Below are 57671 nucleotides of genomic sequence, written 5' to 3'. Positions count from 1 at the left end.
CGACATCGCCGTCCGGGGAGTGCAGCGCCGCTTCTGTGGGCGTGACGTTCAGGGCGCCCTCGGTGCCCAGGATCGTCAGTTTCTCGACCTTCTCCAGGTTGTGCCGCGAAATCCGCAGCGAGCCCGCGAAGTCCAGCCCCGGGTAACTGAACTGCACGCTGGCCAGGTCCTCCAGGCGCCGTTCGCGCATCTCCTCGTAGCGGTGCAGGAAGGTGGAGCGCACCTCGGCCGGGGCCGGGAACAGGCCGCTGAGCACGTCGAGGAGGTGGTAGCCCATGTCGAGCAGGACGCCGCCCAGGGCGAGATCGCTGGTGGCGCGCCAGCCGCTGGTCGGGGTGGGCAGGTTCAGGTGGTAGTCGTACGAGAACCAGTACGGCCTGCCGATCTCCGCCAGTTGCTCACGGGCGAACGCGAAGACCGGGTTGAAGCCACGCTGGACGAGGGTGAAGGCGCTGCGGTCCGCGTCGTCCACCAGCTTGACCAGTTCCCGGGCCTGCGCCTCGGTGACGGCGAAAGGTTTCTCCTTCAGGACGTGCTTGCCGGCGCGCAGCAGATCGCAGCAGATCGCGAAGTGCGCGTGGTGCGGAACGGTCACCACGGCGGTGTCGAAGTCGGCGGACCGCAGGGCCTCGTCGAGGCTGCCGTAGAGCGGGAAGTCCCACTGTCGGGCCAGCGCCGCGGCGTCCCCCGAGGGGTCGACGCCGCCGGCGATGTCGGTGTGCCGCCGGACGATCGGTAGGTACTCCTGCCCCTGGTGCCCGGCGAATCCGATCACCAACGAACGACATCGGGGGCGACTGCTCGGTTCAACCACGTGTGTCACGCGCTCTTCCCTTTCTGACCCGATTGCGGACGTACGTGCGTCACTGGACCGGCGACCGTCACAGCGTGTCGCTGATGTCCTTCCGGTGGGATGCCGGTGTCCGGGCGAGCCAGGTGTGTGCCGCGGTCACCGCATCCCGGACGAAGGTGCTGCCGCTGCGCCGGACGCTGTCGTCGAGGAGGGCGAGGTCGTGCGGTCCCACCCAGGCGCAGCGCGGGTGCTTGTCCCGTTCCAGGCGCGGGGCGGTGAGGTCGCCGACGGCCTCGACCAGGTAGTCGGTCTCGGTGCGGGTGCCGTCGTCGGCATCCCACTGCCCCTCGGCCACCCGGTGCAGGACCCGGCCGAGGCGCCATCCGGTCTCCTCCGTCAGCTCGCGGGCGAGCGCCTCCAGGGGGCTCTCGTCCGGCTCGACGTGGCCGCCCACCAGGTCCCAGCAGCCGGGAAAGAGCCGGCGGTCCGCGGAGCGCTGCTGGAGGAAGACACGGTCCCGGCTGTCGACGATCAGAGCGCCGACCACCAGCTTTCCGGCGGCTCGCGGGTGACCGGCGGGGGCCGGTGCCGGCCGGCCGTCCACCGCCCGCTCAGTCACGGCCGTGCGCCGCACGGTCGGTGCGCGCCACCGCCGTACCGGCGAAGTGGTCCAGCGTCCGGACGAAGGCGTCGCCGTGCTTGCGTGCCGCGGTGGCGTTGAAGCTGCCCGCGTTGTCGCACACCTGGTGGTAGCAGGGGTCGAACGGCTTGCCGGCCGTGCCGCCCCACAGGCGGGCCTGCTCGGCGGTCTTCAGCTCGAAGGAACCGCCGTTGAGGCCGCCGGCCGGAATGCCGGCCTTCATGAAGGGGGCGTAGTCGGACCGGCCGTCCAGCTTCCAGGTCTGCGCCACCTCGCCGGCCTCGGCGAAGGCGCGGGTGAAGCGGTCCGCGATATCGGCCGAGCCGTTCGGCGGCGTGATGCCTCCCTCGGGGTCGGCGTTCTTCCCGTCCATGGTGAACAGCCCGGAGTTGGGGCCGCCGATCATCTCCAGGTTGAGGTAGGCGGCGACGCGCTTGCGCTGCGCCGGGGTGAGCCGGTCAACGAAGTACTGCGAGCCGAGCATGTCGAACTCCTCGGCTCCCCAGAAGGCGAAGACCAACTGGTTTCTCGGAGCGGGTCGTTGGGCGCCACGCAGTGCGCTCTCCAGGAGGACGGCGACGGCGGCGCCGTTGTCGTTGATCCCGGCGGTCTCGGGCACCGAGTCGAGGTGGGCGCCGGATATCACCTGGTGTGCCGGATCGCCGGACCTGGTACGGGCGATGAGGTTCTCGGTGGTGCGCTTCTCGGTGCGCGAGCGGAGGGTGAGGGTGCCGGGCGCGTTCTGCCGGGCGGCGCGGGTCAGGGCCTCACCGGTCTCCGGTGACACCCCTGAGACGGGGATGCGGGCCCCGGCGGCGTCCTTGAGCCAGCCGTACAGTTCGCCCGGCCGGTCGTTGATCACCACGACCGCGGCGGCTCCGGCCGCGGCGGCGGCCTTGCCCTTGTCGTCCATCGTGCAGCCGCCGTTGCTGACCAGCGCGATCCGTCCGGTGACCGTGGCGCCGTCGTACGAGGCGGGCGCGCAGCCCTGCCGCCGCTCCTCGGGGCCCGTCAGCTCCGCGAACCGCGCGGTCAGGCCCTTCGCGGGGGTCGAGGGGGAGTACTTGGCCAGGGTGACGGGCACCGGCTTCCCGCCGGGCAGTACGAGCCGTTCCGTGAGGACCTGGGTGAAGAGGAAGCCGAAGGGCTGCCGCTCGACCTCGTAACCCGCCTTCTTCAGCCGCTGTTCGACATAGTCGAGGGACTCCGCGTAACCGCTGGTCCCGGAGGCTCGGTTGCCGTCGTTACGGTCGGCTATGCGCTGGAGCGCGTCGACATGGGCACGTACCCCGCTGTCCGTGAGAGACGCCGGCGCCGTGTCCGCCCGAGCCGGCACCTGCGTCAGCAGGAGCGCGGACAGGACGGTGACCGACACGGCAGCAGTCGTCGGCGTACGGAAACCCACTTCTTTTCCCCCTGTTGTGTGCCGTCCCGGGTGTGTTCCACCGGGGCGATGGGTGCGAAGCGCTTCCCGTGGCGGATGCGTGGCACGGGAGAAGCACTGGCCGGTTCGGTGCGGCAGCGGGCACGCGATCCCCTGCACACCGATGCGAAGGAAGCGCGGAGTGTCAGGAGTGACGCCCCGGCTTGAACGTGTCTCAGGTAATAACAAGTCATTGCGACTTTGCAAGCCCTTGGCGATCAAAGGGCGGGTTGCGAGGGTCGGGAGCCAACGATTCAGGCCACCGGTCGCCGGCCTCCCATAACGCCGCTGACCTGCAACTCTAGGGGTGACGGAGGCACTGACCGGCGGACCCCCGCGGTTGCTGGCATGGCTGGATGACAGCGGTCCGTTTATCTCAGCACCTTGCCGGAACTTTGCCCTGCCTCCGGATAAACCGACTCCCGCGAAAGGTAATTGCCCGTTGAACTGTATCCGCTTCGGCGATGCTTACCAGCCAAATACGCCGCGCCCTGGAACCCCGCATTCCAGGGGTGGGTAGCCCTGCGTATCCACGACACCTAGGCGTTTCACAGCGCGTATCCGGCTCGAACTCACGGCAGAAATCCCGCCCGGCGGAAAGCCCAGGCAGGCACCCCGGAAACGTGCCGCCCCTGCACGAAGCGGGTGTGCGGCTCCTCGACTGCCGACGACCGCCCGACCGGCCGACCACGGGCCCGACCTGCTGATGATCGTCTTCAAAGCTCAGAACCAGAGCAGGATCGAGGCGATGGTGACGGCAGCGTTGCAGGACTCGCGGGCCTGGTCGCAGCGAGTGGCCGACCTGCGCCACTGGTCGGGATACCCCCGCCCCGTAGGCGCGTTGGACGATTTTCCATGTCGATGCCTTGTCGGGCGGCGTGCTTGACGAGGTACTGGCGGTAGCTGCCGTCGACCCGGACCTTGCGCAGGCGGGGGTGGACAGCCGCGATGCGGTCGACCAGCCGGGTGCCGGCGACAAAGCCCTGGACGCTGGCGGCATCCACCTGCTCTCGCACATCGCCAAGGCCAGAAGGGCTTCACGGGCCAGAAGAGCTTCAAGGTCATCCCCAGGCGACGGGGTGTCGAGCGGATCTTCGGCTGGCTGATGACCCACCGCCGCCTCGCCCGCGACTACGAAACCCACCCATACCGCTCCGAAGCGATGAGCCGCCTCGCGATGACCGGCCTGATGCGCCGCAGGCGCACACGAGTCGACTCCGAACCGGCGCGACACTTGAGCACATGACAACGCAGCACCGCGAGTTCGCCAACGACTCCCGGAGCACGATGAACAGCAATCCACCAGGTGAGGTACTTCTTCAGGTGGACAGGTTCTGGGCAGGACACCCGCCCCCGTACTCGTTCGCGTAGATCGGATTACCCTCCCTGTCGCTGAGGTGGAAGCAGTGGCCGTTGGCCCACACCGTGATCGAATCGGGCCGATGCCCGACCTCGAACGGCTCGTCGCCAGACAACGTCCCACCCCAAGTACCGTCTCCCGCGGGCGAGTGGGTGACCACGATGCAGGTCTCCTTCGGCCGGATCCGGTGGATGTCCGCCCAGGGCTCCACGGTCAGCTCCAGCAGCTCCTCGCCATCGTTGCTGACCACCAGCCGCGCCGTTCTCCCCGCGAACACTCCAGGCCCCCACTCGGTCTTACGCCGTCACGCGCGCCACTGCGCAAGATGCGGGGGCACACAGCACGATCCCCACACGGTTGATAGATCCCGACTTGCCGAACAACCTGCCGGGGCCAAACGCTCCCCAAGGCCGACGCCGGGGGTCTTGAGTGTTGGGCGGCCGGGCAGCTCGCGGAGGGGGGATCAGTCGGTGCCGGTGCGACGGTCGTCGGCGGGTGCGGTGCGCTGGTGTTCGTCCTGGACGAGCAGGGAGAGCAGGGCGGCCACGGTCAGGCCGAGGTCCGCTTCGGCCGGGTGCCGCAACGTTTTTCCGGGCTCGATCCGGTAGATGTTGGAGCGCCCCTCGCGGGTGCGGGAGAGGTACCCGTCGCCTTCCAGGTCGACGATGATCTTCTGCACGGCACGTTCGGTCAGCCGGCAGTGGGCGGCGATGTCGCGGATGCGGGCGTGATCGTTGTCGGCGATGACCGCCAGCACCCGGGCGTGGTTGGTCAAGAACGTCCATCCGGTGTGGGGCTCGGGCACCTCATACATGCCCCGACTATAGCGACCTGCATTTCACGCACCACAAAGCACGTACCATTCTTCACGTATTGATTGACGTGTGTGTCTCGGGTGGACGAACCTGGACACCACGGCAGGCGAGTGAGCGAAGGAGAGGACGGCCATGCCCGAGCCCGCACCCGGCGCACCCCCCTTCCCTGGCCCCGCCCCCAGCGGCGCGCCCCCGCCGGGCCCGGCGATCTCCGGGCCGCATCTGCTGGCGATCGAGGTCACCGCCGACGGTGACCGGACCAACCTGGCGATAAAGGGTGACCTCGACTGGGCCGCCGGCCGGCACATCGAACCGGGCCTGCATGCCGCCCTGGCCGACTGCGTCCGCGGCCTCGACCTGCACCTGGGCGCCGTGCACTTCTGCGACTGCGCCGGCCTGGGCCTGCTGCTCGACCTGCGCAGACGCGCCCTCGCCCAGGGCAAGAGCCTGACCATCACCACCCGTAGCCGCGCCGTCGAGCGGATCCTGGACCTGAGCGGCACCCGGGACCTGTTCGAGGCCCCGTCCCCGAACGGCCAGCACACCATGCACTCCCCCATGCCCTCCCCCGCCCCCGGCGAATGTCACAGCCTCCAGGACGGTACCGACCAGGAACTGCGCACCGAGGTGGCCCAGCTGCGCCGGGCCATGCAGACCCGACCGGTCATCGACCTGGCCCGCGGCATCCTGATGGCCACCTTCGATCTGACCCCCGAAGCGTCCTGGGCCGTCCTGGTCACCACCTCACAGAAGACCAACACCAAACTGCACCGCCTCGCCCAGGACCTGCTCGACAGCCACCAGGGCACCGCCCTGGCCGGCACCACACGCAAGCACCTGACGGACGCGATCGCCGCGGTGAAGGCGAACACGCCCGGGCCACCGGACCCACCTGCCCACAACGACACCACCCCCGGACAACGCACCGCCCCACCACTCCAATAGCCGCCTGCGACGTCTCGCCTTCGCCATCTCCGGGCGCCCGCTGCCCGAAGGTGGCACGCGAAGAGTTCGTCGGCGGCACGCAGGAAAGAGTCCGTCGGCCTGGCCGGAAGAGATCGTGTCCGGCTTGCCGCGCCGAGCCGTGCTCCGGTGGAAGCGGACCGGCTCATCGCCGCCGCCGTTCCCCCCGACGGCAGCGACCGCTCACCGCGGCCTACCGGCCGACTGCGGTGAACATCCCCCGGCCTACGGCAAACCGATCAAGGTCATGGCCGAGTCACCCTCCTCCAAGCCGTGAACCCATCGCCCTACGCCAGTTGTCCAACAACGGGCCGGGATGCCGAGCGCGCCGTATCGCACCAAACGATCGTCATGCCAGGACAGACGACACGTCTTTGCGGGTGCCTCACTGCCTGGACAGTTCTTCGCACCCCCGCAGCTTTCTCGCGGGCCGCTTGCAGCATGGACATGCGTTCCCAGCAGTCGGCTCCCCGCGCGCACGCCCGTATGCAGCGCCGGCCTCACCAGCCCATTCCGCGGAAATGCCGCAGCTCAGTACCGTGTTCGGTGTGCTGTGCCGGGGCGCACGGCCGACGGACGGGCGCGGGGGTGTGCACGGCGGATCGAGAAGCGTTGTGCAAATATCAGTTCTGTAATGGACCGTCGCATCTTCAACCACCGGCTGACCGCCGGGCACCTCGTCCTACTGGTCCCGCCACTGGTGGGACCGTCCGCAGGAGGTTCATGCCCCGTTCCGCCCGTCTCGTGGCCGTCGCACACGGCTCGGTCGGTGCCCGGTCAACCTCAAGGGCCGGACCCTGGCCAGCCGTAGCACTCACAAGACGTACCACTTCAAGAACCTGCGGCTGGGCGGCTACCAGAGCGTGCGCGTCCACATCGGCCACTGGGGCGCACCTTCCTGTCTGGCCTGCTGGAATGTACGGCGGCCGGGTGCCGGCTTTCGACCTGCCGGCCGGCACCGGCACCCTGCTCCTGCCCGGCCTGTGCCCTGCACGAAGCACCGAGGCGGTGCCCGTCACGCCAGGCCCTCGCCTCTCACCAGCCCCGTAGAGAAAGTTTGTGCTCGGCCGTAAGAAGTCGGCCGGGCCGGACATAGACGGTGTGGAGGAGATGTGGACACAGCAAGCGAGGAACAGAGCTTCACCGAGTTGTACCGCACGCACTACGGAGCCATCGATGCGTATGTCCGGCGCCGGATCGCGCCGGACCAGGTGCGAGATCAGGTCGCCGAGGTCTTTCTGGTCGCGTGGCGGCGATTCGGGCAGGTCCCGCCCGAGGAGCCGCTGCCGTGGCTGTATGGGGTGGCACGCCGCACGTTGGCCAATGCCCACCGTGCGGACCAGCGGTACCTGCGCTTGACAGAGCTGCTTGAAACACAGCGCGACAATGCAGCCGCGGACCATGCTGACGCGGTCGTTGAGCAGATGAGCCTGGCAGCGGCCATCGACCAGTTGGGCGCGAAGGACCGCGAAGTGCTCGGGTTGGCGTTTTGGGAGAACCTTCGGCACGACGAGGCCGCGAAGGTACTCGGGTGCACCAGGGCCACGTTTCAGGTGCGGCTGCACCGGGCCCGCAAGCGCCTGCGACGCGCCGTTGCTGCGGTGCCAGCGCACAGTGCCTCCGTCGAGGGCGGCCCGCTTTCGAGTACTCAGCAGGTGAATTGGGGTGGAGCCGATGCGTGAAGTAGAGAAGGTCTACAAGATGGTGGATCCGGCCCGCTATACCGGACAGCAGACCTCACAGGCCGAAAGGCAGGCCGATCTGGAACGCATCCTGGCCACCGGGCCTGAGCCGGCGCAGCGGCCGGCAAGGCGGCACAGCAGGCGGCGGACCGTGCTCATCGGGGCGATCGCAGTCACGGCGGCTGGGGCGGCTGTCGTGTCCACCGTGTTGTTCGGGCCGACAGCGCAACCCGCCCAGGCAGTGACGCCCCGGCCGCTGGCCCTGCACTCCGGTGTCCCTCCGTTGCCGGCCGCCTCCATGCTGGAGAAAATCGCCCAGCGTGCCGAGCATGACAGCAGCGGCCGATCGACGAGGCCCGGCAGCAGCGGACACTTCGTCCAGGACAGCTGGTCTCTCTCCACACGCATCGACGGGGTCCAGGTCACCTCGGCGGTCATCCCCGAGCGACGGGAGACCTGGAAGAAGCCCGATGGCTCCACGCGGTGGACCGTGCGGACCCAGCCGCCTCACTTCGCCTCGGACAAGGAACGTGAAGTGTGGAAGGACGCGGGTGCCATCGGCGAGGAGCCCCTGCAGCGTTCGGGCGAGGGGAAGCCGGCCGATCCCTGGGACGAGAGCAGTCGGGACGCCCCGGGTGACGTGAAGGGCATGCGCGGCTGGCTTTCAGCAGGCTATGAGGGAAGCGGTCCCGGCGAGCTCTTCGACGCGGTTTCCGCACGGAACCTGGACACCGCTTTTCGCCCGGCCCAGCGGGCCGCGATCCTGCGAGTGCTCAAGGACGCCAAGGGCATCGCATACCGCGGAACGGTCACCGACCGGGCGGGACGCAGCGGTGCCGCGTTCACCATCCGCACCGACAGTGGTGGTCTGCCCCAGACCAGCACACTCGTGTTCGCCTCCGACACGGGCAAGTTGCTGGCGTACGAGGAGCAACTAGACGGAAACGCAGGGGCCTTGAAGGTTGGCCCCCACGCCGTGATCCACTACGTTACGTACCTGGTCAGCGAGGCCACACACCACTGATGGCGCGGCACCTCACCGCCTGCCGACCGCCATCGCCTCGGGCTTGCCCGGCCCCCGCGCCGACGTGAGACAGGAGCTGGCTGCGCCCGGCCCCCTGTCGCCGCCGCTCCGGGAGCCGTGCGGCGGGGTCTCACGTCCGCCCTGCCCGGCCGGGCGATGCACACGAGCAGCCACGGTGTCGGTCAAGTCATTAACTCCCCACTATGACCTGAACAAGAACACGATGACAGCCCGGCCGGGGTGCCACAGGCCTCGGGGAACTGTTGCGGCAACGCAGGGCCTGGTCAGCGCCTCCCGACAACCGGACTGCGGGCCCCGCCGTGCACGCGCCACCGTATTGCCTTGGCCGGAATTGCCAGAACAGAGCACAACAAGCATCACAATCGGCGCAATAGGACCATCGGCCTCGGCCTGTGGAGACTGGATATGCCCGAGTGATCGTGACAGCGTCTCCACCGCGTCGCCTGAGATCAACACTCTGCGACGCACAGGGGAGGAAACATGAAGAAACGGTACCGCTTAGCCGCGACGGCTGGCGCCGTCATGATCACGCTGGCCACCGTCCCGGGCGCACAGGCCGAAACGGTTGACCCGCTCCAGGCGGAAATCAACGAGGTGTTGTCCAAGACTGAGGGCGGCACCCAGATCAGCAGGTATGAGATCGCCTGGGACGACGGCAAGGTGGTCCAGTCTTTCCCGCTGCCCGGCGAACAGAAGGCACCACCCTTCAGCGAAGCCGCAGAGAAGCTCCAGGCCAAGTTGGCCGGGGTATCTCTCAAGGCGCTGCGCACCGCTACGGCGCAGAAAGCGTCCGTCCAGGCAGGCGGCGACTGCCCGACGGAGGTGTTCGGCCGCAACTGGTACTGCTTCTACCAGTACAACAACTTCGCCGGCCGACGCCTGGCCTGGAACGAACCCCACCCGCTAGGGAAAAAATTCTCGGAATACAACTTCGTCAACATGACGTCCTCGTTCTCCAACAAGGGCTCTCTGACGATTCGCGTATACGGCAGGACACGCCCTAACGACGATACGTCCTGCACGCAATTGCTGTGGACCGAACCGCCGCGCTCCTACGACAACGACATCGGTGACAGCGTCGACAACCAAGCCGACTGCTTCGAGACCAGCTGATGTATGACGCTATATCGAGCCGTGGGGGGGGGGGGGGGGGCCCCGCCCCCGGGCGGGGGGGTTTGGGTGGGGGGGGGGGGGGGGGCCCCGCGGGCGCGCCGGCGCGGGCGCGGCCGCCCGGGGGGGCCCCCCCGACAACAGCCCCCACCCCCCCCGGCCCCCCCCCCCCCGCCCCCCCCCGCCCGCCGCCCCGCCTCCCCCCCCCCCCCCCCCCCCCCCCCCCCCCCCCCCCCCCCCCACGGCTCGATGCCTGTTTATTGACTCGGTCGTCCAGCGCGCGGGCGCCGAGGCACTCCGGTCGAGGACCTGCCGCGCGGGTATCCCGACGAGATCACCGGATGCGACCGCCGAGTCCTTCCTCTACTCCCGACTGCACTGCCGTCGACTGACGGCACGGGAACCTGCTCACGTGACGAACGCCGCAGCCGAGCAGTGGCAGGACGGCCGCAGGTGGCCCGGGATCGGGACGGCGCCTGAGTCCTCACTGCCATGTAAGAGCACGAACAGTGCCCGGCGGACATGTCGCACCACGAGTACCACCAGGACCGTCTGGGCCGACGGGGATATCGAGCCGCACATCGTGGTGGGCATCGACCTCCTCGCCGAGTCGGTCGCCACCGGTGGAGGTGTGGGCCACGCCGAGCACCCAGGCCCCGGCTGGCGGCGCCTGCGCTGGTCAGACCGCGTGCCGCATCGGCGACCCACTCGTCGGTCACGCACTCGGCATCGCTGCCCTGGCGTTCAGTCCGGACGGGCGGATGCTCGCCACTGGCAGCTACGACGGGTCGGTGCGGCTGTGGGACCTCACCGACCCGGCCAAGCCGATTCCCCCGGCACAATCACTGACCGGACGTGCCGGTGGCGTCGAGCAGGTGGCGTTCAGCCCCGCCTGGCAGGGCCTGGACACACGCGGCGAGGACTCGGCGACGCGACGGTGGGACATGAACGTCGATCACGCCATCGACCGGATCTGCCCTCACCCGCAAGACGCTCACGCCCCGAGGCGCGGCACCGTGGCGTCGGCGACATCCCTCGCTGCGATCCGCCGTGCCCATGATCCCGCCGTGTGGTGCCCGGGGAAGGTCACGGTGTTCACGCAACGGTGATCAGCCGGGCACGGATGCCCTGGCATGCACAGAGGCTGGTGTGTCTCGTCGGACATGGCGGAGTCCGGAGGCGGCAGGTGGCGCTGCACGGTCCACACCGGCTCCGGGCGGGTGTGGAGCCGTCACGGCAAGGACTGAGCCGCCCAGGCCGTACTGTCTGTGCCTCGACCCCTCACGCCCCACCGGTCACTACCGGCCCGCCGCACGCCTCGGCGAAGCCGGAGGCAGGGCGGCTGTCGCCCAGCGCCAGTACCGCACGCCGCACGCGATCGGCCGTTTCGCGGTCGGCGACTCGTCCGATCGTGCCGCGGAACTTGCGGTCGATCTCTTCGTCGGTGAGCGGTCGCTGTTCGTGGCCGCGGTTGTACTGCTCACGGTGGCGCACCACTCGCCCGTCGGTGAGTGCGATCTCCACGAAACCGGAATAGGCCGACGGGAAAGCGCTGTCGGGGTCGTCGTCAACCTGTACCTTGCGGGCCAGTTCCCGGATCCGGGTGTCGGAGCGGGCGTCGGCTTCGAGTTCGTCGAGGGTCAACCGACCGCGGACCAAGGACGCGGCGACGGCGAAGGGGAGGCTGAATTTGGCGTCGTACTCGTCGCGCGGCGCCTGTTTGGCCCCGGCAGGCTCACACACCACCTTGCGTGGAACCGGGTGGATCGCGCAGCGGATTCCCGCTATGTCCTCCGCCCTCAGGGCGTGCTCGTTGCGGAGGATGAGCGCGGCGTCGGCGAAGGCGTGGAGGAAATGGCAGACGGGGAAGGGTTTCACGGCGGTGCGCAGCAGTTCCCAGCTCACGCCCAGGTCCTCGGAGACGGCGGCCGGGCGTGCGTCCCGGCTCGGCACGTGCGTGGCGTAGAGGCCGAAGCGGCCTTCGTAAACGCCGGGCGGACCGCTCCAGCCGGCCCTGGCGAAGCTCGCGGCGGTCAGTCCGCTCGCGGCGGCCCAGCCGGGATGGAAGCGCTTGGTCCACGACCCGTCCTCCAGGAACTCCATCAGGCCCGCCGCCTGTGACCCGACGATGCCCTGCGCGGTGGCCAGGCCGCCGGCGTCCAGACCCATGATCTTTCCGGCGGCGACGGCGGCTCCGAACCCTCCGGCCACGGCCGTCGGATGAAAGCCCACGTCGTGCAGCCCACCGGCGGCTCCCATGCCGACCCGGGCCATGACCTCGACGCCGAGGACGTAGCCGAGCAGCAGGTCGCGCGTCGAGGCGTTCGAGGCGACCGCGGCGGACAACGCGGCGGGCAGGACCACGGAGGTGACATGAGCGACGGCGGGCAGGTGCGTGTCGTCGAAATCCAGGCCGTGGATCAGAATGCCGTTGAGCACGGCGGCGTCGCGCGCGGTGAGCCGGTCCGCCATGCCGAACACGACGTGGTCCCCGCCCCCGAATGCCGCCAAGGCGTCGCGGGCCACGCCGGCGAAGGGGAACGCGGTGGAGGCGAAGGCGATCCCGACGGCGTCGAGCACGAGGTGGCGGGCGCGCTGGAGCACCTTGTCGGGGACGTCACCGAATTCGGTCCGTGCGACGAACTCGCCCACCTGCTCGGCCAGATACCGCTGGTCCCGGCTTTCGAGGGTCATTTCGAAGGCTCCTCTGCTCGCTGTGCCGACATCTCGTTCGAGGATCGGGGCCCAGGGCCGCCGCGGTGAAATGACCATAGGGAAGCCGACTCATGCGCGCGGCGTATGGTCGCTGGATGGAGTTACGCGAGCTGAGCTGGTTCATCACCCTCGCCGAAAGTGAGCACGTCACCGCGGCGGCGCAGAAGCTGAACATCTCGCAGCCGACGCTGTCCCGCGCGCTGGCGCGGCTGGAGCGACGGCTGGGTGTGCGGCTCTTCGACCGGCAGCAGAACCGCTTGCGCCTCAATCGCTACGGTGAGGTGTTCCACGCGCACGCCGTACGGGCGGTCGGCGAGGTCGCGTCGGCCGAACAGCGCATCCGGGCCCTCCTCGACCCGGACGCAGGCACCATCGCCCTGGGATTTCTCCACTCGCTGGGCGGCTGGCTCGTCCCCGAACTGCTGCGGGAGTACCGCACGATCGCGCCGTCGGCCGCCTTCCAGCTACGGGGGAACGCCGCCGACATCGTCGTGGACGAGGTCCGTCACCGACGCCTCGACGTCGGGTTCACCAGCCCCCGGCCGGCCGGGGAGGACATCCGCTGGGTTCCGCTGCTGGAGGAACGGCTCACCCTCCTCGTCCCCGAGAACCACCCGCTGGCCGCCCGGGCAGCGGTCACGGCCGGCGAGCTCGCGGCCGAGCGCTTCGTCACGTTCCCCCGGGCGTTCGGGGTGCGGCAGATCCTCGACCAGGTCTGCACCGAGGCGGCGTTCACGCCCCAGCTCGCCGTGGAGGGCACGGAGCTCAGCACCCTGCGGGCCCTGGTCGCGGCCGAGGCCGGTATCGCGATCGTGCCGGAGTCCCGGTCAGAGACCGCGCTCCACCCCGGCACCGTGGAAGTCCCGTTGGACGAGAACGGCGCGAAGCGGGAGGTCGGGATCGTCACCGCCACCGACGGGCCGGCCACCCCAGCCGCCCGCCGCTTCTGTGCGTTCGTTACGCGAACCCTCCGTACCCCTCATACGCCTGACGCATAGACCGGCCCAACGTCCGTCATTTCCCTTGCCGGCCACCGTGCCCACAGGCTGGTGGGGCCCGTCGGACACGCTTCCCGCACCGTACGGCAGGACGTGCTTCCCACGCCGTACGGCAGCCGGCCGCGCCTCGTCGGGGCTCAATGGGACGTTCGTAACGAAAGGAGTGAGGAGTTGACCACCCATCCCGCCCGCCTGCTGCGTGAGCTGATCAACGGCGACGAGTTGGTCATCGCTCCAGGCGTCTATGACGGCTTGACCGCCACGCTGGTGGAGCGCGCCGGGTTTCCCGCCGCATACGTGAGTGGAGCGTCAGCTTCGGTCAGCGTGCTCGGCCGGCCCGATCTGGGACTGATGTCCGCCGGCGAGGTCGCCGCACACGTCGTCCGCCTGCGAGGCGCCACCTCGCTACCGCTGATCGTCGATATCGACACCGGTTACGGCAACGAGCTCAACGTCCGCCACGCGGTGGAGACCCACGTCCGGCTCGGTGCCGCCGCCGTCCACATCGAGGACCAGGTCTTCCCCAAGCGCTGCGGGCACCTCAACGGCAAGACCGTCGTCGGCAAGGAGGAGGCCGTACGGAAGGTCCGCGCCGCCGTCGCCGCCCGGGGGAGCCACGATCTCGTGATCATCGCCCGTACCGACGCCCTGACTCCGCTCGGCCTGGACGAAGCGATCGACCGCGGTCGCCGGTTCGCCGACGCCGGTGCGGACATGGTCTTCGTCGAGGCTCCCGGGAATCCCCACCAGCTCGACCGGATCGCCCGCAGCATCGACGTCCCGCTGGTGATCAACGTGATCGCCAACTCCCGGACCCCGCTGCTCACGGCATCCGACTACGCCGGCCTGGGCTATCGGCTGGGCATCTACCCCTTCGTGAACATCGCCGCCGCGAGCGCGGCCGTCGACTCGGCACTGACCCGACTGCGCGAGACCGGCCTGCCGCCCCGGGACGCGGCCGGCCCGGCCGAGCTGTTCGGCACCGTCGGCCTGGACGACTGGCTCCAGTGGCCCGATCGGCTCGTCACCGCACAACCACCGTCTCCTGCCCGGCCGGCGACGGCAGAGGAGGGCTCCTGATGGGTGGACAGGCATCGATTCCCCTGGTCCTCATGCGGGGCGGCACCAGCAAGGGCCTCTACCTCCACGAACGCGACCTCCCCCCAGCCGGTCAGGCACGTGACGCGCTGCTGCGCCGGCTCATGGGCTCTCCCGACGTCCTCCAGATCGACGGACTGGGCGGCTCGCGCCCGATCACGTCCAAAGTGGCCGTCGTCGCGCCGTCCGCCCGCGACGACGCCGATGTCGACTACACCTTCGCCCAGGTCGACATCGAAAGCGGCCGTGTCAGCTACAACGGCAACTGCGGCAACATCTCCTCCGGCGTGGGCCCGTTCGCGATCGACGAGCGCCTCGTCCCCGCACACGAGGGCGTGACCGAGGTCCGCATCCACAACACCAACACCGGCAAGATCCTCGTCGCGCGGGTGCCGGTCTCCGACGGCCTCGCCGAGGTGACGGGCGATCTGGCCATCCCGGGCGTGCCAGGAACCGGAGCCGAGATCGTCATGGACTGGTCGGCCACGATCGGCGCCATGACCGGGCGCCTGCTCCCCACCGGCGCCCCCGTCGACAAGCTCACGCTGGAGGACGGCCGTGTCATCGACGCCTCGATCGTCGACGCGGGCAACCCGGTGGTCTGGCTGCGCGCCGAGGACTTCGCACTGACCGGAGACGAACGCACCGAAATCAACGACGACCGCGACCTCCTCGCGCTCGTACGCGAGGCGCGCGGAAAGGCCTGCGTCCTGATGGGCCTGTGCTCCGATTGGCGTCGCGGCGACACGGACGTCCCCGCGGTGCCCTTCGTCGGCCTCGTCGCGCCGCCGTTCTCGTACCGTACCTTGAACGGACAGCGAGCCGAGGCCGGGCACATGGACCTGCGGCTCCACCTGATGTTCATGAACCGTCTGCACGAAAGCATCGCCGTCACCGCCTCGATCAGCCTCGCCGCCGCGTCCCGCGTCCGCGGCACCACCGTCCACGACGCAGCGAAGTCGCGCCGGCCCGGTGCGGTGCTGGTCGGCCACCCCTCCGGGATCACCGGCGTCTCGGTCACCGTCGATGACGACACCAGCGGCCCGGAGGTGACCTTCCGGTCGCTCGGCATCAGCCGGACCGCGCGCCGACTGATGGCGGGGCGCGCCTTCTACTCGTAGGCAGGTGCTCTGCGAGCTGAGGGCATGGATCGTGGCCCATGTCGACGAAGTGGTCGAGCCCGTAGGTGCAGGAATGCCTGTGGGAGCGAGCGCAGGGCAGGACGACGGCGCGCCCGGGGACGATCTCGGCGTAGTGGTCGGCGTTGTCGGCCGTCGGTACGGACTGGACGATGGCGTGCAGGTACGCGGTTCCGCCGATCGGGGCGAACTCATGGAATGCCGTACCGATTGTTCAAGAGCCCGGCCGGCAAGCAGGAGGTGGTTGCGCTCCAGGGCAGTTTCGTTCGGGACGACTGGGAACGGGGGACGGGTGTTCACCGCGCTGATGGGCCGGGGTGACACCGAGGAGACCTGGCCTGGGCCGTGTCGGTGGGCTCCACCATCGTGCGGGCTCCACCAGCACGCCGCCGGGGCCCGCAAAAAGGGCCGCGGCCGGCGTCGCGGCCGCCGTGCGTACGGAGCGGCAGAATCTTCAGAGCGCCGTCCCCGATCTTGAATACGCGCTTCCGGCCCTCGGTCACCAGCCCGTCGTACCGCTGGCGCGGGACGGCCCCGGCCTTCTCACCTGCGGGCACCCGCACCCACTCCCCCGGAACAGGTCAGGCACGGCCCCGTGGCCGTGGGGGGAAACCGGGCGGTACGGAGTGACAGCGGCGGGCACCGATTCCCCACGTACTGCCAGTTCGAAGTCATGAAAGGTGGTCGGTGGGGTTGCTGCACAGGGCGGACGTCGCCTTGCGCCTGTGGTGTGAGGTGCGTGCCACGTGGGGCGGGTAGTCAGCGCGTCTCGCCGGTGTCGTGTCCGGTCCATGCGATGTGGTCCACGGCCAGGCCCGCGTCACCGGCCAGTGTCGCAGGAGTCATCGCGGTGAATGCCATGACCTCGCGGTGGAGATGGGACTGGTCGGCGTAACCGCACTCTGTTGCGATGCGGGCCACGCTGCCGCCTGCGGTCAAGTGGCGGGCCGCGTGGTGGAAGCGGACGAGAGTCCCGGCGCGCTTGGGAGGCAGACCGATCTGTGACCGGAACCGGGACCAGAGGCGCCTGCGGCTCCAGCCGACCTCGGCTGCCAGGTCCTCGACCCTGACCTGGCCGCGACTGGCGACGATCCGGTTCCAGGCCCGGACCACCTCCGGGTCCGCCGGTGGCCCCGCCCCGCGGCGACGGGCGAGGAAGGCATCCGTCAGCGCGAAACGGCCCTCCCAGGACGGGACTTCATTGAGTTGTTCCCGCAGCCGTGCCGCGCTCCGGCCCCACAGGTCGTCGAGGGGAACACGGTCCAGCTCCGCCGGGCCGACCCCCAGCACGGTGTGCGTGACCACCGGGGACAGGTGTACCTCCACGCATGCGACGTTCTCGCCTCGCATACGCGCCGGCCCGGAGGCGAGCCCGGAGACGAGACTTCCGCGCTGTTGCCGGCCGACGGCGTCGCCCACGATGAGTGGACCTTCACCGAACTCGACGATCAGGGTGAAGGCCGGGCGCGGGATCACCGGCAGGTCGACGGGGCCCGTGCCCCGGTCGCGGAATCCGGCCAGGCTGATGCCGCCTGTCCGACCTCGCCACGGTGGCCTCGCGACCTCCCACCTGGTGACAGCCTCACGCTCGCGCACGGAGGGTCGCATCGTCCCATGCTACGCGGAGACCGATCGGAGCATTTGTCCAAGACGCCCGGACGCGCGGGCGGTGACAGTGGGTCCATGAGCGACATCATCATCCGCAACGCCTTCCAGGCGTTGGCCAGCAATGACCACGACCGGATCTCCGCGGTCCTCACCGAGGACGCCGAGTGGCTGTCGCCCCCGGGGAACGCCACCGCCGTCGCGCTCGGGGCGACCCACCACATGGTCGGCAGGAATGCCATCGCGCGCTTCTTCGCCGAGGACTTCCCCCGCGTCTTCGGGCGTGACGTCACCGTCGCCGTCCTGGGGCTGCACGCCGATGACGAACGGGGGGTGGCGGAGTTCACCATGACGGCGACGCTCGCCGACGGACACCGATACAGCAACGACTACTGCTTCGTCTTCGAACTCCGGGACGGGTTGATCCACCGGGTCCGCGAGTACACGGACACGGCCCGCGGACACCGCATGCTCTTCGGCGAAGCTCCGCAAGAGGTACCCCGAACCGTCCATGAGCCGGTCAGCCCCGACAACCAGCAGGTCTGAACCGCCGGCCTGCCACGGCGCGCAGTGGCCGCAACCGGCTAACCCGGGCTGTGTGTTGGGCGGGGCGCCGCTCGTAAGCCAGAGTTCACCAGTTCCTGTGTGCGATCCCGGTTCGCCGAGGGGCGCTGGCGTCGATCGCCCGCTGCTCTGGTTCGGTCCGGGGTGGCGTCGCGGCGGGTGGGCGGGCGTATGGCGCCGGGCGGGCCGGCCCGGCGGGCATCGTTGCCGGTAGGTCAGCCATGGTCAACGGGGCCGACAACGTTGGCCTGCCAGAGCTGCTGGAAGGATGCGCAGTTCACCTTGGGCCAAGGCCCCGGCGTCGCTACGGTCTTCCGCCAGGTGCCTTTCCGGGCGGCGCCCCCAGGCCGAACTGACCTGCTTCACCGGCCTGTTCGCTCTGGCCGCCGACGCCTGGCCGCACGCCGAACACCTGCGCGCAGACAGCGACTTCCACTGGTCCGACTTCAAACCTGGCCTCCACTACCAGACCCGCCCGTCATTCCCCGACCTCCCGCCCGACAATGGCGCTCTGACGTCACGCATCTACTGCGCGAGCGAGGACGATGTGCGGCAGGCGGTCGGCTTCGCCCGCCGCCACGGTCTTGAGGTGCACGTGCGCGGCGGTGGGCACAGCCTGGCGGGGTTCTCGACCGGCACCGGCATGGTGATCGACGTCTCCGGGATCCACCACGTCCTCGTCGAGGACGGGCTCGTACGGGTCGGCGCCGGCACGCAGACCGTCGACCTGCACGACGCCCTGCGCGGCAGCGGCCTGCCCCTGCCGTCCGCGGTCGGCGCCCCGACGCGGAGGCCGGTGGCAGCACGTGCGGCGGAGGCCGACAGACCGGCCACCGGAAGCGCGCCCACCATCGGAGCACCCCGGTACGGCGGTGGCCGCAGGGTCCGTGCGGTGCACTGAACGCGGCGCTACTGGAGCAACCCGACGGCGAGGGCCATGCCCAAGAACAGCACCAGTTGGTAGGCGCTGTTGAGCACAGTGAGCCGCAGGGGCTTCTGCTCGAACGCGTTGTGCTGCGCCAAGGTCGTCAGCGAGAACCCCAGCCAGACCACGAAGCCGACGGCCGAAGCGATCCAAAGGGAGTCGCTCTCGAAGAAGCCCGTCGCCAGGGAGAGACTGCCGGCGAGCACCAGCGCCGTGAGGAGAATCGATGCCAGGAGGACCACGAACGGAGACTTGCCGACTCTCTTGGAATCCTCCTCAGTCACTCCCGTCAGCTCTCTCCAGACGCCGACGAAAGCCTTGCCGTACCAGACTCCGGCGATGGCCATCCCGACCGCAGTCGCCACCAGGACAGCCGGCCGGCTGACACTCATCTCCATGCGGGCCCCTCTCACCTTGGAAGTACCGTCGCCCGCGGAGCGTGTCGGCCCAGCACATGGCGGGTCAAGCACATCTCTTCATGGCGAGGGCGAGTGTCAGTTCGCAGTGACAGTAGCGGCTGGGGAGGAGCGGCCCCGTAACGCGACACCACGAGGAAGGCAACGAAAGACCGATCCCCGCCGGTCCGAGGCGCGGAAGGGCGCATGTCGAGTCCGGTAGGGCCGTCGCACCCCCGTGGCGGCGGCCCGGTCCCGGGTCAGCGCAGTCGCGTTGCGGCGTACGCCTCCATGGCGGCTCGCTGGTACGTGGCCAAGCCTGGTGCGATCGACTCGTACACCGCGTGCCAGTGTTCGTTCTCCACGCAGGTACGCCCGATCGCGCGGTACTCCTCGGCGGTGGCTGCCCGGATGCGGGCCAGCGTCCGGTACTGGGTGTCGGTCTCGGCCTGCACCGCGTCGGCGTCAGCGGGCAGGCCGGCGGACAGCAGGTCGGCCAGCCGGATCAGCTGCGCCGTGCGCTCGCGCTCGTCGGCCTCGCGCTCGGCCTCGCTCAACGCCGCGGCATGCCGCTCGACGGCCCCGGCCAGTTCCGGGAAATCGTGCAGGGCCCTCATGCACTGGGCGGACCGGATGCCCTCGAACAGGTTCTCCGGTCGGCTGATGCTGATCATGTCTGTGCCGTCCTTCCTGGACTGTTCCAGTTCGGCGATCGTGCGGGCGACGGTGCCGGCCAGGGCGTCCAGCCGGTCGCGCTCGGCGAGCAGCCGACGGTGGTGGCTCCGTAGGGCCCCCAGCTCGTCGACCTGCGCGGCCAGGATCCGGCCGATCTCCGGCAGTCCCAGGCCCAGCTCCCGCAGTACGAGAACCTGCTGCAGCCGCAGCAGTTGGCGCTCCTCGTAGTAGCGGTGGCCGTTGGCCCCGACCCGGGCCGGCGACAGCAGGCCGATCTCGTCGTAGTGCCGTAGCGTCCGGGCCGTCACCCCCGACATCCGGGCGACCTCCGCGATCGGCCAGGCCATCGCCGCCTCCCTCCCACGCGCTTCACCGGGCAGGTTTCCTGCCCTGCTCAGAACGGTAGGGGTTTCCGCTGCGGCAGCTTCAAGCCCGGGCTCTCGGCTTCTTGCGTGCCGATCGACGGCCGCCTGGACCCCCGCCTCGTGCCGAACCCACGCGAGGTCATGCAGTTCCGGCTGGCGGAGCTGGCGCAGCGGGTGCGGATCCAGGTACGCCGCCCAGTGCCCGCCCAGCGCCACGGCGAGCTCCGTGCGACGGCCCTGTCGGACGGGTGCTGTCGTGCAGCCGAGCACGGGAGCGAGGACAGCGGGCCGTACGTCCCCGTCGCCTGCACGAGCCGCCCCCTCCCGCAACGGAAAAAATTCGGCCACCCGCTTGCCGGCCGGTCCGCTGCCCGCCGCGCCCGGTGCCTGTTGGGCCGGGGCTTGTTCGTGGGGTCCGGGGAGGCGGGTGGCGGCTGTGCGCGGAAGGCTTGAGGTTGCTGTACGAGACTCGTACAATGTTCCGCAGCAGTACAGTCGACCGGCGAACCGGGGGTCGGGGGCTCCACGAGGCGCGGCCTCGTCTCGTGGAGGAATGGGCCATTCACCATTCCACCCGCTACCGGAGGTGCTCACCCACGCACTCCACCGCCGGACGGCATATCACGGGATTACCAAGCATTCGCAAAGAAGAGAACCGACCACTTTCGCGTCGCCGGTTCACTGTTAGGCTGAAAAGCAACTTCACGGGTGGCAGTCCGTATCGGGCTGCATAATTGGGGGTAAAAAGTGATTTCTCGTGCCGGGGGGCGAGGAGTGCCGGGGGTACTTCCAGAAGGGCGCCCAGCAGCGCCGCCCCTGTTCCCGCGGTGAGTTGAGCCGCTTCTCTTTGTGACGCCGGGCCCGCAGTAGGGCCGGCTTGTCGCTACCTTTCATCCGGGCAGCTACGGAATCTTTCAGACCCGCGCGTGCGGTCGGCCTTTCGCAGGTCGACGCGGATCGCGCAGGTTGCCCTGCCGTGCCTTCACCGTTGCCTGGATTTCTTTTCGGCGTCGCACGCCGCCCTTCATGGTACGCCGTGCTGCCCGGAATTCAAACCGCTCGGCGGTAGCCGGCCACGAAAGGTGAAACTTTCCATGAACACGAACACGAACGCAAACATGGATATGAGCACGAACGCGGACAAGAAATCCCTTGAAGCTTTGATTATCCGCTACCAGGACGAGGTCCTGAACGGCCACCGGGACGACCTGCTGACCGAGATCCTGCACCCCGACTTCCGTGGCGAGACGGACGAGTCGGCGCTGGAGATGGAGACCCAGGGCGACGACATCGAAGCGGCCCGCGACTTCATGGTCGAGCTGCGGTCGAAGGTCGCCGAACTCCGCTACACCTGCACCGAGATGCGGTGGGACGGCGACGTCCTGCGCATGCGGTGGACCGTCGGGGGGATCCACACCGGCACGCTGATGGGCTTCCCGCCCACCGGCCGGCGGTTCACCTTCAGCTACCCCAACTGGGCCCGGTTCAAGGACGGCCGGATCATCGCCGCGCAGAGCGAGTGGGACGAGAAGGAGCTCGCCGCCATCCTCGGCGCGTGACCGCTGCCGCGGCACCCGTGCCCGTCTGACGCCCGGAACCCGGCCGGGGCGGGCGGCGGCACCAGGCCGTACCGCAGGTAGTGCGCGCGGCCGCCGGCCGGAGCCACGGACGTGGCTCCGGACCCCTTCGTGACCCAACCAGACCGGACCCTGTCCGACGGAGCATCCATGTGTGCCAGACCTACGGACCGTCATGCCCCCGTACCCTCCGGGCCGCTCTCGGCGAGCGACCTGACCGGCCGTCTCCTGCGGCGGGCGGGCGAACTGCTGGACGTCCCGGCCGCGTCGGTCGGCCCCGACGCGGCCCTCTCCTCCCTGGGGCTCACCTCGTTGCACGCGGTCGCCTTGAGCGAGGCGCTCGCGGAGTGGTCCGGCCGCCCCGTGCCGCCCAGCGTGTTCTGGGAGGCGCCCACCCTGGCGGGAGTCGTGGACCGGGTCCTCGGCCACGGCCGGCCCGGCGAGCGGCAGGAGCCGTCGGGGAGCGTCCCGTCGGCGGACCGGGAGCCGGTGGCCATCGTCGGTATCGGCTGCCGCCTCCCCGGCGCCTCGACGCCCGAGCAGTTGTGGGAGCTGCTGCTGGACGGCCGGACGACCGCCGACGGGCTGGAGCTGCACACCTGCGAAGGGGCGCGGGCCCGGCTCGAAGGCTCCTTCCTCGACGACGTGGACTCCTTCGACGCGGCCTTCTTCGCGATCTCCCCGCGTGAGGCCGCCACCATGGACCCGCAGCAGCGGCTGCTGCTCGAAACGGCCTGGGAGGCCCTTGAGGACGCGGGCCAGGTCCCCGCGGCGCTCGCCGGCAGTGCCACCGGCGTCTTCGTCGGCATCTCCGGTTACGACCACGGGCGGCTGCACTTCGGCACCCCGGACGCCGATCTGCACATCGGTACCGGCAGCGCGCTGAGCATCGCCGCCAACCGGCTCTCGTACGCCTTCCACTTCACCGGCCCGAGTCTGGCGGTGGACACCGCCTGTTCGTCGTCGCTGGTGGCCGTCCACCTCGCCTGCCGCAGCCTGTGGGAGGGCGAATCGGAACTGGCGCTGGCGGCGGGGGTGAACGTCATCCTCGACGGGGCGGTCAATGACGCCTTCGCGCGCGCCGGGTTCCTCTCGCCCGACGGTCGGTGCAAGACCTTCGACGCCGCCGCCGACGGGTACGGCCGGGGCGAGGGCTGCGCCGTGGTCGTCCTCAAACCGCTGACGCGCGCCCTCGCGGACGGCGACCCCGTGTACGCGGTCGTCAAGAGCACGGCGGTCAACCAGGACGGGCACAGCAACGGCCTGACCGCACCCAGCGGCACGGCGCAGGAGCGCCTGCTCGCCGCGGCCTACCGCCGGGCCGGTGTGGCGCCCGGCGCCGTCGGCTACATCGAGGCGCACGGCACCGGCACCCCGCTGGGCGATCCCGTCGAGGCGCGGGCGATCGGCCGGGCGCTGGGCGGTGCACGGGAGTCCGGGGAGCCCCTGTACGTGGGCTCGGTCAAGAGCAACCTCGGTCACCTGGAGGCGGCCGCGGGCATCACCGGGCTGGTGAAGGCGGCCCTGTGCGTCCGCCACCGGACGATCCCGCCGACCGCCGGCTACCGGACGCCCAACCCCGGGATCGACTTCGCCGGCCTCGGACTGCGCGTGCCGGACAGGGCGCTGGCCTGGCCCGGGGGCCAGGACGAGGCCGTCGCCGGGGTGAGTTCCTTCGGCTTCGGCGGTACCAACGCGCACATCGTGCTCGGTGAGCCGCCCGCCACCGCCACGGCGTACGACGGGGACGACACGGAGACGGGCCGGACGGGCGCCACGCTGCTGCCTGTCTCGGGCACCGACCCGGCCGGGGCCGCGCAACAGGCTGGCGCCTACCGGGAGTTGCTGGCGTCCGATCGCTCGCGCACGGGTGCGCTGGCCTATACGGCCGGTACCCGGCGTACCCATCACCGCTTCCGCCGGGCCCTGGTGGCGGGCGGTGCCCGGGAGGCCGGGGACCTGCTGGCCGGCGTCGCGGCGGAGCCGCCGGACCGGCCGGTGCCCCCGGGCGGCCCCGGCCCGACCGCCTTCGTCTTCTCCGGACAGGGCAACCAGTGGCCGGGCATGGGCCGCGAGCTGCTGCGCGACGAGCCGGTGGCGGCCGCGGTGCTCGGCGAGTGCGACGACATCCTGGAGAAGCTGACCGGACGGTCGCTGCTGGAGCGGCTCGCCGCCGACGAGGAGGCGGCCGCCGGGTACGACGATCCGGCCGTGCTCCAGCCGGTCCTGGTCTCCGTCCAACTGGCGGTGGCCCGGCTCCTGGAGAGCTGGGGCATCGCCCCGGAGTACCACGTCGGCCACAGCCTCGGTGAGGTCTCGGCGGCGGCCGCGGCCGGCGCGCTGAGTACCGAGGAGGCGCTGTTCCTCGCCGTCACCCGCGGTGAGGTGATGCGCGGGGCGACGGGCACCGGCAGTACGGCGCTGCTCGGGCTGCCCGCCGACGAGGTGGGCGCCAGGATCGCGGCGGCGGGCGGCGCGGTCGACACGGCGGCGTGGAACGCCCCGCGCTCCACCCTGGTCGCGGGCGACGGCCCGGCGGTGGAGCGGCTGGTGCGGCAGGCGGCGGCCGACGGTGTCTTCGCCCGTGTCCTGCCGGGCACCACCGCGTTCCACAGCCGCTTCGTCGAGCCGCTGCACGACCGGCTCGCCGCCGAGGTGGGGGACCTGGCACCGCAGGACGTCGCCTCCACCCTGGTCTCCACCGTCACCGGAGGCCCCGTCGACGGGAGCGCTCTGGGCGCCGCCTACTGGGCCCGCAATCTGCGGGAGCCCGTACGGTTCGCGCAGGCCGTACGCCACGTGACCGACGCGGGCTGCCGGACGTTCGTCGAGATCGGCGCGCATCCCACGCTCACGCCCGCCATCCTGGAAACGGCCGCGGCAGCGGGCGCCGACGTCGTGGTGGCTCCCACCTTGCGACGCGGTGAGCCGGCCCGTACCGCGCTCCTGCACACCGCGGCCACGCTGTACGAGGCGGGCGCCGAACTCGACTTCGCCGCCGTCAACCCCGCCTCGGCCGGCGTGCTCCGGCTCCCGGTGCGGCAGTGGAACAGACAGCGGTTCGGGGACCGGGCGCGTCTCGCGGCGCGGATGTCCCGGGTGGTCTCCCCCGCGCCCGCCGGGCTGCTGGGCCGCCGGTTCAGCGCGGCGGCGGGGGACGCGCACTACTGGGACGGCGCGCTGGCTCCCCACACTCCTCAGCTTCCCGCCTGCCAGGCGGGCCGTTACGGCCTTGCGGGGGTTCCGCTGCACCTGCCGGACAGCCTGGCGGCCGCGGCCCTCGACGCGGCCGAAGAGCTGTTCCCCGAGCGGCGGTTCACGGTCGACGTACGGCCGGACCCGAGGGCCGTACGGGTGGCGCAGGATGCCGCGACTCAGCTCGCGCTGACACCGGACGGGGCCGGGGGGCGCCTCACCCTGCACACCCGCGGGGAGGGCGAGGGGAAGTGGTTGCCGTACGCCGAGGCGACCCTCGCCGAAGGGCACCCGGCGCCGCAGGAGCCGGTGGACGTCGCCGCGCTGCTCGGCCGTCTCCCGGAGCGGACGCACGGCGAAGCGCTCCGCGCGGGCCTCGTCGCGGCCGGCTGGAGCCTTCCCGAACCCGAGCGGGCCGAGGAGGTGCAGCACGGGCCCGAGGGGGCGCTGGTACGACTGCGCGCCGCCGCCGCGTGGAACCGGCGCGCGATGCTGGACTCGGCGGTGCTGGCCGCGGTGCTGGCCGCACACCTGGCGGACCAGGGAGCGGCCGCCCGGGTGCCCGCCCGGTTGGCCGGCGTCTCCGTCCCCAAGGCCACGGGCCCTAAGGCCACGGCCCCCGGCGCCACGGACCCCGGCGCCACGGACCAGGCGGTGCCCTCATGGGCCCGTGTCACGGTCCTGGACGGCCAAGCCGACGACGTGCCCGAGGAGTTGGCGCTCCGCGTGCAGCTCCTCGACGCCGAGGGGTGGGTACTGGGCGGGATCGGGCGCATCACCCTGACCCCGCTGGGTGACGCCGAGTCGGCTGCGGCGGCGGCACTGCTCCACCAGGACGAGGCCCTGCTGGCCGTCGCCGACGCCCCGATCGGCGAGCTGCTGGCCGCGAGCCCCGCGGAGCGGCCCGGCCTGCTGACCGACTACCTGCGCAAGGAGACCGCCCGGGTGCTGCGCATGCCTGCCGCCTCGATCGACCCCGCGGCGCCCATGAACGCCCTCGGGCTCGACTCGATCATGAGCCTGGAGCTGCATCGCAGGCTGGAGGCGGCGCTGGGCATCGAGGTCCCCGTCGTGCGGTTCCTGCGCGGAGCCACCACGGCGGACATCGCCGCCGAACTGGCCGCGTCGCTCGCCGACGGCTCCCAGGGCCCGGCGGACGGCGCCGGAACTCCCCGCCACGCGGAGCTGGAAGACCCCGCGGACATCGAACGGCTCCTGGCCGAACTGGACGACCTGCCCGAGGAGGAGGTGGATTCGCTGCTCCAGCGGCTCGCGCCGCAGGCAGCGGAACAGTCATGACGACTGAGCTCTCACAGGACCAGCGCCGCGAGGCCCTGCGTGCGCTGCTGCGCGACCGGGCCCGCCGCTCAGCCGAGCCGCAGCCCGTGTCCCAGGGCCAGCGGGCTCTGTGGACCTTCGACCGGATCCACCCGGGCAGCCCTGCCTACAACCTCAGCTTCGCCGCGCGGGTCGAGGGCCCGCTGGACACCGGTGCGCTGCGTACCGCCCTTCAGCAGATCATCGACCACCACGCGGGACTGCGGACCACGCTGGCGGAGTACGAGGGTGAGGTGCGGCAGCGGATCGCCCGGCACGGCACGCTGGAGTTCACCGAGGCGGACCTGACAGGCCGGACCGCCGAGGAGGTCGACGCCGCGGTCACGGAGTTCTGCACTCTGCCCTTCGACCTGTCCGAGGGCCCGCTCCTGCGCGTACGGACGATCCGCCACGCGGACGGGCCGCTCCTGCTGCTGTCGGCCCATCACATCGCGATGGACCTGTGGTCCTTCGGGCTGTTCATGGACGACCTCCAGCGCTGCTACCCGGCCGCGGCCGAGGGCCGCAAGGGCGAGCCCGTACATCCCGGCCAGGGCTACCTCGACTACGTACGCTGGCAGTCCGAGATGCTCGAAGGGGACCGGGCCGCCGCCGACGCGGCGTACTGGGAGGAGCAGCTCGACGGCGCCGTCCCGGTACTGGACCTGCCGACCGACCGTCCCCGCCCGGCCGTACCCGGCCACCTGGGGTCCGTGCACACCTTCCGCCTGGACTCCGCGGTGACCGAGCAGGTCACCGCGCTGGCGAAGGAGCACCGCACCACCCCGTACGTCGTGCTCCTGTCGGCCTTCAACGTACTGATGCACCGCTGGACGGGGCAGGACGACATCTGTGTGGGGTCGGTGTCCTCGGGGCGCAGCCGTGCCGCGTTCCAGGAGGTCCTGGGGTACTTCTCCAACCTCACCGTGCTGCGTACACGCATCAGCCCGCGGCAGAGCTTCGGCGAGCTGGTCGACGCGGTGCGGGAGACCGCGCTCGGCGCGCTGGAGCACCAGGACCACCCCTTCCCGCTGCTGGCCGAGCGGCTGGCCGGCCTGCGCCGGTCCGGCGGCTCCCCGCTGTTCAACGTGGCCTTCTACTACGAGTCGGCGGCGTGGTCCGCGCAGAGCGGCCTTTCGCTCTTCGGCACCGGATTCACCGACGCCTCCCTGCGGCTGGGCGACCTCACGCTGCGGCCCTACCCTCTCGCCGTACAGGGCACGGAGCACGACCTGTCGCTGTTCGTCGAAGAGGTCGGCGGTGAGCTGTGCTGCTCACTGCGGTACGCCACCGACCTCTTCGACCGTGGCACGGTACGGCGGCTGGCGGACTCCTTCGCCGCCCTCACCGCCCAGTGTCTGGCCGCCCCGGACCGCGATCACGCCCTGCTGGACGCCGTCCCGGAGGCCGACCGGCGGCTCCTGCGGGAATGGAACCGCCTGGCGGACGGCGCCCGCAGCACCGGGCGCTGCGCCCACGACCTCGTACGGGAACAGGCCGCACGCACCCCGGACGCCCTCGCCGTCGTGCACGGCGACGCCCGTCTCACCTACCGTGAGCTCGTCGAGCGGGCGACGGACCTCGCGGCGGAGTTGCAGGCCCGGGGTGTCGGGCCGGACGTACGCGTCGGTCTCAGTGCCGAAGGGTCGCTGGAACTGGTCGTCGGCATGCTGGCGGTGCTGATGGCGGGCGGCGCGTACGTGCCGCTCGACCCGGCCTATCCGCACGACCGGCTCACGTACATGCTGGAGAACTGCCGGGCGGCCCTGCTGCTCACCCTGCGCCGCCACGCCGGGCAGCTCCCGCCCGCCGGCGTACCGGTCCTGTTCCTGGACGAGCTGCGCCCGGCGCCGGGCGGGCGGCTCACCGGCCCGGCCCCCGCGCCGGACGACCTCGCCTACGTGATCTACACCTCCGGCACCACCGGCCGCCCCAAGGGCGCCATGATCACCCACCAGGGGCTGGTCAACCTCGACCTCGTCCACCGCGAGGCGCTGCCGCCCCGGCCCGGCCGGCGGGTGCTCCAGTTCGCGTCGATCAGCTTCGACTACTTCACCTGGGAGTGGATGCTCGCCCTGACCACCGGCGGCTCGCTGCACGTGGCCTCACGTGAGGAACTGCGCCCCGGGCCCCCGCTGATCGACCTGGTGGCCCGGGACCGGATCACCACGCTCAACCTGACCGCGGGTGTCCTGGCCACCCTCGACCCCGCCGAGCTGCCCTCCGTCACCGAGGTGACCTCGGCCAGCGAGCCCTGCTCGGCCGCACTGGTCGAGCGCTGGGCCCGCGACGGCCGGCGCATGGTCAACGCCTACGGGCCCACCGAGATCTCGGTCTTCTGCACCACCATGGCGCCGCTGACCGCCGACGGCAGCACCCCGCCGATCGGCCGCACCGTGCCCGGCACCGAACTCCACGTCCTCGACGCCGCGATGCAGCCGGTGCCGGTCGGCGCGGTCGGCGAGCTGTACATCGGCGGCCTCGGCGTCGGGCGCGGCTACCAGAGCCGTCCCGACATCACCGCCGACCGCTTCGTCCCCGACCCGTTCGGCACCCAGCCGGGCGGCCGGCTCTACCGCTCCGGCGACCGCGTTCGCTGGGATGAACGCGGTGTCCTGCACTACCTCGGCCGCACCGACCACCAGGTCAAGATCCGCGGTGTGCGCATCGAGCCGAGCGAGATCGAAACGGTCCTGGCCGCCCACCCGGACGTGCGCCGCGCCGTGGTCCTGGCCCGTCCGTCCCGGACCGGGGACCTCCATCTCGTCGGCTACGCGACCCTGCGCGAACCGGTTTCCGGGCCGGTGGACGCCGCGGCCTTGCGCGCCCACCTCGCCGAGCGGCTGCCGGCCGCCCTGGTCCCCGCCTTCCTCGTCGTCCTGGACCACTTCCCCCTCAACCCGAACGGAAAGCTGGACCGGGCCAGGCTCCCCGAGCCCGACCTGGAACGGGCCCGGGAGGACCTGGCCGGCGGCGAGCCCCGCACGCCGCTGGAGCTGAGCGTCGCCGCCGTCTGGCGCGAGGTGCTGGGCGTCGAGCGGATCGGCGTCCGGGACAACTTCTTCGAACTGGGCGGGCACTCGCTGCTCGCGACCCGGGTGGTGACCCGGCTGCGCGACACGCTGGGGGTCGAACTCCCGCTCCGCGACGTCTTCGACGCCCGCACCGTCGAGGCGCTGGCCGAGCGGGTGGAGCAGCACCGTGCGGAGCGGGACGGGACGTCGGCCGGGCCCATCGAGCCGGTGGCGCGCGATCCGCGCGGGACGGAGCTCTCCTTCGCCCAGCGCCGGCTGTGGTTCCTCGAACAGCTCCAACCGGGCAACCCCGCCTATCACGTGGCGGGCGAACTCCACCTGGACGGCGAGCTGGACGTACCGGCACTGCGCGCCGCCCTCACCGAGGTGGTGCGCAGGCACGAGGCGCTGCGCACGGTGTACACCACCGTCGACGGTGAGCCGCGCCAGGTGGTGGCCCCGGTCCCGGCCGAGGTGCTGCCGGCGGCCACGCTCGACGCCCCCGGCCTGCTCGCCGAGCGCGCCGCGGCCTTCGCCGCCCGGCCGTTCGACCTGGCCGCCGCCCCCATGCGGGCGGAACTGGTGCGGCTCGGTGCGCGCCGTCACGTCCTTCTGCTGGCGCTGCACCACATCGCGTCCGACGGTTGGTCGCTGCGCGTCATGCTGCGCGAACTGGCCGAGCTGTACGCGGCGTTCCACGAGGGCAGGCCGTCGCCGCTGCCGGAGCCGGGCGTGCAGTACGCCGACTTCGCCGCCTGGCAGCGTGCCCGGCACCGTACGGCGGAAGGGGAACGGTCCCTGGCGCACTGGCAGGAGCGGCTGGCCGGCAGCCCGCCCGCGCTGGAGCTGCCCACGGACTTCCCGCGCGGCGAACTGTCCGGCCGGACCGCCGGCCGGACCGCGCGGCCCCTCGACGCGGCGCTGACCGGGAAGATCCACGAGCTGGCCGCACGCCACGCCGCCAGCCCGTCGATGGTGCTGCTCAGCGCGTTCCAGTCGGTGCTCTCCCGCTGGTCGGGACAGCACGACGTGCTGGTGGGCATGCCCGTCGCCGGGCGGGTCCGGCGTGAGGTCGAGGACACCGTCGGGCTCTTCGTCAACACCGTCGTCATCCGCGGCGACACCTCCGGCAGCCCCACCTTCACGGACCTCCTCGGCCGGGTGCGGCGTACGGCACTGGACGCCGACGCCTACCAGGACGTGCCGTTCGAGGAGCTGGTGGAACGGCTGGCCCCGCAGCGCGACATGTCGCGCACCCCGGTGTTCCAGGTCATGTTCAACATGCACAACCTGGACGCGTTCGAGATCGGCATGCCGGGTGTGTCCACCCGGCTCGTCGAGGCGCGGGACACCACGTCCAAGTTCGACCTGACCCTGTACGCCAAGCCCCGCGAGGACCGTATCGACCTCGAACTGGTCTACTCCGCCGACCTCTTCGCGCCCGAGACCGCGCAGGCGCTGCTCGACCAGCTCCACGGTCTGCTGGTGGCGGCCGGGGACGACCCGGACCGGCCGGTCGACACGCTCACGTACGGAACCGCACCGGCCGACGACACTCCCGCGGCGTTGCCGTCACTGCCCTGGACGGGCGCGGTGCACGAGAAGTTCACCGCGGCGGCACGCCGCCGCCCGGAAGCCGCCGCGCTGCTCCACCCCGCCGGGCGGCTCGACTACGCGGCCCTGAAGGACGCGTCGGCCACGGTCGCCGGCCTGCTGCGGGCCGCCGGCGTCGGGCCCGGCGACCGGGTGGCGGTGCACAGCGCGCGTTGCGCGGGGCTCGTGGTGGCGCTGCTGGGTGTGCTGCGGGCCGGGGCCGCCTTCGCGGTCCTCGACCGGGAGCACCCCGCCGCCCGTCGCACGGCGAACGCCGAAGCGGTGGCGGCCCGCGCCTGGATCGAGGTCGGTGACGCCGCGGACGGGCCCGCCGCGCTCGGGGTACACACCGGGATCACGTGCCGGATCGGCGCGGACGGGACGGTCTCCGGACCGGCCGGGCCGGTGACCCGGCACACCGGCGCCCCCGCCCGGCCGGAGGACACCGCCTACCTCGCCTTCACCTCGGGGTCCACCGGCGTCCCCAAGACGGTCGTGGGCCCGCACGGGCCGCTGGCGCACTTCGTGGACTGGTACACCACCACCTTCGGCATCGGGGCCAGGGACCGGTTCGCGCTCACCTCCGGGCTGAGCCACGACCCCCTGCTCCGCGACCTGTTCGTGCCGCTGGCCGTCGGGGCCCCGGTCCACGTGCCCGGCCCCGGGGACCTGGCCGCGCCGGAGGCGCTCGCCGCCTGGCTGGCCGCCAACGAAGTGACCGTCCTGCACCTGACCCCGCCGACCGCCCGTTTCCTGTCCGTCCTGCCGAAGGGCTCCCTGCCGTCGCTGCGCTACGCCTTCTTCGGCGGCGACGTCCTGGGCGCCCACGAGGTCCAGGTGATCCGGCGGCTCGCCCCCGGCGTCACGGTCGTCAACTTCTACGGCGCCACCGAGACCCCGCAGGCCCACGCCTGGCACGTCGTCGGTGACGACCCGGTGGGCAGCCAGCCGCTGGGCCGCGGCATCGACGGCAGCCGGCTGCTGGTGCTGCGCGGCGACGAGCCCGCCGCCGTCGGCGAGCTGGGCGAGATCGCCGTACGCAGCGCCCACCTCGCCGACGGCTACCTGAACGACCGGGAGGCCACCGCGCGCAGCTTCACCACCGGCCGGCACACCGGCCCCGGTGAACGCCTCTACCGCACCGGCGACCTCGGCCGGCTGCGGCCGGACGGCACGGTGGCCTTCGCGGGCCGTGCCGACCGGCAGGTCAAGGTGCGCGGCCACCGCGTGGACCCGGCCGAGACCGAGACCGTGCTGCGCGCCCACCCGGCCGTCGCCGACGCGCGGGTCCTGGCGGACACCGACGCCGCGGGGGAAACCGTGCTGCGCGGCTACGTCACGGCCGTCGGCGACGAGGACCCGGCGGCCCGCGCCCTGCGCGCCCACGCCGCCGAACGGCTCCCGGCCCACCTCGTCCCCGCGGCCGTCACCGTCGTCGCCGCCTTCCCGCTGACCCCGAACGGAAAGGTGGACGAGCGGGCCCTGCGCCGGCTGCCGGCCGACCGGGACACGGCGGGCAGCACACCGGACGCCGCGCCCGCCTCCGACCTGGAGCACCGGCTGACCGAACTGTGGCGTGACCTGCTGCGCACCCCGCAGGTGGGCCGCGAGGACAACTTCTTCGACCTCGGGGGCCACTCCCTGCTCGTCGTCCGCCTGCAAGCACTCATCGAACGCGAGCTGGGCCGCACGCTCAGCGTCGTCGAACTCTTCCGCTACCCCACTGTCGCCGCCCTCGCCCGGGCCCTCGGTGACCCGGCGCCGGACGACGCGGCGGCGGCACAGCGCGCGGCGGCCGACGCGGCACTCAGGAACGACCGGCGGGCCCGGCGCAGGCGCCGGCTCAGAGAGGAGCACACCGGTGGACACCACGCCTGACGACGGCCTCGACCGGATCGCGGTGGTCGGACTGGCCTGCCGGGTCCCCGGCGCCGACGACACCGAGCGGCTGTGGCAGAACCTGCTGGCCGGGCGGGAGTCGGTGGTCCGGCTCCCGGTCACCGGCGACGAGCCCGAGGGCTACGTCCCCGCCGCGGCCCCCCTGGACGGCCCCGGCGACTTCGACGCGGAGTTCTTCGGGATGACCCCGCGCGAGGCGGAGCTGACCGACCCGCAGCACCGGCTGTTCCTCGAACACTGCTGGACGGCGCTGGAACACGCCGGCTGCGACCCGGCCCGCTACGACGGCCGGGTAGGTGTCTGGGGCGGCTGCGGCGTCAACACCTACCTCGTCCTCAACGTACTGCCGCACTACCGGCGTGCGGACCTCCTGCGGGAGTACCCGGCCGCGCTGCTGCACGGCAACGACAAGGACTACCTGGCGACCCGTACGGCATACCGGCTCGGACTGACCGGCCCGGCGCTGTCCGTGCAGACCGCCTGCTCCACCTCGCTGGTGGCGGTCGCCCAGGCGTGCCAGTCGCTGCTGGACTACCAGTGCGACATGGCGCTGGCCGGCGGGGCGGCCCTGAAGCTCCCGCAGGAGTGGGGTTACGTCTACGAGGAAGGCGGCATCCAGTCGCCCGACGGGCACTGCCGGCCGTTCGACGCGGACGCCGGCGGCACGGTGTTCGGCAGCGGTGTCGGTGTCGTGGCCCTCAAGCGGCTGGAGGACGCGCTCGCGGACGGGGACACGGTGCACGCCGTCATCCTCGGCGCCGCGGTCAACAACGACGGGGCGCGCCGGGTCGGCTACGCGGCGCCGAGCGTCGACGGGCAGGCCGAGGTGATCGCCGAGGCGTACCGGGCCGCCGGGATCAGCGCGGCCACCGTCGGCTTCGTCGAGGCCCACGGCACCGGGACGGCGGTCGGCGACCCCATCGAACTGGCCGCGCTGGGCGAGGTGTTCCGCGCCGCCGGGGCCGCCGGGGCGTCGGTGTACGTGGGGTCGGTGAAGTCCAACCTCGGCCACCTCAACGCGGCTTCCGGCGTGCTCGGCCTGATCAAGGCGGTGCTCGCGGTCCGCACCGGCCAGGTGCCGCCCACCGTGCACTACCGGGCCCGCAACCCGATGACCGCGGCCGACAGCCCGTTCACCGTCAACAGCGCCCCGCAGCCCTGGCCGCGGCGGGACGCGCCGCGCCGGGCCGGCGTCAGTTCCTTCGGGGTGGGCGGCACCAACGTCCACGTCGTCCTGGAGGAGCCCCCGGCCCGTACCGAGGACGGCACCCGCAGGGTGCGCGCGCACCAGATCGTCCCGCTGTCCGCCCGCACTCCCGAGGCGCTGGAGCAGGCCAGGGAGCGGCTGGTGGCGGGGCTGCGCGACGGGGGCTGGGGCGCGCTGCCCGATGTCGCCCACACGCTCCAGCGGGGCCGCCGGCATTTCGCGCACCGGACGGCCGTCGTCCACACGACCGGTCCCGGGGCGGCGGAGGCCCTGGCCGAAGCGTCCGGGCGGCAGGCCGCCGACACGGCGCGGGTCGCCTTCCTCTTCCCGGGGCAGGGCAGCCAGTACAGCGGCATGACCGCCGGTCTGCTGGAGACCGAGCCGGTCTTCGCCACGGAGATCGAGCGGTGCGCCCGGCTGCTGCGCCCGGAGATCGGGCGTGACCTGCGGGAGCTGCTGGCGCGGCCCGCGCCGGAGGACGGGCCCGACCCGCTGACCTCCACCGGGCTGGCGCAGCCGGTGCTGTTCGCGGTCGAGTACGCGCTGGCCCGTACGGTGCAGGCGCTCGGCGTGGAGCCGGCCGGGATGCTCGGGCACAGTCTCGGCGAGTGGGTGGCGGCCACCCTGTCCGGTGTCTTCGCCCTGCCCGACGCCCTGCGGCTGGTGGCGGCGCGCGGCCGGCTGATGGCCCGGATGGCGCCGGGCGACATGCTGGCGGTGCAACTGCCGGAGGACGAGGCCCGCGCTCTGGAGCGGCCCGGTCTGGTGCTGGCGGCGGTCAACGCCCCGGGCCAGTGTGTGCTGTCCGGCACGCCGGAGGAAGTGGCGGAGGCGGCCGGCGAACTGGCCCGGCGCGGCGTGCCCACCCGGCTGCTGGAGACCTCGCACGCCTTCCACTCCCCCTCGCTCGACCCGATGCTCGACCCGTTCGCGGCGCTCGTCGCCGAGGTGCCGCGCAACGCTCCCCGGCTGCCCTTCGTGTCCGGGGTGACCGGCACCTGGATCACCGGGGCGCAGGCGACCGATCCCGCCTACTGGGCCGAGCAGGCGCGCCGCCCGGTGCGCTGCGCCGACGGGCTGCGGACGCTCGCCGACGGCGGACGGCCGGTGCTGCTGGAGGTCGGTCCCGGCCGGGCGCTGGGCCGGTTCGCGGCCCAGGTGACCGGGCCCGGCACGGCGGCGGTCGCCACCGTGCGCGGGCAGCGGCAGGCCGGGCCGGACGAGCGCACGCTGCTGAACGCCGTGGCGCGGCTGTGGGAACACGGCGTGGAGGTGGACTGGGCGGCGTTCTCCGCCCCTGAGGAGCGGCTCACCGTCCCGCTCCCCACCTACCCCTTCCAGCGCCGCACGCACTGGATCGACGCTCCCGGGGACGACCACCCGGCGAAGGACACCGCGACGGCCCCTGGGCAGGCCGCGACGAGCGCCCCGGCGCGGGACGCCGACGCCCCGCGGGAGGACCCCGTTCTCGTCCGGACCCGGCAGCTGTGGAGCGAACTGCTCGGCGTCGAGGACGTCGCGCCCGGGGACGACTTCTTCGTCCTCGGCGGCGACTCCCTCCTCGCCACCCGCCTCGCCTCGCGCATCCACCGCGCCCTCGGCGTCCGGCTGCCCCTGGACGAGCTGTTCGACGAGCCGTCCCTGGAGCGGATGGCCAAGCTCGTCACGGCCCACGGCGGCGCCATCGACCACGCCTCGACGGACCACACGGAGAAGCGATGACACCGTCCCCCGCCGGCCCTCTCTCCTTCTCCCAGGAGCGGGCCTGGTTCCTGGAACAGCTCACCCCCGGCACCGCGCTGCAGAACATCCCGCTGGCCGTACGGCTCACCGGCCGGCTGGACACGGCCGCCCTGACCGAGGCGCTGCGCGGCCTCGTGCGGCGGCACGGCGTGCTGCGCTCGTCGGTCACCGTCGTGGACGGTGTCCCGGTCCAGCGCGTCGAGGACCCCGGGCCGCTGCCCGTCCCGGTCACCGACCTGCGTACCGGTGACACCGCCGGCACCGAGGCGGCGGCCCACGACTGGCTGCGCCGGCAGGCACGGACGCCCATCCCCCTGGACCGGGCTCCCCTGATACGGGCCGCACTGGCGCGGGTGGGCGAGGACGAGCACCTGCTCGCCGTCACGGTGCACCACATCGCCTTCGACGGCTGGTCGGTCGGTGTCCTGATGAGGGAGCTGGGCGCCCGCTACGCCGCCGGCATCGCCGGCCAGGAGGCCGAGCTGCCCGAACTCCCCCTGAGTTACGCCGACTTCGCTGCACGCCAGCGTGCGGCGTTCACATCCGGCGAGATGGCCGACGACCTGGCCCACTGGCGGGACGAGCTGTCCGGCCCATTGCCCGTGCTGGAACTGCCCACCGACCGCACCCGCCCGGAAACGCCTGCCTACCGGGGCGCGACCGTCAGCCGGGTCCTGCCCCACGACGACGCCCAGGCGCTCGCGGAACTGGCCCGCGCCCAGGGCGTGACGCCGTACATGGTGCTGCTGGGCGGTTACGCCGCCCTGCTCAGCCGTTGGAGCGGCCAGTCCTCCGTCGTCGTCGGCAGCCCCGTCGCGGGCCGTACCAGCGAGGACCTGGACGACCTGATCGGCTTCTTCGTCAACACCATGGCGGTGCGCGTCGACCTGTCCGGCGACCCGGGCTTCGACGTACTGCTGCGCCGGGTGCGCAAGAAGGCACTGGGTGCCTACGCGCACCAGGGCGTGCCCTTCGAGAAGATCGTCGAGGAACTGGCCCCCGACCGGAACGGCAACCGGGCACCCGTCTTCCAGACCCTGTTCGTCCTGCAAAATGCCCCGCTGGAAGGGCTCCGCCTGCCGGGGCTGACGGTCGAGCCGCTCCAGGTGCACAACGGCACCGCCGCTTTCGACCTGCTGATGTCGGTCAGCCGGCTGCCGCAGGGCCTGACCGTGACCCTGGAGTACGACACCTCGCTCTTCGACGAGGCCACGGCCGTCCGGCTGCTGGAACAGTACGAGACGCTGCTGCGGGGCGCGGTGGCCGACCCCGGCACCCCGGTCTCGCGGCTCCCGCTCCTCGAAGCCGGGGAGGCGGAGCGGCTGCTGGCGCTGGGCCGGGGCGGCGAGGACTTCCCGGTCGGCGGCAGCCTGCACCAGGGCTTCGAGGAGCAGGTCCGCCGCCGCCCCGACGCCGCCGCCGTCACCTGCGGAGACCGTCACCTCAGTTACGCGGAACTCGACACGGCGGCGAACGAACTCGCCTCCCGTCTCCGTGCGTTGGGGATCAGCGCCGAGAGCCTGGTCGGCCTCTACCTGGACCGCGGCTTCGACACCGTCATCAGCATCCTCGCCGTGCTCAAGGCGGGAGCCGCGTACGTCCCCATGGACCCGGCCTACCCCGGCCCCCGCGTGGCCCGCATCCTCGGCGACGCCCGGCCGCCCGTCCTCGTCGTCCACGAACGGCTGCGCGGGCGGCTGCCGGAGTACGACGGACACCTGCTGGTGCTCGACGGCACCGACCGGCCCGCCACCCGCCCCACGCCCGCGCCCGCGCCCGCTCCCACCGGCCCGGACAACGCCGCGTACGTGATCTACACCTCCGGGTCGACCGGCACCCCCAAGGGTGTCCAGATCACCCACGCCAACGTGCTGCGGCTCTTCGCTGCGACCCGCTCCCGCTACCGCTTCGACCACCACGACGTGTGGCCGCTGTTCCACTCCTACGCGTTCGACGTGTCCGTGTGGGAGCTGTGGGGAGCGCTGCTGCACGGCGGCCGGCTGGTCGTCGTGCCGGACGCCGTCGCCCGCGACGCCGAGGCGTACCGGGAGCTGGTGCGCGCCGAAGGCGTCACCGTCCTCAACCAGACCCCGTCGGCCTTCGTGCACTTCTCGGCCGCCGACGCCCCGCACGACCCGGCCGAACTGGCTCTGCGCCTGGTCATCTTCGCCGGGGAGGCGCTGGAACCGGGCACCCTGAAGGGCTGGTTCGCCCGGCACGGCGACCGCACCCCGCGCCTGGTCAACATGTACGGGATCACCGAGACCACCGTCCACGTCACCCTCCGGGAGATGACGTCGGCCGACGTCACCACGGCGCGGCGCAGCCCGATCGGGCGCCCCATGCCCGACCTCGACCTGTACGTCCTGGACGGGCGGTGCCAGCCGGTGCCCACCGGCACCACGGGCGAGCTGTACGTGGGCGGCCCCGGGCTGGCCAGGTGCTACTTCGGCGCGCCCGCCCTGACCGCCGACCGGTTCGTACCGGACCCGTTCGGCCGCACGCCCGGCGCGCGGCTGTACCGCAGCGGCGACCTGGCGCGGATCACCGCCGACGGCGAGATCGAGTACCTGGGCCGCTCCGACCACCAGATCAAGGTACGCGGCTACCGCGTCGAAGCGGGCGAGATCGAGGCGCAGTTGCTCGACCACCCCGCCGTCGACTCCGCGGTCGTGGTGCCCCGGCCCGATCCGGGCGGCGACGTGCGGCTGACCGCGTACGTCACCTGCGGTGCCGGCCCGGTGTCCGAAGACGAGCTGCGGGCCCTGCTGGCGGAGCGGCTGCCCGGCTACATGGTGCCGTGGCGGGTGCTGGTGCTGGACGCCCTGCCGCTGACCGTCAACGGCAAGGTGGACCGTGCCGCGCTGCCCGCCGCCGACAGCGTCCGCCCGGCCGTGGCCACCACGTACGAGGAGCCGCGGGACGCGGTGGAGCGGGCCGTGGCCGCCGCCTGCGCCGCGGTGCTCGGACTGGACCGGGTGGGCAGGTCGGACAACTTCTTCGAGCTGGGCGGGCACTCCCTGCTGGCCACCCGGCTGGTCTTCCGGCTCCGGGCCGAACTGGGCACCGAACTGCCGCTGCGCGCCCTGTTCGAGGTGCCCACGGCCGCGGGCATCGCCGCGGCCGTCCGGGCCGCGCAGGAGCAGCGCGGCGCCGCGCCCGCGGCCCGGGACCTGGCCGCGGACGCCGTACTCCCCTCCGGCCTGGCCGGCTTCACCGCCCCGGCGCCCCACCTGCTCGCCAAGCCCACCCACATCCTGCTCACCGGCGCCACCGGATTCCTCGGCGCGTTCCTCCTGCGCGAACTGCTGCGCACCACGGACGCCGCCGTCCACTGCCTGGTACGCGCCGACGACGACGCCCGGGCCCGGCAGCGGCTGACGGAGGCGGCCCTGCGCTACGGCCTCGACGACCCGGGACAGGACAGCCGGGTCGTGCCGCTCGCCGGCGACCTCGCCGCCCCGGGCCTGGGCCTCACCGCGCGGCAACGCGACCGGCTCGCGGACACCGTGGACGCGATCTACCACTGCGGTGCCGGCGTCAACCTCGTCTACCCCTACGAACAGCTCAAGGCCGCCAACGTGGACGGCACCGCGGAACTGGTGCGGCTGGCCGGCCGCACCCGGCGCGCCCCGCTGCACCACGTCTCGACCGTCGGCGTCTTCGGCGCCGTGCCCGGACACGGCGGGCCGGTCCGGGAGACCGACCTGCCCGGCCCCGCCGGTGCGCTGCGCCAGGGCTACACGCAGAGCAAGTGGGTCGCCGAGCGGATCGTGTGGCAGGCCGCGGCCGCCGGGCTGCCGGTGACCGTGCACCGGCCGAGCCGTGTCGCCGGCGACAGCCGCAGCGGCGCCTGCCAGACCGACGACTACCTGTGGCGGGTGATCAAGGGGTGTGTGCAGGCGGGCCGCTACCCCCGCGACGTCCGGGTGCTCACCGACCTGGTGCCGGTCGACCACGTCAGCTCCGCCATCGTCGCGCTGTCCCGCACGCCGGAAGCCCTGGGCCGGGCACACCACCTGGTCAACCCCCGGCCGGTGCCGCTGAGCGACGTACTCGAACACGTCCGCACCTTCGGCTACGACCTGACCGGCCTGCCCTTCACCGACTGGGCAGGCGCCGTCGCCGCGGACCCGGACAACGCGGCCTACCCCCTGCTGGGCGTCCTGGAGTCGAGCACCGAAGCCGCCGGCGAACTGCGCTTCGCGCAGGACGACACGGCCGCGCTGCTCGAACCCGCCGCCCTCCGGTGCCCCGCCACCGACGCGGAACTCCTGCACCGCTACCTGGATCACTTCGTCAGCACCGGGTTCCTGCCGGCCCCGGTCCGCACCCACCTCTCCGACGACACCACGAGGAACCACTCATGACCACAGCGACCCAGTCCTCCTACTACAGCTCCGGTGAACACCCCCACCCCGAGTACGAACTGGAGCGGCTCCGCGCCCAGGCCCTGGTCTTCTGGCCCAAGGAACTGCGCCACCTCCAGCAGCTCGGCCTGCGCCCCGACATGGACGTGCTCGACGCCGGATGCGGCCCCGGCTTCATCACCGAGGCGCTGCTGGAGAGCCTGCCGCAGGGCACCGTCACCGGACTCGAACTCGACGCGGGCCTGCTCGCGCAGGCACGCGGCCGGCTGGCCCCCGAGGAGGGCGGGCGGCTGAACCTGCTCCAGGGCTCCATCACCGAAGCCCCGCTGCCGGACGCCGGGTTCGACCTGGCGCTGGCCCGGCTCGTGCTCCAGCACATCGCCGAGCCCGCCCGGGCCCTGACCGAACTGGGCCGCCTGCTGCGCCCCGGTGGCCGCCTCGTGGTGGCCGACGCCGACGACGCGCTGTGGGGCAGCATCCACCCCGGCATCCCCGGTCTCGCCGACGTCATGGAGATGCGGCGCCGGCACCAGGCGCAGCGCGGCGGCAACCGCTACGTCGGGCGCGCCGTACCCGCCATGATGCGCGCCGCCGGGTTCACCGACATCACCGTCGAGGCCGTGGCCGTCACCAGCGACGAGCTGGGCATGGACGCCCTCGCCGGCCAGCTCGACGTGCGGGCGCGCACCGCCCTGATGGTCAAGGAGGGCGTGATCTCCGAGGAGCAGGTGGAGCGTACCCAGGAGGAGGTCCGGCAGTTCCTGGCCGACCCGGCCTCGTCCTTCATGCTGCTGATGTTCCTCTACAGCGGCGTCAAGCAGGGCGGTGAGCGCCGGTGAGCGGCGACGTGCCCGCGACCGCCTGGGCGGTCGTCGTCAACCACGAGGAGCAGTACTCGGTGTGGCCCGGTGACCGCCCGGCCCCGCCGGGCTGGCGGGAGGAGAGCCGCCACGCCACCCGCGAGCAGTGCCTGGAGCACATCGCCCAGGTGTGGACCGACATGCGGCCGCTGAGCCTGCGGAACCGGATGGAGAGGCCGGCATGACGTACGGAACCGATGCCCTGCCCGTCGGGGAGGACACCGACGAGCTGCGCGACTTCGCCCCGGACACCCTGGTGCGGGCGCTGCGCACACGCAGCGGCAAGCAGCCGGACCGGGTGGCGTACACCTTCCTGCACAACGGCGAGACGATCGGCGAGGAGCTGACGTACCAGCAGCTCGACGTGGCCGCCCGGGCCCGTGCGGTGGCGCTGGACGACGCGGGCCTCGGCGGCCGCAACGCCGTGCTCCTGCACGCGCCGGGACTGGAGTTCGTCAAGGCGTTCGCCGGCTGCCTCTACGCCGGGACGGCCGGGGCGCCGCTCCAGGTACCGCACAACGCCGCGGGCGTGGAACGGCTGCTGCGGGTCGTCGAGGACACCGGGTCCCCGGTCGTCCTCACCGACACCGAGACCCGTGACGACGTCCTCGCCCGGTTCGGTGGCACCCCGGGCGTGGCGGAGCTGACCTGGCTCACCACGGACACGGTCGACCCGGGCGCCGCCGAGCGGTGGACCGAGACGGAACCTGACCCCGAACACACCGCCCTGCTCCAGTACACCTCCGGCTCCACCGGCCGCCCCAAGGGCGTGATGGTCTCGCACCGCAACTTCTGCGTGCAGGCCGCCGAGAACCAGGAGGTGTGGCACGTCAGCGACGACGACATCGGCGTCTCGTGGCTGCCCACGTTCCACGACATGGGCCTGATGTACGGCGTGGTCATGCCGCTGTGGCGCGGCATGCGGGTCTACCTGATGGCGCCGCAGGCGTTCGTCCGGCGGCCCCGCCGCTGGCTGGAGGCGATCAGCCGCCACCGCGGCACCCTGTCGGCGGGCCCCAACTTCGCCTACGACATGTGCAGCCGGGTGGCCGAGACGGAGGGCGTCGACGGGCTGGACCTGTCGTCCTGGCGGATGGCGGTCTGCGGCGCCGAGCCGGTACGCATGCCGAGCATGGAACGCTTCGCCGCGGCCTACGCGCCCGCCGGGTTCGCCCACCGCGCGCTGGCCCCCGGCTACGGGCTGGCCGAGAACACCCTGAAGGTCTCCGCGACCCCGGCCGACCAGGACTACCGCACCCTGTGGGTCTCCGGCGCCGCGCTCGCCGCGGGCCGCGCCGAGCCGGTCACCGCGGACACCGCCGGAGCCGTGCCGGTCGTCTGCAACGGCCCCCACCAGACCGGCACGACCGTACGCATCGTCGACCCCGTGACCCGCCGGGCCCGCCCGGACGGCGAGGTCGGGGAGATCTGGGTGCAGGGCGGCAGCGTCGCCAAGGGCTACTGGCGGCGGCCCGCGGAGACCCGGGAGACCTTCCGGGCCCGCATCGCGGACGAGGAGTCCGGCACGTTCCTGCGCACCGGCGACCTCGGATTCGTCCACGAGGGCGAGCTGTACCCGACCGGCCGCTGGAAGGACCTCATCATCGTCGACGGCCGCAACCTGTACCCGCAGGACATCGAACTGACCGTGGAGAAGTCCCACCCCGCGCTGCACCCCGCCTGCGCCGCCGCCTTCCCGGTCGAGCGCGACGGACGCGAACAGCTCGTGGTGCTCGTCGAGACCAACCCGGGCGTGACCGCCTCCGGCGACGACCTCGCCGCCCGGGTCGCCACCGCCGTCGGACAGCACCACGAGGTGCTGCCGGCCGAGGTGGTCCTCGTACGCCGCCGCAGCCTGCTCAAGACCACCAGCGGGAAGATCCAGCGCCGCGCCTGCAAGCAGAGCTACCTGGACGGCACGCTCCAGTACGCCGGGCAGCACGCACCGGACGGAAAGGACGAGGCCCGTGGAGCCTGACACCTCCGAAGCCCGCGGACAGGTGTTCCGCTGCTGGTCCGCACAGGGCGGCGACCGGCCGCTGACCGTGGCCGGCGCCCAGGGAAGCTGGTTCTGGGACCACGACGGCAACCGCTACCTCGACCTGGCGTCCCAGCTGGTCAACGTGAACCTGGGGCACCAGCACCCGCGTCTGCTGGCGGCCGTCACCGAGCAGGCCGGCCGTCTGTGCACCGTCGGGCCGCACTTCTCCGACGACACGCGCGACCAACTGGCGCGGCTGATCGCCGAGCGCGCCCCCGGCGACCTGGACCGGGTCTTCTTCACCAACGGCGGCACCGAGGCCAACGAACACGCCGTCCGCATGGCCAGGCTGTCCACCGGCCGGTCCAAGGTGCTCACCGCCTACCGCTCCTACCACGGGGCCACCAGCGGCTCGATCACCCTCACCGGGGACCCCCGCCGCTGGCCCAACGAGCCGGGCCTGCCGGGCGTCGTGCACTTCTTCGGGCCGTACGCCTACCGCACGGCCTTCCACGCGCAGGACGAACAGCAGGAGTGCGCGCGGGCGCTGGGCCACCTCGAAGAGGTCTTCCGCATGGAAGGCCCGCACACCGTCGCCGCCGTCCTCCTGGAGACGGTGGTCGGCACGAACGGCGTGCTCGTCCCGCCGGACGGCTACCTCCAGGGCGTACGCGAGCTGTGCGACCGCTACGGGGCCCTGCTCATCTGCGACGAGGTCATGGTCGGCTTCGGGCGTGTCGGCGAGTGGTTCGCCGTCGACGCGTGGCAGGTCACCCCCGACCTGATCACCTTCGCCAAGGGCGTCAACTCCGGCTACGTACCGCTGGGCGGGGTCATCGTCTCCGAGCGGGTGGCGGCGGCGTTCGAGGACCGGGTCTACCCCGGGGGCCTGACCTACTCCGGGCACCCGCTGGCCTGCGCGCCGGGCATCGCCACCATCGAGGTCTTCGAGGAGACCGACCTGCTGGCGCACGTGCGGCGGATGGGCCGGGAGGTGATGGCGCCCGCGCTGGAGAAGATGGCCGCTCGGCATCCGAGCGTCGGCGAAGTACGCGGCCGCGGCCTGTTCTGGGCGATCGAGCTGGTCCGCGACCGGGAGAGCCGGGAGCCGCTGGTGCCCTTCAACGCCACCGGCGCCGAGGCCGCGCCGATGGCCGAGGTGATGGCCGCCTGTGTCGCCGCGGGCGTCTGGCCGATGTGCCAGATGAACCGCGTCCACCTCGCGCCGCCCCTGGTGATCACCGAGGAGGAGCTGCGCGGGGGTCTGGAGGCCGTCGACGCCGCCCTGGACACCGCCGACGCGTACGCCACCCGATGACCGCCGGTCCGGCCGTTCCCCCGGCGGCCGGGCCGGTCCCCCGCCCGCAGTGGCCTCCGTTCCGAAGGCCCCACCTCCACCCCACCCGACTCGCCGCAGGAGGGCGAATTCGTTCCATGAGTACTTCACTGAGTACTTCACTTTCCCCCGCGTCCACCCACGCGCCGCCCGCCTCCCGGGACTGGCTGCGGCGCTACGGGCCCGAGCGCCCCCGCGCCGCGGCGCGCCTGGTCTGCTTCCCGCACGCGGGCGGCGGCGCGAGCTTCTACCGCCGCTGGGCGGCCCTCCTGCCCGAGACCTACGACCACCTCGCGGTGCAGTACCCGGGCCGCGAGGACCGCATCGGCGAGGAGAGCGCCGGCGCGATGGGACCGCTCGCCGACCGGATCGCCGAGGCGCTGACGCCCCTGGCGGACCGGCCGCTGATCCTGTTCGGCCACAGCATGGGCGCCTCGATCGCCTACGAGGTCGCCCGCCGGCTCCAGGAACACGGCCGTACCCCCCACCACCTGGTCGTCTCCAGCCGGCTGTCCCCCAGCCGCGAACGCCCCGGCACCGTCCACCTCCTGGACGACGAGGCATTCCTGCGGGAACTCGCCGCGTTCGGCGGCATCAGCCAGGAGGTGCTCCGCCACCGCGAACTGCGCGACCTCGTCCTGCGGCCGATGCGCAGCGACTACCGGCTCATCGAGACCTACCAGCCGACGGCCACCCCCGCGCTGGAGTGCCCGGTCACGGCGGTGCGCGGCGACCAGGACCACTCTCACCCGGCCGGCGAACTGCGCGCCTGGGCCGAGGTGGCGGGGGACGACTTCCGGCTCGTCACGCTGCCCGGCGACCACTTCTACCTCGCCTCCCGGACCCGGGAGCTGATCGAGCTGCTGCTGCCGCGGTTCGCCCCGGAGCCGGTGCCGGGCGGCGCGCTCCCGGTTTCCTGAGCCCGGTCTCCCGGACCCGGTCTCCTGGGCCCCCGGACCCGAGCGGCCCCCGCTCCCCAGCGCCACGTTCGACCACGCCACCGCACGACGGAGGATCCCCATGACGCACCTGCACGCCTCACCCCGCCCCGGCCCGGCCGTCCGGCGCCGTTCCGGCGACCGTTCCCTGTTCTCGGTGTCCAAGGAGTGGAACGGCGCCACCCTGCCCGCGCTGGTCCGCGCCAACGTCCCGGGCCTGGACCTCGCAGCCTGGATCACCACCCACAAGAGCACCGTCGACGAACTGGCCCACCGCGCGGCGGCCGTGCTCTTCCGCGGATTCGACGTCCCGGGGGCCGCGGCGTTCCGGACCGCGATGAACGCCCTGTCCCCGCACGTCCTGGACTACGGTGAGCGCTCCTCACCGCGCAGCGAGGTCACCGCCGGCGTCTACACCTCGACCGAGCACCCCGCCGACCAGCACATCCGGCTGCACAACGAGCAGTCGTACACCGACAACTGGCCGGTCCGCATCGTCTTCTGCTGCGAGCTGGCCGCCACCAGCGGCGGGCGCACCCCCCTGGCCGACTCCCGCAAGGTGCTGGCCAGGCTGCGCCCCGAAACCGTGGCTCGGTTCGAGGAGCTGGGCGTCGCCTACGTGCGCAACTACCTGCCCGGCATCAGCCTTTCCTGGCAGGAGGCCTTCCAGACGGAGCGGCGTGCGGATGTCGACGCCTACTGCGCCCGGGCGGGCATCACCGTCGAATGGGTCGGCGACACCCACCTGCGGACCCGCCAGGTACGGCCGGCCGTACGCACCCATCCGGTGACCGGCGAGCGCACGTGGTTCAACCACGCGGTCTTCTTCCATGTGACCTCGCTGCCCGAGGAGGTGACACGGGGGCTGCTCGACTCGCTCCCCCTGGAGGACCTGCCGTACCACACGTACTACGGCGACGGGACGCCCATCGAGGACCGCACCCTCGCCGAGATCCGCGCCGCGCTGGACGCGGAGACCCGTTCCTTCGCCTGGCAGCCCGGTGACGTGCTGCTCGTCGAGAACATGCTCAGCGCGCACGCGCGGGAGCCCTTCGAGGGCCCGCGCCGCATCCTCACCGCCATGGCCGACCCGATCAGCGACTTCGACACGAACGGGAGAACCGCATGACCGCGACGACCGCCCCCGCCACCGCGGCCGGCCCCGGGCCCCGGCGCCGCCGGGCCGGCGCCGGGTCGGCCACCGAACTGGTCCGCAGCCGCCCGCTGCACGACGAACCGTTCCTGCTGCGGGTGGACGCCGCGGTCCAGGGTCTGGAGCTGGACCAGTGGATCGCCGGCCACCACGACCGGGTGACGGCGGACCTCGACCGGTACGGCGCCGTCCTCTTCCGGGGTTTCGCCGTCGACGGGCCGGAAGCCTTCGGACGGGCGGCCCGGGCCATCTCGCCCGACCTGCTGGACTACCTGGAGCGGGCCGCGCCCCGCACCGAGGTCGCGGACAAGGTCTTCACCTCGACCGAGTTCAACGAGGACCAGTGGATCCCGTTCCACCACGAGATGTCCTACTCCCACAACTGGCCGAGCAGGCTGTACTTCTACTGCGACCTGCCCAGTACCGACCGGGGCGCCACACCCGTGGCCAGTGAACGGGCCGTCCTGCCCAGGATTCCCGCCGAGGTCCGCGAACGGTTCGAGCGGCACGGCGTCCTCTACGTCCGCAACTACGGCCCGGACCTCGACCTGCCCTGGCAGGAGGTCTTCCAGACCACCGACCGGGCCGAGGTCGAGGCGTACTGCCGTTCCTCCCGTACCGAGTTCGCCTGGACCGGCCGGGACGGGCTGCGCACCCGGTCCGTCCGCCAGGCCACGGCCCGGCACCCGCGAACGGGCGAGATCGCCTGGTTCAACCACGCCCATCTCTTCCACGTCTCCAACCTCCCCCCTGAGGTGTCCGCGGCGCTCACCGGGGAGTTCGGCACGGAAGGGCTGCCGCGCAACGCCTACTACGGCGACGGCGCCGCCATCGAGGACGACGTCGCGGACATGATCCGCGGCCTCTACCGCGAGGCCGCGGTGTCCTTCCCGTGGGAACGGGGGGACGTCCTCGTCGTCGACAACTTCCTGGCCACCCACGCGCGGGAGCCCTTCACCGGCGACCGCCGGATTCTCGTCGCCATGTCCGACCTTCATGTGAATCGAGGTAACCGATGACCAGCGTCGAGGGCTACCGTCTCTCGCCCGCCCAGCTCCGGGAGTGGCAGCGCGGCGGCGACCGCCGGCTGACCGCGCGGCTGCGCCTGACCACCCCGGCGGACCGCGACCGGCTGCGGTCGGCGCTGGAGACGGTCGCCGCACGGCACGAAGTGCTGCGCCTGCGGCTCCTCCAGTACCCCGGCGTACGGGTTCCGCTGCAAGGCATCGACGAGGACGCCGCCGTCCCGCTGGAGGACGCCGAACCGGCCGGCCCCTGCGACCTCTTCGGCGGCCCGCTGTTCCACGCCGCGCTGGTCGACCTGCCCGGCGGCGGACAGGAACTCGTACTGCGGGCGTCCGCCCTGCTCAGCGACTCCGCCGGACTGCGCGTCCTGCTCGGCGAACTGGCCACCGCCTACCAGGGCGGCACCCTCGGCGACGACCCGGACCGGCTCCAGTTCCTCGATGTCTCGGAGTGGCTGCTGGAGCAGGCCGACGAGGCCGGCGCGCCGACCGCGCAGGCCGCGCAGGCCGCGCAGGGCACGGTGATCGAGCGGCTGTCGCTGCCGTTCTCCGACGGCGGACCGGCGCAGGCACCGAACGTGCTCCGTGCCGAGCTGAGCCGCGCCGCCACCGAGGCACTCCACCGTCGGGCCGGCATCCAGGGCGTACCGGTACGGTCGCTGGCCCTGGCCGCCTGGGCGCTGTCCCTGGCCGGCCGTAACGGCGCCGGGGCCGACGACGCCGTCTTCCCGCTCGGCCTGCACGTCGACGGCCGCTCGGCGCCCGGAACCGAAACCGTCGTGGGTCCCTTGGACGGCCGGCTCGCCGTCGGCATCCCGCTGCCGCTTCCCGCGGCGCCCAAGGAGCTGCTCGACGTCGTCCAGCGGCAGGTCACCCGGGCCGTCGGGGCGGACGGGTACGCCGGGCCCGCCGGGGACGAGGAGTTCGCCGCCGGGTTCGCCGCGTCCGAGCCGGAGGCCGTACGGGAGTGGGCGGGCCTGCCCGTCGCGGGCCTGACCGTGGACGGTCCGGCGCCGGTGTCCCCGCTCCACCTGAGTGTCGAGATCGCGCCGGAGGCCATCCGCCTCGCACTGCACCACGACACGTCCCGCTACGGCGGCGAGGCCGTACAGCGGCTGCTGGACGGCACCGTCGCGGTCCTGACCACCCTTCCCGCGGCGTTCGAGGACGAGCGCGCGCTGCGCGTCTGCGGCGAGCAGGAGGCCGGTCTCCTGGCGCGATGGAGCCGGGGCGGCACGCTCGCGGAGGACGCCCCCGGCACCCTCGTCGAGGCGTTCGACGCGGCCTTCGCGGCGGCCGACGCCGCGGCACCGGCCGTGGTGTCCGCCGACGGCACGGTCTCCTTCGCCGAGCTGGACCGCGCCGCCTCCGCGGTGGCCGCCGCCCTCGTCGGGGCGGGCGTCGCCGCCGAGGAGCCGGTGGCCGTGCCCGCCGAGCGTTCCTGGCGCACCGTCGCCGCGCTGATCGGTGTGCTGCGGGCCGGGGCCGTCTACGTACCGCTGGACATCGCGGCGCCCGCGGCACGGCAGGTGTCGCTGCTGCGGGCGGTCGAGGCGCGGCGGCTGGTGGCCCCGGACGGGCACGGCGTGCCGGCCGGGCTGGCCGGGGAGGTCGAGATCCTCACCCCGCCCTCCGCCGCGGCCCCGGCGCCCGCCGCGCTGCCGCAGGTCCGGCCGGACGATGCCGCGTACATCATCTTCACCTCCGGCTCCACCGGCGCGCCGCGCCCCGTGGTCGTCGAACACCGCGCGGTGGCGCACCTGTTGCGGGCGCTGAAGGCGACGGTGCACGCCGACGCCGGTCCGGGGCTGCGGGTCGCGGTGAACGCCCCGCTGACCTTCGACGCCTCCGTCAAGCAGCTGATCCAGCTCGCCGCCGGGCACACGCTGTGCCTCGTACCGGACGAGATCCGCCACCACGGCGGTGAGCTGCTGGCCCACCTCGCCGAGCAGCGGGTCGACGTGTTCGACTGCACGCCCTCCCACCTGCGCGCGGTGCTGGCGGCCACGGCGGGCACCGGGGCCACCCTGCCCGGCACCGTCCTGATCGGTGGCGAGGCGGTCGACCAGTCCCTGTGGGACACCCTCGCCGGCCTCGACGGGGTGCGCGCCGTCAACGTCTACGGCCCGACCGAGTGCACCGTCGACGCCACCTTCGCCGAGATCACCGGCGGCACCCGGCCCACCATCGGCCGGCCGCTGCCCGGCACCGACGTCCTGGTCCTCGACGCGGACCTGCGGCCCGTACCGCCGGGTGTGGCGGGCGAGTTGTGCGTCGCGGGCCCGCAACTGGCCCGCGGGTACCTCGGGGACCCGGAGACCACCGCGCGCCGCTTCGTGACCGCCGAGGCGCTGCCGGACGGCGCCCGGCGGGTCTACCGCACCGGCGACCGGGTGCGGTACCTGGCCGACGGCACCCTCGCCTACCTCGGCCGTACCGACGACCAGGTGAAGGTCCGCGGCTTCCGGGTCGAGCCCGGCGAGATCCAGGCCGTCCTCGGCACCCACCCGGGCGTCGCGCAGGCGGTGGTGGTGGCCCGCGAGAGCGCGGACGGCACCACGCTGACCGGTTACGCCAGGCCCGTCGCCGAAGCCGTGACCGGCCTCGACCCGGACCGCGTCGCGGGCGTCAACCCGCACGAGACCCGCTACCTGTACGACGAGATCTTCCTCCAGCGCACCTACCTGCGCGGGGACGTGACCCTGCGCGAGAACGCCGTCGTCGTCGACGTCGGCGCCAACATCGGCATGTTCTCGCTCTTCGTCCACCAGCTGTGCCCGAGCGCCTCGCTCTACGCCTACGAGCCACTGGCCCCGGTGTACGAGCACCTGCGGACCAACACCGCCCGGTTCGGGGTGCGGGCGAAGACCTTCCCGTACGGCCTGGGGGCCGCGGACGCCGAGCTGTCGTTCACCTACTACCCCGGCTATTCGATGATGTCCGGCGTCAGCGCGTACGCCGACTCGGACTCCGAGGTCGAGGTCATCAAGCGCTACCTGGCCAACGAGCGGGGGCAGGGCCTGGAGGACAGCGGCCGGCTCCTCGACCGGGCCGACGAGCTGCTGGCGGACCGGTTCCGCGGCGAGGAACTGCGCACGCGGGTACGGCGGTTCTCCGACATCGTCGACGAGGAACGCCTCACCCGTGTCGACCTCCTCAAAATCGATGTCCAGCGGGCCGAACTGGACGTGCTGCGGGGCATCGACGCCCGCCACTGGGGCCTGGTGCAGCAGGTCGTGATGGAGGTGCACGACGGCGCGGGCACCGCCACCGAGGGGCGCCTCGGGGAGATCGTCGCCCTCCTGGAGGAGCAGGGCTTCACGGTCACGGCGGAGCAGGACAGCCTCCTCGAAGGCACCGACCGGCACTCCCTGTACGCGGTCCGCGCCGGGTACGCCGACGACCCGCGCCCCGTCGTCGCCGACGCCCGCACCCAGGCGCCCGTGAACGGCGTGGTGCTGCGGGACTGGCTGGCCGAGCGGCTCCCCGCGCACCTCGTACCGGGCGCGGTGGTCACGCTCGACGCCTTCCCGCTGACCCGTAACGGGAAGATCGACCGTGCGGCGCTGCCGGAGCCCGCCGAGCGGGACCGGACGTCCGCGGAGCTGGTGCCGCCCCGCAACCGTACGGAGGAGGTGCTGGCCGAGGTCTGGCAGGAGGCGCTGCGGCTGGACCGGGTGAGTGTGGAGGACGACTTCTTCCGCCTCGGCGGGGACTCGATCCGGGCGATCCAGGTGCAGGTGGCGGCCGGCAGCCGGGGGCTGGAGGTCCAGCTTCGGGACATCTTCGGCTGCGCCACGATCCGTGAACTGGCCGAAGCCGAGGGCACGGTCCTCACGGAGACCGCGCCGGCGCAGTAGCCGGGCCGCTCGTCCGGCGGCGTGGTCCGGCCGGTGGGGACGCGTCCCCACCGGCCGTTCGCCGTGCTCCCGTCCTGCGGACGAAGAGCGCCGGGCGGTGGCGGAGCGGTACGACACCGTGGCGGCCTCCACGGTCGTCGCGCGGGCTACGACGCCACCACCCGGCTGTACCGGCCCGGTGTGCGGTGATTTACGGGGGTGGCACACCGGCCGGTGTCCGGGCCCGCCGTACGGCGGGCGGTGGGTCACGCGGGCACGCTCTCCCCTTGCGGCTCCGCGACGGTCCGGTGGCCGGGCTGCGCCTTCTTGGCACCGGGGATGAGGAGGAAGGCGATGACGGCACCCAGCAGGGCGGTCGCCGCGCACACGGCCATGGACAGGGTCATGCCGTGGGCGAAGGCGCGGTGGGCCGCGTCGAGGAGCGAGCCGCCCTGCTCGGCGGGCATGCCGTGCACCGCGTCGGCCGCCTCCCCGAGGGAGTGGCGCATCCCGGCCGGGACCGTACCCGGCAGCGCGTTCCCGTACGCGAGGGCCAGCACGCTGCCGATGACGGCGACGCCGAACGCCGAACCGAGTTCCTGCACCGTGTCGTTCATGGCGGACAGCCGTCCCGAACTCTCCGGGGGGCCGGCGCTCATGAGGACGTCGTTGACCGGGGCCACGGCCAGGCCCATACCGGCGCCGAGCAGTACCAGCCCCACGGCGGTGGGCGGATAACCGGCCCCGGGCGCGAAGAAGGCCAGCACGCCCAGGCCCGCGGCCATGGTGGCCAGGCCGAGCGCGATGGTGACCCGGGCGCCGATCGCCTTGGCGACGGCCGGGGACAGCGGAGAGGAGACGACGATGGCGGCGGCGAGCGGCACGGTGGCCAGTCCCGCGGACATCGGCGAGAAGTTCAGCACCAGTTGGAGCTGCTGGGTGACCACGAAGGCCCCGCCCAGCAGGGAGAACATCAGGAAGGCCATGGTGCCGCTGGCCCCGAGGAACTGCCGGGAGAACATCAGCCGCAGGTCGAGCATGGGCTCCTTGGCGGTCGCCTGGCGCAGGAAGAAGAGCGCCAGCACCACCAGTCCGCCGAGGAGCGGGGTGAGCACGACGCCCGAACCCCACCCGCGCGTCGGCGCGGAGATGACCCCGAAGAGGACGCCGCCCATGCCGACCGTGGACAGCACGGTGCCCGGGAGGTCGGCCCGGCGCGCGACGGGATCCTTGGACTCCGGCACGATCCAGGCGACACCGATGAGCGCCAGGACGACGACGGGGACGTTGAGGACGAAGACGGCGCCCCACCAGAAGTGCTCCAGCAGCACGCCGCCCAGCAGCGGGCCGAGCACCATGCCGAGCGCGGTGACCGCGCCCCAGCGTCCGATGGCGGAAGCGCGCTCCTCGGCGGAGAAGACGTGGACCAGGATCGACAGGGTGCCCGGCATGAAGAACGACCCGCCGACGCCCATCAGTCCGCGGGCCGCGACGACCTGCCACGGTTCCTGCGCGAAGGCGCCCAGTCCGGAGGCGATGCCGAAGACGACCAGGCCCACGACGAGCATCTTCTTGCGCCCGAAGCGGTCCGAGAAGCTGCCCGCGGTGAGCAGGACGCCGGCCAGCACCAGGGTGTACGCGTCCACGAACCACTGGAGTTCCTCGGTCCCGGCCCCCAGCTCACGGCTCATCGTCGGCAGCGCGACGTTGAGCACCGTGGTGTCGATCGAGACCACGAACACGGCCAGGCACAGCACCGCCAGTATCGCCCAGCGGCGTGGATGTCCCTGTTCCATATCCCCTCCAGTACGACGTTCGATCGCTAGTACAGCGTACGACTCTCGGGCACTGTACTCTAGATCGCACGCCGGCACCACCAGCACACGCAAGGCACACCCCGGCCCCATGGAGGCGCAGTGACGGACGGCAAGCACAAGGTGAGCGCGGCCTGGCTGGAGGACAAGCCGCCCCGCAGACAGCAGCCGCTCTCCCGGGAGCAGATCGTCCGCGGCGCGGTGGAATACCTGGAGCAGCACGGGCTGGAAGAGCTGAGCATGCGCAAGCTCGCCGCCCACCTCGGCACCGCGGCGACGTCGCTGTACTGGCACGTGGTCACCAAGGACCAGTTGTTCGACCTCGTCCTCGACGAGATCTTCGGCGAGGTGCGCCTTCCCGAGGAGGACGGCGAGCCGCTGGAGGATCTCCGCCGGGTCATGCACGAGGTGCGGCGGGTGCTGAGCCGCTACCCGGAGGCCGCGCGCCTGGCCGCGAGCCGCCCGACGCTGGGCCCCCGCGCGCTCCGCGTGGTCGAATACACCCTCGGCGCACTGCTGCGGACGGGATATCCCGAGGAATCCATCGCCCACGCCTACAACCTGATCGCCGACTACACCATCGGCGGCGTCCTGGTGGAACTCTCACGGAAGCGGCTCACCGGACCCGACGCCCCTTCCGGGGAATCCTCCGAGGACGCCGACACCATGCGCTCGTTCGTGGAATCACTGCCGAGCGAGAAATTCCCCCACTTCGTCCGGCTCAGCGGCCTGCTCGTCACGGCCAACGACGAGGAGAGCTTCGCATTCGGGCTGGACCGGCTGCTGGCGGGAATCAGCAACGACCTGGAGAAGTGACCGCCGCGGCATATTGGCCTTTCGCCGGGAAAGGCCAATACACCGGCACACCGCGTCCGGTGAATCCGCCGAACCGGAGAAATCCAGCGGGCGTCCGGTGCGGTGATCACCCCGGGGCGGCACCGGCCGGCCCCGGGACCTGATCAGCCCTGGGCGACCCGATCAACCCCGGGCGACCCGGTCAGCCCTGGGCACCCCGAGCAACCCCGGCCGACCCCGATCAACCCCGATCAACCCCGGGCGACCCGATCAGCCCTGGGCGGCGACCTCGGCCGTCCGCCGCAGCGCCTCGCCGATGTCCGCGCGGGACACGTCCCGGTGCGTCACGAAACGTACGCAGCCGTCCATCGACGACGCCAGCACCCCCGCCGCCCGCAGCCGCGTCAGCCACTTCTGGAGATCGTCCACCTCGGCCAGCACGATGTTGGTCTGCGGCCCCCGCACCCGCAGACCGAGCTCCACCAGGCCGTCGGCCAGCTCCCGGGCGGCCTCGTGATCCTCGTGCAGCCGCTCCAGCCGGTCCAGCGCCACCAGCCCCGCCGCCGCCAGGACGCCCCCCTGGCGCACCCCGCCGCCGAGCATCTTGCGCACCCGCCGCGCCTCGTCGACGAAGTCACGCGGGCCCGCGACCAGCGAGCCGACCGGAGCGCCGAGCCCCTTGCTCAGGCACGCCTGGACGCTGTCCACACCGGCCGTCAGCTCCGCCGGTTTCACGCCGAGGGCCGCCGCGGCGTTCCAGATGCGCGCACCGTCCAGATGCACCTTCAGCCCGGCGGCGTGGGCCGCCTCGACGAGCCGCGCATGCTCGGCCGGCGCCGTGACGGCACCCCCCGCCGCGTTGTGCGTGTTCTCCAGACACAGCAGCGGCGTACGCAGCCGGTAGTACGGCCCCTGGGAACCCGCCGCCGCCGTCACGGCCTCCGGCGACGGACGCCCCGGCCCCGCGTCCCACGCCAACGGCTCCGGCATCCCACCGGCGAGCCACGCGGCGGTGCCCAGTTCGTTGTCCAGCACATGCGCCGCGCGAGGCACCAGAAAACGGTCACCCCGCTGCAGATGCAGCATCAGCGCGATGGTGTTGCCCATACATCCGGTCGGCACCCACAGAGCCGCTTCCGCACCGAGAAGCTGAGCCGCCCGTTCCTCCAGCTCCCGCATCGTGGGATCCCCGTCGAGAACATCGTCACCCACTTCCGCGGCGGCCATTGCGGCACGCATTTCGGCGTCGGGCTTGGTGACCGTGTCGGATCGCAGATCGATGGCCTGAGTAGCATTCATGGCAGCAACCAAACACACAACGACGCTGCCTGCACAGGCTTTTGACCAATCCTTTCGATCCAACGTGACCGACATCTCCACGCACCCCACCGGAATCGCCCCGGCCCCGACTCCCACCCCATCCGGAATGCTCGATTCGACATTCCGCGAACAGCTACGGCGCACCCACGGCGCAGCCATCGACTTTCCCCCACGGTCGCACCTGGAACCCGAGCCGGGTGTCGGATGTATATATTCCACCGCATGTAGGGGATTCCACTGCTGCCGAATGCCTTCCGAGTCGCAGGCGGTGGCGTACACACTGCCGCTCGGACACCCGAGGTCGTTGCGGCTGCCGGGACTGCGCGGCCACGACGGTCAGCCGGGCCGCGGCGACCACAGCACTGACCATGCCGCTCTTCTTCACTGAGATCTTCACTGTTTTCCTCGGAGCCGGGTGATCAGTTCTTGTCCGGGGAGACGAGCCGGCCGTACTCCTCGCGGTCGCCGCCGCGGTCCGGGTAGAGGTCTTGCGCCATCTTCTTCCGCACGGAGGGGAGGTGGCGGGCGACCCAGAAGTAGCCGCGCATGGAGGCGAGGGCGGCCCGGCCGATGACCGGCTTGTGGATGGTCGCGCAGGGAGGTGTTGGCGCCGACGCCCTGGCCGGGGGTCATGGTGTGGACGGCGTCGCCGAGGAGGGTGACGGTGTCGGCGTTCCAGCGCGGGATCGGGACCGAGGTCCGGATGTTGATCGGGAAGGTGGTCTGCCGGTCGCCCATGCTGAAGAGTTTGCGGAGGTCGGGGCTCCAGTCGGGCGTCATGTCCAGGACGGTTTCGATCAGCTCGTCCGGGGACTTCTTCAGGACGTCCGGCGGGAACTTGCCGGTCGAGGCCCGGAAGCCCCAGTTGATGTAGTCGCGGGTGTTGTCGAAGAGTAGCCCGGGCCACCGCGTGAGGAGTTCGGCGTCGTTGCCGCCGATGCCGCTCTTGATGCGGCCTGCACGGTCCCAGCGGAACTCCATGGTGTGCAGGATGCAGCTGTACCCCCTGGGGGCGACGACGAGGCCGATGCCCTGGAAGACCTCGGGCAGGAGCAGCGCCTCGGTCTCCGGGATGATCGGGACCTTGGCGGTGACGGAGACGATGCCGGCGTCCTTGACCTGCGCGTGCGGCAGGTACTGCCGACGCACACGGGAGTTGGAGCCGGCGGCGGCGACGAGCAGGTCGCCGGTGGCGTCGGTCCCGTCGTCGAAGTACGCGGTGACACGGCCATCGGCGTCCTTCTCGTAGTGCGTGAAGGTCTTGCCGAAGTGGACGTCGTCCTCGATGCCGGTGAGCAGCACCTGCCGGAGAGTCATCCGGCTCACGGACTTCTCGCTGTTGACGGGGGCGTCACTGCCGACGAGGTCGAGGGTGAGGCTGGGCCTCAGGTCCTCCTTGAGGAAGCTGAAATACTTCGGTGCCCGGGCGCAGGTGGCGAGGAAGGTGTCGAACAGTTCTGGCAGCAGCAGGTACTTCAGCGCCCGGCTGCCGTCGGGGTCGGTGCCCACGCGGTAACGCGCCCGCCGAAGCGCCGTGGCTGTTCCACACCCGGCAGTCCTACGTCGCGGCAAGCGGACGACCGGCGCTGACCGACCCCGGCGCTGCCGCGGCGGGCCTCCAGGTTCTGGTACGCCGCTACCTGGCCGGGTTCGGTCCGGCGTCGGTGGCGGACGTGGCCCAGTTCTCGCTGGTACGGCGGGACCGTGTCAAAGCCGCGTTGCAGGCGCTCGCCGACGACCTCGTACAACTGGCGGGCCCCGACGGCACGGTGCTGTACGACGTCCCCGACGCGCCCCGGCCCGCCGAGGACACCCCGGCCCCTCCCAGGCTGATGGCGATGTGGGACAGCATCCTGCTCGCCTACGCCGACCGCGGCCGCGTCATCCCGCCCGCGTACCGCAAACTCGTGATCCGCGTGAACGGCGACGTGCTGCCCACCCTCCTGGTGGACGGCTACGTCGCCGGGGTCCGGCGTCCCGCCGACGCCGGCATCGAAGCCACCGCCTTCCATCCCCTACCGAACGAGGTCTGGGAGGAACTGGCCGCGGAGGCCCGGTCGCTCATGGCCTTCCTGGCCGACCGGGACCCCGCGCCTTACCGCCGCTACGACCACTGGTGGGCCAAGGGCCTCCCGGCCGTCGAGACACGGCTGCTGCCCGGCGACTGAGCCACCGAGCGATCGGACGACCCCCGTGGCCGGACGACCGGACGGCCCGGCGACAGGACGGCCCGGCGACCACTGGCCGCACGATCTGCCGCGGAGGTTCTGTCGCCGGGGCTTCGGTTCAGCGTTGGAGGAAGGTGAAGAGGTCCTCCCAGCGCTGGACGATTTCGTCGGTGGCGTAGCGCTGGATGTTGGTGCGGGCGGTTTCGCCCATGCGGTC

37 protein-coding genes and 2 pseudogenes (1 of these 39 running past the window's edge) are annotated in these 57671 nt (G+C 72.2%); 26 read left to right on the top strand and 13 right to left on the bottom strand.

The features are described 5' to 3' along the window. From ACZ4QV_RS40150 to ACZ4QV_RS40140, 3 genes are all read right to left on the bottom strand, one after another. Nucleotides 1-775: the 5' portion of a Gfo/Idh/MocA family protein gene (locus ACZ4QV_RS40150; RefSeq protein WP_361591347.1), read on the bottom strand. The gene continues 227 nt to the left of window position 1, outside the view; the window shows 775 of its 1002 coding nt (coding positions 1-775); its start codon is at nt 773-775; the stop codon falls past the left edge of the window. Between the two features lie 106 nt (nt 776-881). Then, a complete protein-coding gene (locus ACZ4QV_RS40145) occupies nt 882-1412 on the bottom strand; it encodes an NUDIX domain-containing protein (RefSeq protein ID WP_361591345.1) in 531 nt (176 codons plus the stop codon). Continuing rightward, nucleotides 1405-2808: a M28 family peptidase gene (locus ACZ4QV_RS40140; protein ID WP_361591343.1), complete on the bottom strand. Its 1404-nt coding sequence runs from the start codon at nt 2806-2808 to the stop codon at nt 1405-1407. The genes ACZ4QV_RS40145 and ACZ4QV_RS40140 overlap by 8 nt, the downstream gene beginning before the upstream one ends. 1096 nt (nt 2809-3904) lie before the next feature. Between ACZ4QV_RS40140 and ACZ4QV_RS40135 the strand changes: the two are divergent. Then, nucleotides 3905-4094: pseudogene (locus ACZ4QV_RS40135) on the top strand (IS5 family transposase); the annotation flags it as partial. Between the two features lie 81 nt (nt 4095-4175). On the opposite strand, the gene ACZ4QV_RS40130 reads toward ACZ4QV_RS40135, so the two are convergent. Beyond that, the gene (locus ACZ4QV_RS40130) at nt 4176-4466 is read right to left on the bottom strand and encodes a hypothetical protein (RefSeq protein ID WP_361591341.1); all 291 of its coding nucleotides are present in this window, start codon (nt 4464-4466) and stop codon (nt 4176-4178) included. A 213-nt stretch (nt 4467-4679) separates the two neighbouring features. Continuing rightward, entirely contained in the window at nt 4680-5030 is a 351-nt protein-coding gene (locus ACZ4QV_RS40125) for a helix-turn-helix transcriptional regulator (RefSeq protein ID WP_361160894.1), read from the bottom strand. Nucleotides 5031-5163: 133 nt separating this feature from the next. On the opposite strand from ACZ4QV_RS40125, the gene ACZ4QV_RS40120 reads away from it, so the two are divergent. The 5 genes from ACZ4QV_RS40120 to ACZ4QV_RS40100 all read left to right on the top strand — a co-directional run bounded on the left by ACZ4QV_RS40120 (nt 5164) and on the right by ACZ4QV_RS40100 (nt 10940). Continuing rightward, nucleotides 5164-5976 (top strand): ANTAR domain-containing protein, encoded by an 813-nt coding sequence (locus ACZ4QV_RS40120; protein ID WP_361591339.1) that lies wholly within the window; start codon nt 5164-5166, stop codon nt 5974-5976. A gap of 1130 nt (nt 5977-7106) precedes the next feature. After that, the gene (locus tag ACZ4QV_RS40115; RefSeq protein WP_361619434.1) at nt 7107-7676 is read left to right on the top strand and encodes an RNA polymerase sigma factor; all 570 of its coding nucleotides are present in this window, start codon (nt 7107-7109) and stop codon (nt 7674-7676) included. Next, entirely contained in the window at nt 7669-8700 is a 1032-nt protein-coding gene (locus ACZ4QV_RS40110) for a CU044_5270 family protein (protein ID WP_361637939.1), read from the top strand. The genes ACZ4QV_RS40115 and ACZ4QV_RS40110 overlap by 8 nt, the downstream gene beginning before the upstream one ends. Nucleotides 8701-9201: 501 nt before the next feature. Then, nucleotides 9202-9834, top strand: a complete 633-nt coding sequence (locus ACZ4QV_RS40105) for a peptidase inhibitor family I36 protein (RefSeq protein WP_361637937.1) — start codon at nt 9202-9204, stop codon at nt 9832-9834. Nucleotides 9835-10454: 620 nt separating this feature from the next. After that, on the top strand, nt 10455-10940 hold the full coding sequence (locus ACZ4QV_RS40100) for a WD40 repeat domain-containing protein (RefSeq protein WP_467764286.1): 486 nt from the start codon (nt 10455-10457) through the stop codon (nt 10938-10940). Nucleotides 10941-11112: 172 nt separating this feature from the next. Here ACZ4QV_RS40100 and ACZ4QV_RS40095 read toward each other — a convergent pair whose 3' ends face one another. Beyond that, nucleotides 11113-12525 (bottom strand): MmgE/PrpD family protein, encoded by a 1413-nt coding sequence (locus ACZ4QV_RS40095; protein WP_361160606.1) that lies wholly within the window; start codon nt 12523-12525, stop codon nt 11113-11115. A 116-nt stretch (nt 12526-12641) separates the two neighbouring features. Here ACZ4QV_RS40095 and ACZ4QV_RS40090 point away from each other — a divergent pair, with 116 nt between their 5' ends. The 3 genes from ACZ4QV_RS40090 to ACZ4QV_RS40080 all read left to right on the top strand — a co-directional run bounded on the left by ACZ4QV_RS40090 (nt 12642) and on the right by ACZ4QV_RS40080 (nt 15763). Further along, a complete protein-coding gene (locus ACZ4QV_RS40090; RefSeq protein WP_361160603.1) occupies nt 12642-13544 on the top strand; it encodes a LysR family transcriptional regulator in 903 nt (300 codons plus the stop codon). A 171-nt stretch (nt 13545-13715) separates the two neighbouring features. Further along, nucleotides 13716-14624, top strand: a complete 909-nt coding sequence (locus ACZ4QV_RS40085) for an isocitrate lyase/PEP mutase family protein (RefSeq protein ID WP_361160600.1) — start codon at nt 13716-13718, stop codon at nt 14622-14624. Continuing rightward, nucleotides 14624-15763 carry a 2-methylaconitate cis-trans isomerase PrpF family protein gene (locus tag ACZ4QV_RS40080; RefSeq protein WP_361591336.1) on the top strand — a complete coding sequence of 380 codons (1140 nt, stop codon included), beginning with the start codon at nt 14624-14626 and terminating at the stop codon, nt 15761-15763. The genes ACZ4QV_RS40085 and ACZ4QV_RS40080 overlap by 1 nt, the downstream gene beginning before the upstream one ends. Here the strand turns inward: ACZ4QV_RS40080 and ACZ4QV_RS40075 are convergent. Continuing rightward, nucleotides 15714-15962, bottom strand: coding sequence for a hypothetical protein (locus tag ACZ4QV_RS40075; RefSeq protein WP_361160612.1), 249 nt, complete (start codon nt 15960-15962; stop codon nt 15714-15716). The two genes, ACZ4QV_RS40080 and ACZ4QV_RS40075, sit on opposite strands and share 50 nt — an antisense overlap. 578 nt (nt 15963-16540) lie before the next feature. Then, a complete protein-coding gene (locus ACZ4QV_RS40070) occupies nt 16541-17389 on the bottom strand; it encodes a helix-turn-helix domain-containing protein (protein ID WP_361591334.1) in 849 nt (282 codons plus the stop codon). 75 nt (nt 17390-17464) lie between these two features. Between ACZ4QV_RS40070 and ACZ4QV_RS40065 the strand changes: the two genes are divergently transcribed. Together ACZ4QV_RS40065 and ACZ4QV_RS40060 are read left to right on the top strand one after the other, a co-directional pair. After that, a complete protein-coding gene (locus tag ACZ4QV_RS40065) occupies nt 17465-17932 on the top strand; it encodes a nuclear transport factor 2 family protein (protein WP_361160591.1) in 468 nt (155 codons plus the stop codon). A gap of 286 nt (nt 17933-18218) precedes the next feature. After that, the gene (locus ACZ4QV_RS40060) at nt 18219-18851 is read left to right on the top strand and encodes an FAD-binding oxidoreductase (RefSeq protein WP_361591331.1); all 633 of its coding nucleotides are present in this window, start codon (nt 18219-18221) and stop codon (nt 18849-18851) included. Nucleotides 18852-18859: 8 nt separating this feature from the next. On the opposite strand, the gene ACZ4QV_RS40055 is transcribed toward ACZ4QV_RS40060, so the two are convergent. Then, on the bottom strand, nt 18860-19267 hold the full coding sequence (locus ACZ4QV_RS40055; RefSeq protein ID WP_361591353.1) for a DUF1761 domain-containing protein: 408 nt from the start codon (nt 19265-19267) through the stop codon (nt 18860-18862). Between the two features lie 263 nt (nt 19268-19530). Then, complete coding sequence (locus ACZ4QV_RS40050) at nt 19531-20292, bottom strand: MerR family transcriptional regulator (RefSeq protein ID WP_361160582.1); 762 nt, start codon at nt 20290-20292, stop codon at nt 19531-19533. 1112 nt (nt 20293-21404) lie between these two features. On the opposite strand from ACZ4QV_RS40050, the gene ACZ4QV_RS40045 reads away from it, so the two are divergent. The 13 genes from ACZ4QV_RS40045 (at nt 21405) to ACZ4QV_RS39985 (ending at nt 51378) form a co-directional block, all read left to right on the top strand. Next, the gene (locus tag ACZ4QV_RS40045) at nt 21405-21869 is read left to right on the top strand and encodes an ester cyclase (protein WP_361160579.1); all 465 of its coding nucleotides are present in this window, start codon (nt 21405-21407) and stop codon (nt 21867-21869) included. Nucleotides 21870-22037: 168 nt separating this feature from the next. Further along, entirely contained in the window at nt 22038-26381 is a 4344-nt protein-coding gene (locus tag ACZ4QV_RS40040; RefSeq protein ID WP_467764285.1) for a type I polyketide synthase, read from the top strand. Beyond that, the gene (locus tag ACZ4QV_RS40035) at nt 26378-32884 is read left to right on the top strand and encodes an amino acid adenylation domain-containing protein (RefSeq protein ID WP_467764284.1); all 6507 of its coding nucleotides are present in this window, start codon (nt 26378-26380) and stop codon (nt 32882-32884) included. Before ACZ4QV_RS40040 ends, ACZ4QV_RS40035 begins: the two co-directional genes overlap by 4 nt. Then, a complete protein-coding gene (locus tag ACZ4QV_RS40030) occupies nt 32868-35834 on the top strand; it encodes a type I polyketide synthase (protein ID WP_467764283.1) in 2967 nt (988 codons plus the stop codon). Before ACZ4QV_RS40035 ends, ACZ4QV_RS40030 begins: the two co-directional genes overlap by 17 nt. Next, a complete protein-coding gene (locus ACZ4QV_RS40025) occupies nt 35831-40225 on the top strand; it encodes a non-ribosomal peptide synthetase (RefSeq protein ID WP_361617746.1) in 4395 nt (1464 codons plus the stop codon). The genes ACZ4QV_RS40030 and ACZ4QV_RS40025 overlap by 4 nt, the downstream gene beginning before the upstream one ends. Continuing rightward, a complete protein-coding gene (locus tag ACZ4QV_RS40020; protein WP_467764282.1) occupies nt 40222-41064 on the top strand; it encodes a methyltransferase domain-containing protein in 843 nt (280 codons plus the stop codon). The genes ACZ4QV_RS40025 and ACZ4QV_RS40020 overlap by 4 nt, the downstream gene beginning before the upstream one ends. Then, nucleotides 41061-41270: an MbtH family protein gene (locus ACZ4QV_RS40015; RefSeq protein WP_361591319.1), complete on the top strand. Its 210-nt coding sequence runs from the start codon at nt 41061-41063 to the stop codon at nt 41268-41270. The genes ACZ4QV_RS40020 and ACZ4QV_RS40015 overlap by 4 nt, the downstream gene beginning before the upstream one ends. Then, nucleotides 41267-43063 carry a fatty acyl-AMP ligase gene (locus ACZ4QV_RS40010; RefSeq protein WP_361591317.1) on the top strand — a complete coding sequence of 599 codons (1797 nt, stop codon included), beginning with the start codon at nt 41267-41269 and terminating at the stop codon, nt 43061-43063. The genes ACZ4QV_RS40015 and ACZ4QV_RS40010 overlap by 4 nt, the downstream gene beginning before the upstream one ends. Next, nucleotides 43053-44384 carry an aspartate aminotransferase family protein gene (locus ACZ4QV_RS40005; protein ID WP_361617743.1) on the top strand — a complete coding sequence of 444 codons (1332 nt, stop codon included), beginning with the start codon at nt 43053-43055 and terminating at the stop codon, nt 44382-44384. Before ACZ4QV_RS40010 ends, ACZ4QV_RS40005 begins: the two co-directional genes overlap by 11 nt. Before the next feature lie 116 nt (nt 44385-44500). Further along, nucleotides 44501-45322, top strand: a complete 822-nt coding sequence (locus ACZ4QV_RS40000) for a thioesterase II family protein (protein ID WP_361160557.1) — start codon at nt 44501-44503, stop codon at nt 45320-45322. A 100-nt stretch (nt 45323-45422) separates the two neighbouring features. Beyond that, nucleotides 45423-46469 carry a TauD/TfdA family dioxygenase gene (locus ACZ4QV_RS39995; RefSeq protein ID WP_361617740.1) on the top strand — a complete coding sequence of 349 codons (1047 nt, stop codon included), beginning with the start codon at nt 45423-45425 and terminating at the stop codon, nt 46467-46469. Further along, nucleotides 46466-47512 (top strand): TauD/TfdA family dioxygenase, encoded by a 1047-nt coding sequence (locus ACZ4QV_RS39990; protein WP_361617737.1) that lies wholly within the window; start codon nt 46466-46468, stop codon nt 47510-47512. Before ACZ4QV_RS39995 ends, ACZ4QV_RS39990 begins: the two co-directional genes overlap by 4 nt. After that, the gene (locus tag ACZ4QV_RS39985; protein ID WP_361617734.1) at nt 47509-51378 is read left to right on the top strand and encodes an amino acid adenylation domain-containing protein; all 3870 of its coding nucleotides are present in this window, start codon (nt 47509-47511) and stop codon (nt 51376-51378) included. The genes ACZ4QV_RS39990 and ACZ4QV_RS39985 overlap by 4 nt, the downstream gene beginning before the upstream one ends. 245 nt (nt 51379-51623) lie before the next feature. Here the strand turns inward: ACZ4QV_RS39985 and ACZ4QV_RS39980 are convergent, their stop codons facing one another. Continuing rightward, complete coding sequence (locus ACZ4QV_RS39980) at nt 51624-53153, bottom strand: MFS transporter (protein ID WP_361160546.1); 1530 nt, start codon at nt 53151-53153, stop codon at nt 51624-51626. Between the two features lie 120 nt (nt 53154-53273). Here ACZ4QV_RS39980 and ACZ4QV_RS39975 point away from each other — a divergent pair, with 120 nt between their 5' ends. Continuing rightward, nucleotides 53274-53987 carry a TetR/AcrR family transcriptional regulator gene (locus ACZ4QV_RS39975; protein WP_361160543.1) on the top strand — a complete coding sequence of 238 codons (714 nt, stop codon included), beginning with the start codon at nt 53274-53276 and terminating at the stop codon, nt 53985-53987. A 249-nt stretch (nt 53988-54236) separates the two neighbouring features. Here ACZ4QV_RS39975 and ACZ4QV_RS39970 read toward each other — a convergent pair whose 3' ends face one another. Together ACZ4QV_RS39970 and ACZ4QV_RS39965 are read right to left on the bottom strand one after the other, a co-directional pair. Further along, the gene (locus ACZ4QV_RS39970) at nt 54237-55265 is read right to left on the bottom strand and encodes a threonine aldolase family protein (protein WP_361591307.1); all 1029 of its coding nucleotides are present in this window, start codon (nt 55263-55265) and stop codon (nt 54237-54239) included. A gap of 414 nt (nt 55266-55679) precedes the next feature. After that, nucleotides 55680-56795, bottom strand: a complete 1116-nt coding sequence (locus ACZ4QV_RS39965; RefSeq protein ID WP_361591305.1) for an FAD-dependent oxidoreductase — start codon at nt 56793-56795, stop codon at nt 55680-55682. On the opposite strand from ACZ4QV_RS39965, the pseudogene ACZ4QV_RS39960 reads away from it, so the two are divergent. After that, nucleotides 56792-57454 (top strand): annotated as a pseudogene (locus ACZ4QV_RS39960) (DNA glycosylase AlkZ-like family protein); the annotation flags it as partial. The gene ACZ4QV_RS39965 and the pseudogene ACZ4QV_RS39960 overlap by 4 nt on opposite strands. Nucleotides 57455-57671 lie beyond the last annotated feature (217 nt).

Source organism: Streptomyces sp. NPDC026394 (assembly GCF_055567735.1).
This window is presented reverse-complemented; position numbering and strand designations above follow the sequence as displayed.

Bases quoted from the DNA above. Each gene is read 5' to 3' on its own strand.
- ACZ4QV_RS40125 (WP_361160894.1), bottom strand. From the start codon at position 5,030: ATGTATGAGGTGCCCGAGCCCCACACCGGATGGACGTTCTTGACCAAC.
- ACZ4QV_RS40120 (WP_361591339.1), top strand. From the start codon at position 5,164: ATGCCCGAGCCCGCACCCGGCGCACCCCCCTTCCCTGGCCCCGCCCCC.
- ACZ4QV_RS40110 (WP_361637939.1), top strand. From the start codon at position 7,669: ATGCGTGAAGTAGAGAAGGTCTACAAGATGGTGGATCCGGCCCGCTAT.
- ACZ4QV_RS40105 (WP_361637937.1), top strand. From the start codon at position 9,202: ATGAAGAAACGGTACCGCTTAGCCGCGACGGCTGGCGCCGTCATGATC.
- ACZ4QV_RS40095 (WP_361160606.1), bottom strand. From the start codon at position 12,525: ATGACCCTCGAAAGCCGGGACCAGCGGTATCTGGCCGAGCAGGTGGGC.
- ACZ4QV_RS40090 (WP_361160603.1), top strand. From the start codon at position 12,642: ATGGAGTTACGCGAGCTGAGCTGGTTCATCACCCTCGCCGAAAGTGAG.
- ACZ4QV_RS40080 (WP_361591336.1), top strand. From the start codon at position 14,624: ATGGGTGGACAGGCATCGATTCCCCTGGTCCTCATGCGGGGCGGCACC.
- ACZ4QV_RS40070 (WP_361591334.1), bottom strand. From the start codon at position 17,389: ATGCGACCCTCCGTGCGCGAGCGTGAGGCTGTCACCAGGTGGGAGGTC.
- ACZ4QV_RS40065 (WP_361160591.1), top strand. From the start codon at position 17,465: ATGAGCGACATCATCATCCGCAACGCCTTCCAGGCGTTGGCCAGCAAT.
- ACZ4QV_RS40060 (WP_361591331.1), top strand. From the start codon at position 18,219: ATGCGCAGTTCACCTTGGGCCAAGGCCCCGGCGTCGCTACGGTCTTCC.
- ACZ4QV_RS40055 (WP_361591353.1), bottom strand. From the start codon at position 19,267: ATGAGTGTCAGCCGGCCGGCTGTCCTGGTGGCGACTGCGGTCGGGATG.
- ACZ4QV_RS40050 (WP_361160582.1), bottom strand. From the start codon at position 20,292: ATGGCCTGGCCGATCGCGGAGGTCGCCCGGATGTCGGGGGTGACGGCC.
- ACZ4QV_RS40045 (WP_361160579.1), top strand. From the start codon at position 21,405: ATGAACACGAACACGAACGCAAACATGGATATGAGCACGAACGCGGAC.
- ACZ4QV_RS40040 (WP_467764285.1), top strand. From the start codon at position 22,038: ATGTGTGCCAGACCTACGGACCGTCATGCCCCCGTACCCTCCGGGCCG.
- ACZ4QV_RS40035 (WP_467764284.1), top strand. From the start codon at position 26,378: ATGACGACTGAGCTCTCACAGGACCAGCGCCGCGAGGCCCTGCGTGCG.
- ACZ4QV_RS40025 (WP_361617746.1), top strand. From the start codon at position 35,831: ATGACACCGTCCCCCGCCGGCCCTCTCTCCTTCTCCCAGGAGCGGGCC.
- ACZ4QV_RS40020 (WP_467764282.1), top strand. From the start codon at position 40,222: ATGACCACAGCGACCCAGTCCTCCTACTACAGCTCCGGTGAACACCCC.
- ACZ4QV_RS40010 (WP_361591317.1), top strand. From the start codon at position 41,267: ATGACGTACGGAACCGATGCCCTGCCCGTCGGGGAGGACACCGACGAG.
- ACZ4QV_RS40000 (WP_361160557.1), top strand. From the start codon at position 44,501: ATGAGTACTTCACTGAGTACTTCACTTTCCCCCGCGTCCACCCACGCG.
- ACZ4QV_RS39995 (WP_361617740.1), top strand. From the start codon at position 45,423: ATGACGCACCTGCACGCCTCACCCCGCCCCGGCCCGGCCGTCCGGCGC.
- ACZ4QV_RS39990 (WP_361617737.1), top strand. From the start codon at position 46,466: ATGACCGCGACGACCGCCCCCGCCACCGCGGCCGGCCCCGGGCCCCGG.
- ACZ4QV_RS39985 (WP_361617734.1), top strand. From the start codon at position 47,509: ATGACCAGCGTCGAGGGCTACCGTCTCTCGCCCGCCCAGCTCCGGGAG.
- ACZ4QV_RS39980 (WP_361160546.1), bottom strand. From the start codon at position 53,153: ATGGAACAGGGACATCCACGCCGCTGGGCGATACTGGCGGTGCTGTGC.
- ACZ4QV_RS39970 (WP_361591307.1), bottom strand. From the start codon at position 55,265: ATGAATGCTACTCAGGCCATCGATCTGCGATCCGACACGGTCACCAAG.